The organism is Sphingobacterium sp. UME9, assembly GCF_014170215.1.
In the GTDB taxonomy this organism is placed as follows: Bacteria; Bacteroidota; Bacteroidia; order Sphingobacteriales; family Sphingobacteriaceae; genus Sphingobacterium; species Sphingobacterium paramultivorum.
The window spans coordinates 57,672-115,342 of record NZ_LZZP01000011.1 but is presented as its reverse complement, the minus strand read 5'-3'; the positions used below and the strand labels follow the sequence as shown (position 1 = coordinate 115,342).

The window sequence follows — 57,671 nt, the reverse complement described above, 5'->3', positions numbered from 1 at the left end:
GAAATGTTTGTTTCGAGTATGGAGCAAGTACGACAAGATTCCCTACCTGACGGTTCGGTAGTTACCTTAAATAAAAATACGGAACTGGCTTATTCAAGCAGATGGACCAATAAAAATAGAAATGTGGCATTGAAGAGAGGGGAAGTGTTTTTCCAGGTTCACAAGGATAAAAAACATCCCTTTGTCATTGAGACAGGTAAAACCAAAATTACGGTATTGGGCACCAGTTTTAATGTGCGCCGAACATCAGATGCGACGGAAGTTATTGTTGCTACAGGATTGGTTAAAGTCGGTTATGCAAATAAGGAAGTCTTTTTGCGACCACAACAAATGATTACAATCCGGGATAGTGATACAATAAAAGTAGGAAAGGAACCTGTCAAGGATCAATTTTATAAATATTACGTGGATCGTGTGTTTGATTTTGAGAATACCCCATTACAGCGTGTTGTTGAGTTGCTAAATCAAGCTTATGCATATAAGATTATTATTGACCATCCTGCTGATCAGAAATTATTATTGACAGCAAAATTCGAACAAAATAGTTTAACTGAAATTTTGAAAGTCATTTCTAGCACATTTGGATTAAAAGTAAATGTGAAAGACAGAGAGATTCATCTGACGAGGTGAGCCAACAGATAGATATATTTTCAGAACAAAATTGTATAGAAAACAACATGATACTATTTTTTATAAAGAGGGTAGAGCTTTATCTCTTAATTTTAATGCTGTGTTCGTTCCATTTGGGAAGGGCACAGCAAAAGCTCGCTGCAGCGATTCAAATACCAGCCTTTCCAGAGACTACTGTAGGCGAAGTTTTTCGCTTGTTGAAGGAGCAGCAGGATGTATTGTTCTCCTTTAATGGAAATATCCTACAGACAGACAGTGTGATTCATACTAAGGCCTTCAAAGGGAATTTGTATGATTATCTGGATCGGATTTTGGGAAAGGAATATAGTTTTAAAGAACTTGGAAGGCATATTATTATTCAATATACACCTCAGCGGATGTCCGTGGAGTTTGAAGTGAAGACACCTAATAAAAACAAAGTTGTTATAGCGGGGTATATCAAAAATATTCGGACTAATAATCCGATTTCCAATGCCAGTATCTTTGATCGAAGTGCTTTATTGTCTACGTTGACGGACCAAAATGGCTACTTTGAGTTGGACGTAAAGAAAAAAAGTAATCTCATTGCAGTGAACGTTAGTAAGGAGGCTTTTCGGGACACCAGTGTTATGGTGATTTTTCCGATAGAAGCGCAAATTGGCGATAAGAAGAAGCGTGAATACGGCTATTTTGAAGGGTATGAAGAAGATCATGGTCTTTATCGATCTTTTTGGGGACGGGTATTTCTGTCTCCTGCCCAAAAGATCCAAAGCATGAATTTAGGCGGGATGTTTTTGTATAGCCCATACCAAATTTCGATGACACCGGGATTAAGTACACATGGTTTTATACAATCGCAAATTGTGAATAAATTTTCCATAAACATTATTGGTGGATCTACTGCGGGGGTAAAAGGTATTGAGCTTGGTGGCGTATTTAATATTAATCAATATGATATGCAAGGCTTGCAAATGGGCGGTGTTTTCAATGCCGTTGGGGGAAGTGTGCGTGGCGTACAACTTGCCGGTGTAGGAAACCGTGTGTTCGGAGAAATGAAAGGTTTGCAAATGGCAGGCGTCTTCAATGGTGTGGGAGGAAATGTAAGTGGGGTACAGATCGCCGGTGTGGGAAACCATGTTTCCGGGGAAGTGAAAGGTCAGCAAGTAGCGGGTGTTTTTAACAAAGCGGATACGGTTAGAGGTGTTCAAATCGCTGGTGTTGTAAATTTAGCCAATGAGGCTCCAGGAACGACACAGCTTGCTAGCATACTTAACAATAGCGAATCGACTGTTGGAAGTCAAGTAGCAGGCATCGCCAATAAAGCAAAAAAAGTAAAAGGATTTCAATTGGCAGGTATCGTTAATATTGCTGATAGTAGTGATTATCCCATTGGTCTGCTTAATTTTATTAAAAATGGTGAGAAGAGTCTTTCAGTAGCGGTCAATGAGGATAGCTATCTCGGACTACAATTTCGTTCAGGTGGTCGGGTACTCTATAGTATATTATCGATCAATAGGGCACTCGATGGCAACAGACCGGATAAATATGCCTTTGAAGCAGGTTTAGGTGCAGTATTGATCAATAGGACCAAGTTTAGTCTGCGTACGGAAATAGCTACACGTAATTATCTGACAGAGAAATTTAAAAGCCTGGATAATCATCAGTCGTCGCTGCGGGTAATTCCGGCGTTTAAACTAAGTGAGCGCATGTCTATATTTGTTGCTCCCAGCCTGAACTATGCGGAGAGGGATGAAAATACAATTTCTGGTGGTAGCACGGTATGGCGAGCTTGGCGGAGAGACCGTACACGAAATACATTTTATGGAGGTGGAATGGCAGGTCTTATGTTAAAATTATAAAACTAAAAACTATTTGGCAATAGCGTTGTTCTATAGATAGCTTTTAAACATTTAACATTTTACGTAAACGCCCTATATCAATCTGATAGAGGGCGTTTATCTTTGTATAGCGGATGAAAGAACAGTGTTTAAGCGACTGTTGCAGTCTTTAATACATTACGGTAAGGATAAGAATGGAAGATGTGTCTGCGAGCAAATCGACCTAAAGAATCTGCGTTTACAAATTTAATATAGTCATTCCGCTGAACACCAAAATATTCATATTGACTGCCGTCGTGAAAAGTGACTGTCAATATTTGTCCTTTCCAGTCAATATCCTGAATACCAGAATTGGTAATTGTCTCCGTGTAGATCGGTAACTGTTGCTCTAATGTTTCCGGACAGATGCTTACCAGGAAATGGTAGGCTTCAATCATTTCCACACTTTTTTGCTCTGCAGCCAAACGACCTTCTTCATCATTGACAAATTTATCTGGATGACATTCTTTCATGATTGTCCGGTAGGTAGATTTTAGGGTTTTAAGATCCACAGATTTCTCTACGTTAAGTAACTTCCGGTAGTCGGCAATTTTTTTCATGGCGGCAAAGATATGCTTAATAATCAGATTATTCGTTATGAAATATGAAAAAAACTTATTTCTTCAACAAGGTTTTTACATAGAGCTGTTCAACCTTCTCTCTAGCCCAAGGTGTTTTCCTTAAGAAAGTTAGGGAAGATTTGACACTCGGATTGTCATTGAAGCATCGGATGGATATGCGTTGTCCCAACTCTTCCCAACCATAATACTCCACTAAATATTCAATGATGGTGTCGAGCCTTTTTCCGTGTAATGGATTATTAATTTGTTCTTGCATGTCGTAAAGATAATAATCTTCAAATTATGGATTGCGCTAATTTTTATGGTTTGGATGAAAATGGAGCAGAACTTAATGGGTATTAATATTCATTAAGTTGTGTTGCCAGCTTTTCTAGTTCTAAATTGAGCTGTTCGTCCCAAATTGCTCCCGTAGCATCCAGCTTTCCTTTGACTCCTTGTATGAGCAGATTTCTTTTTTCGTCAATTTGAGCTCCTAGTCCCTGCAGGATACGTTGTAGTTCAACATGTGCTGTTTCGCCTTGCGCTGCTGCGGTAATGATACTAACGGGCTTATCGGTGAAAACCGTAGTTGCTGCGCACCACTCGAGTAGATTTTTTAATCCACTGGGCACACTGAAAATATATTCGGGGCTGCTTATCAATACGATGTCAGCATCATGAATTACCTGACGGAGTGCAATAATTTCAATAGGTGGATGGGACTGGCTCTCTTCAGGATCAAAATGAGGCAGTTCTTTAAGGCGGTCAAATAGGGTGAAATGGATATCGGCATTAATCTCCTGTTGGAGGTGACTTACAATATGATGATTGGATGAATGTGCACGGGCACTACCTACAATGGCAAAAATAGTTTTCATGTGAGTTTAAATCTAGTCAACGGCTGTATACTGCTGCTTTGTTTTTACTTTTTATATTCTTAATGAAGGAACTAAATTACAATATTCAATTCAAACGATTTACTTTGTTCTTCGCTTCAATGTAATTTTTCGTTTCTTTCTCCTTTTACCGATTAAGTTTATACTTTTGGAACTGAGGACTTATATTAGCTTTTTTCGGATTATATGCTTTATTATGAGAAATAAAATGGGGTACCGCTTATTGTGGGAGCGTATTCGTACTGGAGACGAGACGGCTTTCTTTGATCTATATGCGGCGCTCTATCAAGAGCTTGTTAATTTTGGAATACGCACCTGTGGCGACAGTGACTTGGCAAGTGAAGCAACCGATCAGGTATTTGTTAAAATTTGGGAGAAAAGAGAACAGCTAGATCGGGTAGAAAATGTACAGTCCTATCTCATTACTTTTTTAAAAAGACGTATTCTACGTCTACTGGAGAAACAACATAAAATAAATACCGCCCTTCAAAATGTAAAAGCGGAAGATGATTGGGTTGAGATGCCTTATGAGGAGTTTGTTATCAAAGTACAGACGAATGAAATTATACAGATCCGTTTAAAGGAAGCGTTGGAGAAGTTGTCTTTTCGTCAGAAACAGCTGGTGAATCTGAAGTTTTTTGAGGGCTATTCCTATGAAAAAATAGCTGAAACTACGCAGATGTCCGTGAAAACTGCCTACAATACGCTTTATGACGCTTTAAAGATTCTGAGGGAGGAATTGAAAGATATTTAAGTTTAATTTGTTGTTCTCCCTTTGAAGATTCAATAATCGCATAGAAATGCGCTTAAATCTATTGTAAAATGCCATCCTTGTATTTTCTTTAAAAAAATAATAATCTGAATTTCAGGTTTTTGTGAAATATTTTAAATTTTCTTTAGGCAAAATAACTCCTTTCGGGCACTATAGAGTAAATACCCAAAAGAATGAGCCAAAAAGATTATAAACAGTTAGAAGATTTTTTGATTGACGATACCTTTCAAAAGTATTGTTCGGGAGAAGATAAGAACTGTATTCTCTACTGGCAACAATATAGCCTGAACCATCCAGAACAAGCGGAGACGATTCTGAAAGCCAAACGCCTATTTCAACTCTTGGTTGGCAACCGTAGACCTGTGAATGAGCAATTGGAAAAATTGAAGACAGATCTGCAGAATGCTCCAGTAGAACATCGCTTGCCCTATCGGTTTAACTGGCCTAAATGGGCAGCCATTGCTGCTGTGTTTGTCGCTTTGGTATCGGGTGGTGTTTGGTATTATGCTCAACCGGGCAAAGTTGATACGACATTACCAATAAGCGCAATTGGCCAGGTGTATCAAACAAAAAATGGTGAAAAAAAGACCTTCGAATTAAGTGACGGAAGTACTGTTACGTTAAACTCTGCGAGTAAACTGGAGTTATCGGCAGATTTCAATCAGGAATTGCGTGTGGTGCGGCTTGCGGGTGAAGGTTATTTTCAGGTGGCCAAGAATAAGGATAAACCTTTTGTGGTACAAGCATCTGATTTTGATATCAAGGTCCTGGGAACAACATTTAATGTGAAGAGTTATTCCGATGAACCTACAGCAGAAGCACTGCTTGTAGAAGGTTCGATTGAAATGACGAGCAAAGGACAGCGTGAAAATTCTGTTGTCATCAAGCCGAATCAAAAAATCACGATCTTTAAGAATCAAGCTGAAATAGCAGTCGCTCGTAAAACCAATAAACCAACAGCGAGCAAATTACCGATTAAGGAGATTGCCATAGAGAACATCCCTACAGTAGAATCCAATACAGCTGAAATACCAGATATTGCATGGCGTGAAAATAGATTAGAAATCGTGGACCAAGATTTTGAATCGCTTCGCCGGACATTGGAACGCTGGTATGATGTGGATATCCAAATCCAAAATGATCAATTAAAACAATACCGTTTTACGGCAACTTTTAGTAGGGAGAATATTACTCAGGTACTGAGTGCTTTACAGAGCGTTGAACCTTTTAAATTTAATGTATATGGGAGAAAAATAACTATATCAGAAAAGTAAAAAGGATGGTGGACCAACACCATCCTTCATTGAAAAAATGATTAACCAAAAGCAGCAACATTGGGGCGTGCTGCTTAATATTAATTTTAACCAACACTAAAATATGATTAAAAATTGCTTATTGCAAATGCGCAATGGATATATTGTGCATTTTAGATTCATTATCCGGATGAAACTAGCCTTAATTATGACTACGTGTGCTGTTATGAATGTTTCGGCAAATGTATTTTCCCAACAAAAAGTATCCTTGGATGTCCAAAAAACAAAACTGAGCAAGGTACTTAAAATGATCGAAGAGCAAAGTGATTACTACTTTGTCTATAATTCGACGAATGAAAATTTAAATAAAGAGGTGTCAGTCAATGCAAATAATACCAAGGTATTGGATGTGTTGGCTAAGCTTTTTAATAAAAGTGGATTGGTTTATTCCGTTTCTAAGGAGGGGCTTGTGGTTGTCAGTCAACAGCAGCAGGTGGCTGTCGCAGGTGTCGTCACTGACGATAAAGGCAATCCCTTAGCTGGTGCTACGGTACGTGTTAAGGGAACCGCGGTGGGACGTGCAACAGATATCAATGGACGCTTTATGATCGATGCGGCAACAGGAAACACCTTAATTATTTCTTTTGCGGGTTACACTTCGCAAGAAGTGGCCGTAACCAAAGAGGGTGATCTGAAAATTGTTTTATTGGAAGATAATCGGATGCTCAATGAGGTTGTTGTGACGGCATTGGGTATGAAGAAAGAGAAGCGCTCATTGGGGTATTCTGTTACGCAGGTTGCCGGTGAATCGCTAACCACAGCCCGTGAAAATAATGTGATGAATTCACTCGTAGGAAAGGTGGCCGGGTTGGATATCAGTTCTACTTCTGGCGGTGCCGGAGCTGCGTCCAATGTGACCATCCGCGGGGTATCGAGTTTGAACCAGACAAATCAACCATTATACGTAATTAATGGTATTCCTATGGAAAGTAAGCCGGTAGGTATCGGAAATGCCAATTCCAAAGGAAACTCAGGGAGCCAATGGGATAATGCACCCGATCTTGGCGATGCAATCGGCAATATCAACCCAGACGATATTGAAAGTATTTCAGTACTGAAAGGTGCTGCCGCATCTGCATTATATGGTTCAAGAGCCAAGGCAGGGGTTATCCTTATTACAACAAAATCAGGAAAAGGCAATTCGATCGATTTTAATAGTAACCTTGTTGCCGAGCAAATTATAGACAACACGAATTGGCAAACAGTCTATGGTCAGGGGGCAAACGGTGAGAAGCCAACGACCCAAGCAGGCGCAGCCCAAGTGGGAGGTTCAAGCTGGGGAGCTAAATTAGATGGAACGCCAGTCGTACAATTTGATGGAGCTTCAAGACCTTATTCATTACAAAAGGGAAATTTAGATCGGTTTTACCGCACTGGTTCGACATGGACTAATACATTAGCGTTAAATAAATCATTTGATGGTGGCTCTATTCGTCTGTCAGGAACAGATGTCAATAACAGGTCAGTTGTTCCAAATTCGGGACTGAAAAGACAGTCGTTCAATTTGGTCGGACTTTTTGAGCCACTTAAAGGATTGACGATCGATGCACGCTATAATATGATTCTGGAGCAGGTCAAAAATCGTCCAATGGTTTCTGACGGTGCTGGAAATGCCAATTACAACGTCATGTTTTTGCCAACGAGCATCAATATAAACGATTTGAAGCCATGGAAAGATGACAATGGAAAAGAGATCCTCTATAATTCGGGTAATGTGTATGCAACCAACCCCTGGTTTGCAGCAAATGAGTTTATCAATAATACGAACCGGGATCGTTCGATCGCTTCCGTAACAGCAAAGTATACCATGGGTAATGGTTTGTTTGTTCAGGGTAGGGCAGGAAGAGATGGTTATACCGATCATTATAAGAATGTTGTTCCATCTGGAACCGGCTATTATGAGAATGGTAAAATTGCAGAGCAGGAAACTAAATTTGCAGATATTAATGCCGATGTTTTGGTCGGTAAGTCATTCACTTTCGGAGATTATAGCCTTACACCTAATCTTGGTGCGAGTTACCGAAATACTAAAATCAGACAGACGACCAATTTAGGTGCCGACTTCGCGATATTTGGTGTGTATAATATTTTGAACGCAAAAAATAAGTCGGTAGCGTATCTCGAAAGTGAATCGGAGACACAGTCTACTTATGGTACCTTAGAATTTGCTTATAAAGATATAGCCTATTTGACTGGTAGTTTACGCTCTGATTGGTTTTCTACCTTAGCTACACCTGGAGTAGATAATAAATTAAACTCTGTTTATCCCGCAATTTCAGGTTCATTTATCTTTTCAGAATATCTAAAACCATCATGGTTGAGCTTTGGAAAGTTGAGAGCAGGTTTTGCTCAGGTAGGACAGGCAACAGATCCTTATCAAACCTTGTTAACCTATAATTTTAGAAGTGAAGTACTCAACGGACAACCTTTAGGGGTTATTAACAATGTGAATATTCCGAACTCTTCCTTAAAAGCTTCTACAGCAACAGAGTTGGAAATCGGAACGGAGTTGCGTCTTTTTAATGATCGTGTAAATTTGGATCTAACATGGTATAACAAAAAGTCGAAAGATGAGATTTCCTTTATCACAACGCCTTCTGCTAGCGGTTATGCCGGTGCCGTACTTAATGCCGGTAAAATGCAAAATAAGGGATTTGAAGCATTGATTTCAGCCACAGTTGTCAAAACGGAAGATTTTAAATGGGTATCCTCATTGAATGGTTCTTACAACGACAATAAAGTGATTTCATTGGCTGAGGGAATGGACGAACAGACGGTAGCGACTTCGCGTTCGGGTGTAGGTTACTTAATGAATAAAGTTGGTATGCCTGCTTTCCAGATCATGGCTTTCGATTATAAATACGATAGTAATGGTGAGATCGTAAAATTGGCCGATGGTTCTCCTGACCGGGGTGAGTTAAAGTCCTATGGTTCGGCAATGAATAAATGGTTTGCTGGCTGGAATAATGAGTTTAGCTACAAAAGGTTCAATTTTTCTTTCTTGGTTGATGGAAAATGGGGTGGAAAGCTTTTCTCGGGAACAGATTACTACGGTTATATTTTTGGATTACATCAGGAAACTGTGGCTGATCGTGAAAGCTTGGGCAGAACAGCTTCTACCTATTATACCAATACGGCAAATAATGTATCTAAGATATTTGTAAACAGCGCTGATTTTGTAAAATTGAGACAGGTCGTTATGGGCTATACTTTCCCATCCAATCTATTTAATAACAAAGTTAAGTCGATTACAGTAAGTGCTGTAGCGCGCAATCTCTGGACGATCATGAAGAAAACAAATAACATAGATCCAGAGTCGAGCTATAATGCAACTTTCCCGGGCCTGGAGCTTGGAGGTGTACCAGCAGTACGTACTTACGGTGTTAATTTAAGTGTTAAATTCTAATTGCAAACAATCATGAAAAGATATATTAAACCGGTAGTTATTAGTTTAATGGCAGCGACATTATTTATGGAAAGTAGCTGTACAAAAGATTTTGATAAGATAAATACAGATCCAGTTGCTTATGGTAAAGAAAATTGGGATCCAAATTATACATTGAGCTCTGCACAATTATTTTATACAGGAAGTTTTGATTTTGCATACGATACATGGCGTGGAAATCTAATTTACTCGTCGACAATGATGCAGGGTTTATCGACTGTAGTTAGTTATTGGGCCGGCGATAAATATATGCTGAATGAAAGCTATACCGCGGCGTATTGGGGTACGGGTACAGTTGGGGCCTATATTGAGCAGGTTCGTAATATTGTGGATGTGGTTGAGTTTACAAAAGACAAACCAAAATATGCAAATCTGTACAATGTCGCACGTATTTGGAAAGCTTTAATTTTTGCTCGCTTAACTGATTTGTATGGTGATGTTCCCTATTCGGAGGCGGGACTGGGTTTTTATACCAAAGTTTATAAACCGAAGTATGATAAGCAGCAGGACATCTATAACGATTTGCTAAAGGAACTTGAAACGGCTACTGCAGCATTAAAGGACGATGGTGATAAAGTCACTGGTGATGTTATTTATAAAGGTGATATTGCGAAATGGCGTAAATTTGGCAATTCTCTGCTCTTACGAACAGCGATGCGTTTGGTTAAAGTAGACGAATCTAAAGCGAAGGAATATGTGCAGAAGGCTGTGGGTAAGACAATGGACAGTAATGCCGACAATGCATTTATTTTACATGATGAATCAGGATCTAGGGTTACTCAGAATAGAAATAGCCAGGTTTTATTGGGCGATGGTGGCCAAGAGAATTATTATGTAAAATGGTCTAAAACATTTATTGACTATCTAAAAAGCAATAATGATCCGAGGTTGCAAAAGGTTGCTGTTACAAAGCTATATTTATCAGAAAAGGACAAAACACAGAACGGGAGTTTTATCACAGATCCAACCAAGCAAAAGGGGATGCCGAATGGAAAAGATTTGGGATCAAATGCACAGTATAACATTAGTAGCGACCCAAGTTATACGACCTTTGCAGAATATTCTTCGCCCAATCCTAATATGATCAAGCGGACCGGTGCGACATTTATTTTGACCTATGGCGAATCCGAGTTGCTTTTGGCTGAGGCAGCCCAACGTTGGGGAATAGCTGGTAGTGCAAGCGATCATTATAAAAAAGGTGTGAAGGCAAGCATTACCTATCTGAATCAGTATGATGGTTCCTTGGCAATAAGTGATGCTGATGCTGAGACTTATTTGGCTGCGAATCCATATAATGCTGTTGATGCCCTAAAGCAGATCAATACCCAATACTGGGCACATACGATAACGATGATGGATTTTTATGAAACTTGGAGCAACTGGCGTAGAAGCGGCTATCCGGCGTTAACTCCGGTGAATTATCCAGGAAATGCTACTTCGGGGACTATTCCTAGAAGATTCCCTTATCCTTCTACTGAAGCGGCTATCAATGGCGAAAACTACAGAGCAGCTTCAGCCGCAGTACCTGGCGGAGATAAGTTGTCTGGTCGAGTTTGGTGGGATAAATAATTACAATGGTTTGTTTTTGATTGAGGCTGAACTTTCGTAGTTTGGCCTCTTTAAACCTTTTATAAAATATGATAAACCTAAAAAATCAATTGCTATTTGCGATTGCGATTTCCTGTCTTGTTTTTTCATGTAAAAATACTACCGAAAAGAAAGATGCGGATGCCGTAAAAGCCAAGTCCTTGACCGGTACCTATAAGCTTATTGAAAGCAAAACAATCAAAGGGAAAGATACGGTAACTGCTTTTACGGACACGAGCAAAACCGAAATGTTTAAAATGTTCAATGATGACCATTTTTCCTTTTTTAACCACGATAAGGAAAAAGGTAAAGGTAAAGAACCGCTGTTTGTCGCAGGCGGGGGCACCTATTCTTTTGATGGTGTCAACTATCAAGAAAGATTGCAATATTGTTCAATGCGCGATTGGGAAAGTAATAAGTTTGATTTTCAACTTACTTTAAAAGGAGATACATTGGTTCAGACCGGTGAGGAAAACTTACCTGAATTGGGAGTTAAACATACCATTGTGGAGACCTATCTAAAAGTTAAATAATCGATAATCTTATACCTGGAGTTTTAAAATCCTTATTAAGTTTATTTTATTAATGCAGACACTCAAGTTCATCCTTGAGTGTTTTTTGTTGAAAGGGGGCCCTTTAATGGGCTTTTGTGCATTTTTAGGATTATTTTAGAAAAAAAATAAAATTATATTGCAACATTTTCAGCAGAGCCCCGACTACATAGTAGAAACATAAGAATTAACAGTATTAATTTTAGAACGTGCAAAATCAGCTTAGCGATAAAGATTTATTAGCGATGTGCCAAACGGGCAATGAGTCTGGGTTTGCACAGCTCTATCATCGGTATGCAAAAAAGATTTTTAATTCTATTTATCGGATTTTGTCCAATCAGGAAGAAAGTGAAGATATTTTACAGGAAACCTTTGTTGACTTTTTTTCAAGATCAGATAAATGGCATTTAGTTCTCAGTGTGGAAGCCTGGTTGAGAAGGATGGGGGTGAATAAGGCAATCTCACTGTTACGGAAGAATAAGCAATATTTTACGCCGGTGGATGATTTGGAAATTAAGGATGATGGCGAAGACGAATTGCTGGAAAAAGAATGGCGTGAATGTCGTTTGACAGATTTAGAGCATGTGATCGATCAATTGACAGGCGTGCCTAAGATGGTTGTTAATCTCTACTTGTTTGAAAACATGAGCCATGATGAGGTTGCGGAAACATTGGGGATGACAGCGGTTGCTGTACGTAGTCAATATCACCGTGCTAAAAAGAAAATTTACGAAGAATTGAAGGAAAGGTATAATTATGCGGGATAATTTAAAAGATTTTGTAAACGCTAATCGGGAGGCATTTGATCAGAGAGAACCTTCGGCTGACTTATGGAATAAAATAAGACCACAAGTAGTTCCCCCTGTTCAGGAAAGAAAGATTAAGCCTTTATGGAAGTGGGCTAGTATTGCGGCAGCAGCATTGTTAGTTGGGACAGCAACTTTTATTGCTTTTAACCAACAACGAGAAATAGAAGTAGAAAAGCCTGTAGCTGCGGTACATTCTATTACTGTTCCGGAAAAAGAAGACAATGCAAAAGCAGTTGATGCTGAGGTGATGGGAATTGATACTGGAGGCCAAGAGACTTTAGCTCCTGTTAAGGCAATCGCCGGTATCGAAAGCAAAGGAAAACAATTGGCAAAAGTAAGCGTATTGGAAGCTGCTCATCGTGAAATGGAAGAGAAAATGGATTACGTTCAGATGCTTCAGGATTCGAGTTCCGCAAGCATGCGTTTAAGTGCTGTCTTGGCGATGAAAGATGGGGGTAAGTTAGATCGCAATAGTGTGGGAGCTTTGGAAAAGACAGCTGTGTCAGATCAAAGTAGTAATGTCCGCATGGCTGCAATCGAAACCATATTAAGTGGACTTAGCCCAGAAGAACGTCAGCAGAAAGTTCAGGACTTATTTGTGGAGCAAAATGATCCCACTTTACAAATGGAACTGATGCAAATGATGGCCCAACAGGAGGATCCGACGATGAAAGCAACAACAAAAGAAAAGTTAAATGAAATTGTGGAAGATCCATTTACCCTGAAATTTGTGAAGGAGCAAGCATATGCGGTATTATTAAATCAATAATAGGAAAATTAAGGTAGAAGTCAGATTGTGTAGGTTAATCTATGAAAAAGCTTAAAATGCATTATTTGACAAATAATGAAGACAAACTAAAACGAAATGAAAAAGATAAGGATAATGATGATTGGGGTCGCACTGATCTTTGCAAGCGCATTGCAGGCCCAGGTAAATGAAACTGTAGAAAGTGTGGCTGCACCAAAACCTCCTAATCCTCCTAAAAAGGCTAGAGCGGTTTCAGGGGTTGTTGTTAGTAATAGTAATAATTTTACATACAGTTCTGCCGGATTCGGCCGTGAAAAGGGACCAAAAAACTGGAAAGAAATTAAAGTGCCCAACTTGGGAAACAAGCTTTTACTAAAATTGGATAATGTTTATATTGAAGGTTATAAAGGGAAAGATGTGCTGATTACAGCCAAGGTGGAGGAAAGTGAAGAAAATGACCGCGCAAAAGGCCTACGTGTGATCAATGGCTCGGGATTATCGGATAATTCAGGACTTGGTATGAACATCAAAACAGAAGGTGGAGTGACTGAAATAAGTATGGTAGGGATGCCCCTAGAGGATTCTATTCGTATCAAGATACCAATGGATTTACCTGTGACGATCAAAGGAGGACGTGGGGCGATGTTTAATGCTGGCGTAATCGAATTGAAAGATATCCGGGCTGAGGTTGAAGTTGCTAGTACGATCGGTGACGTAAATTTATTGAATGTTACCGGGCCGATCAATGTAAAGGTTTCACAGGGAGATGTTACAGCCAAATTTGTTCAACCTGTCAAAGGACCGATTTCTTTAGTCGCTGCCATGGGCGCCGTAGATGTTGCCTTCCCAAAGAATTTCGGAGCTAATGTGGATGTAAAATCTGCTATGGGGAATATCTATGCCGCGGAGGAATTTCAATTCGAAAAACCTGCCGAGGAAGCCAAATCAACTCCTATGGGTAACGCCGTGAAAGGCAAAATGAATGGTGGTGGACAGGATGTTATTTTAAAAACATCCATGGGAGATATCTATATAAGAACACAGAAATAATAGATATAAGAACATAGAAATAATATATATTAGAACATAGAAATAATAAAAAAAATAGCCTGTTATAAACAACAGGCTATTTTTTTACTTCCATGCGAACGAGGTATTGATCATTCTCATCTTCATACAAAATTTGGACAACCCAACCCAGTTCGTGTGAAATTTTGATCAATAAATCCTGGTCTAAATAGAGCCATTTGAAAAGATTTCCTCGAGTCCCTTTGTACTCATACTGGTATTGAATTTCCCCAAAATAATGCGCTGGTTTTTTGATGTTGTAATCTTTGTACAAATAACTGATGTCTGAAGAGTCAAAAATCAGTTGGCCATTTTTAGTCAGTAACTCTTTACTATGCTGTAATAGTTTTCGAAAACCATCTACGTCACCGGCAAGACCTATTCCGTTCATTAAAAGCAATAGCGTATCATATTTTTGGCCTTCGAATTTAAAGAAATCTTCGCAGATAATATGTTGTACCCCGCGTTGTTGCATAATATGACAAGCGGTTTGCGAGAGTTCCAGTGCATCTACTTCAAAACCTTTTTCTTGTAGATACAGGCTATGGCTGCCAACTCCGGCTCCAACATCCAGTACACGTCCATCACATAAGGATAGGCCAATAAATTCCAGTTCAGGAAAATCATCGGGTTCCCGAAAGAAAATCTCGACGGGCATTTCATCTTGGTCGCCATAACTTGTATGGAGTATTAAAGGGAACTTTTCTTCTTGATGTACAAAGTAATCATCTAAGGCCTCACCGTATACATCTCTATGCATTGTCATCATCAATCATTAATACTTTTTTTGCAATATATATGGAGTCTTCATCTCCTGTATGTTTCATTGGTTCGTCAGATAGCTTAATGACTGGGGTCCATTGGTCATCTTCTGGTAACGCGTCAGTCATCTTAATGACGATATTCATGGGTTTGAGTCCCACATCATTGGTGAAATTGGTACCAACGCCAAAGGAATGCAAGATTTTCCCCTCACAGTAGCTCGCGATTCTTTCGACCTTCTCATAGTCTAGGCCATCCGAGAATATGATTGTCTTTGAGAGGGGATTGATTCCATTTTTCTTATAGTGTGCAATAACCTTATCTGTAAATTCAAGTGGGTCGCCGCTATCGTGACGGACTCCATCAAATAATTTGGTTAACTTTTTATCAAATTGCTGAAAGAAAACTTCTGTAGTATAGGTGTCCGACAGTGCTATTCCGAGGTCACCCCGGTAGACATCAGACCAATGTTCAAGGCCAAGTAGATTGGCCATTTTATAACCGTATTTGGCGGCGTGAAACATAAACCATTCATGGGCGTGTGTGCCAATTGGTTTCGTCTCATATTTCATTGCTAAATGTACATTGCTGGTCCCTATAAATGTTTTTTCGCCATATTGCTTCAGTGTGCGAACGACCATATCATGGACTTCATAAGAATGACGTCTGCGGGTGCCAAAATCAGCAATTGTGATATTGAGTTTTTTATATTTTTCGATTTTATCTTTGGCCGTGGCGATTACTTCTGCATCCGAGTCACGTTGTAAACCTTGGGATTCATAAAAAAGTTCACAGATGAGCGACATCAACGGAACCTCCCAAAGAATAGTACGGTACCAGTACCCTTCGATAATGACTTCAAGGTCGGGGCCATCCTGGAATATTTTGATCTCTTCGGGATCGTAGCGATAACCTTGAAGAAAGTCAAAATAGGTTGGGTCTATATAAGGACAAGTTCTGGCAAAAAAAGACTTTTCTGCTTTTGTTAACTTCAAATTAGCCATTTCATTGACGGCCTCCTTCAGGAGTACGTCAAAACCATCGGGAAATTTATGATGTCCCCGGTTAATAAAATGATAACGTGCCTTGGCCTTTGGAAACAACTTGACCACAGCATGCTGCATGGTGAATTTGTAAAAGTCATTATCTAATATAGAGGTAAATGAAGCCATCTTTATTGATCTGTTTTTTTGTTTGAAGCGGTAAATTTACTAATTAACGTGAAAATGTATGGATTGTTCATGATAAATATAAAAAGACATGTATATAAAAGGCGGGTAAAATTTTTTATTTTACCCGCCTCATTTGAATTATTATTTTATTCGGCTGTCATTATCTTGTTCTAGATCTTTCTGATCCTTGTGAAGAACGTCCAGAGCTACGTTCACCTGAGCTTTCTGAAGACCTTGATCTAGATACGGACGATGAATTGTCTGTATTTGATCTACTTCTTGTGTTTTCGTAGCTCCGATTTTGAGTTGGTTGTGCTACAGGTTGCGATACCGGTTGGCTCGAGCGGGTCCTGCTGCCAGCATCGTTATTTCCATTTTGGACAGGCTGCGATACTGGTTGGCTAGAACGTGTTCTGCTGCCATCATAATTTCCATTTCGTTGCGGTGTCGTTGTCGGTTGAACTACTCGTGGAGGCACAGTCTGATCATTGCTGTTCGCATTTGACCGCGAACGAGAATTATAATCTGTGTTTCTATTGTAGTCTGTACTTCTGCCGTTTACAACACCATTATTATCAACGGAGCCATTTTGTCTATCTCTACTGGTAGATGTAGGGTTGTTATTGTTTGAAGCATCCGATTGGCGACCTGATCGCGTTCTAAAATCATAGTTATTCGAATTAGGTTGTGTACCGTTCGTATTTCTATTTACAGTTCCATTGTCGCTGGTTCTCGTATTATTATTTGAACTACGGCTCGAGCCACCGCTGTTGGCATCATTACTAGACCTTACAGAAGCATTTCCACTGTTATCAATATATAACTCACGACTTCCTGATCTTGAGTCGATGTTGTCTCGATTGCCGATTACACGATTGGTTCGATCTGAAATCTCACTATTGTTATTTCGTGTTCGGGTAGAAGCATCTACGACATTTGTAGGACGTGCAGAAGATCTTGTATTACGGTCTACATTTGGACGGTACATACTGATTTCATTACTACGATTGCTGCTACTGCGGGCAGATCCAGGTCTATCGACATTTGCTATTCTATTAACCGTTACGCTTCTTCCTGTCGAACGTTCGATGTCAGATCTTCGCGGTCCACCAACATAATAGTTGTTGTTTATTATCGTTGTATTGTTGATAATGGTGGTTCTGTTATAGATATTATTGTAATTTCTTCGATTAACGTAATACCTATCCATGTCCCTATTCATAAAGTGATTGACTCCCACAAATGTCCAGAAGTTCATCGGAATATTAACGGATACATTGATACTCATGCCCGGACCCATTGGTGCCCAACCGTAGTAGTCGTTACTTTGACGCCAATTTACCCATGCTGGTCCCCATTCATAGTCAGGAACCCATCCCCAACCATAACGGTCATTGTAGTTCCAACGACCATAGTGAAATGGAGCCCAACCCCAGTCATAGTTGGATACCCAGGTATTACCATAGTCGGTCATTGTCCAATAACCATTGGTGGCATAAGGCTGGAAGTTCGGGCCAACGTCCGGAATCCAAACATAGCCATAATTGGGGTCATTAACCCATTGTCCGTAAGGGGAGAGTTGATCATAGAACATCTGGAACGAAACTCCAGCATTGTTATAATTGTTATAACCATTATATCCACCCCGTTGGGCCATTGAAGTCGCGCAACTTGAAAAAGAAGCGATACCTATAAAACCAAGTACCCAATATTTTATGTTGCCTAAATTTTTCATGACTGTAATATTTAAAAGTGTGACAAAACTCTATTGTATTGTCTTTGTTATTATGACAGCATAACGTATAAAATGGTTTAATCGGTACACTGGAAATCTGATTTTTTTTATATAAAAGTCAAATTGATGATCTTTTTACATAAACGACAATTTTAGATACATATTTTTTATTTACCTTTACCGCTCGAATTGCTACGTGTTTGTTCAGCATAAGACGTGTTTTATGACACATTAATTTGAAATAGACATCATTTAAATGGCTAAAAAACTTCAGACTTTTTTTCTAGAATTCGCAAACATTCACCGTTTTTTGCTACGGTTTTGGCGCGAATTGGTAACTCCACCATATGAATTTAAAGAAATTGTCCGCCAGTGCTATGAAATAGGCTACAAATCTTTGCCTTTGATCAGTTTAACGGGGTTTATTGTTGGATTTGTTTTTACAAAACAATCGCGTCCTTCTTTGGAAGAATTCGGGGCGACTTCGATGTTGCCTTCGCTTATTTCGATTGCTATTGTTCGTGCTCTTGCACCGCTGGTAACAGCTTTAATTGCTTCGGGTAAAGTGGGCTCGCAAATTGGTGCGGAACTAAGTTCGATGAATGTCACGGAGCAAATCGATGCCATGGAAGTTTCGGGAACTAATCCATATAAGTATCTTATTGTAAGTAGAATATTAGCTACAACTATTGGGATTCCTGTACTATGTTTTTATGTAGCGGGTATAGGTCTTTTAGGCGGTTACCTAAGTATGATGAGTAAAGACGACTTAAGCTTTTTGAGTTTTTTTACGCAGGTATTTGAGACGATAGCATTTAAGGATTTAGGAGCTATGGTTTTGCGTGCGGTTATATTTGGTTTTACTATTGGAGCTGTAAGTTGTTATTGCGGTTATTTTTCTTCAAAGGGGACTGAAGGTGTCGGTAAGGCAGCCAATGCCGCCGTTGTCGCTTCGATGTTCCTTGTATTTATTGAGGAAATAATTATTGTTCAAGTTTTATCGTTCTTTGGATAGTGAGCTATGGAAAAGATTAAATCAACCATCGACCATTCGAAGCCGGTCATTGAAATTAGGGATGTTAGCAAATCTTTCGGTGATAATCACGTTCTACGTGGTGTCAACTTGGATTTATATAAAGAAGAAAATCTCGTTGTGCTTGGGCGTTCTGGAACAGGGAAATCAGTGTTGATCAAATTGATTTCGGGCTTATTAAGACCTGATGAGGGGACGATCAATGTTTTGGGAGAGTCAGTTCTTGAATTAAATGATCGCGAACTGCGTGAATTACGCTTGAAAATAGGGTTTTCTTTTCAGAATAGTGCACTTTATGACAGTATGACTGTGCGCGAAAATTTGGAATTTCCATTGGTTCGAAATAAACGGAACTTAACACGTTCGGAGATCAACCAAGCTGTAGAAGAGGTTTTGGATGGAGTAGGGCTTTCGCAAGCTATCAATCAGATGCCATCGGAGTTGTCGGGTGGACAACGTAAGCGAATTGGTATTGCGCGCACACTGATTCTTAGACCTGAAATCATGATGTACGATGAACCAACAGCAGGACTAGATCCGATCACTTGTTTGGAGATTAATGGATTGATTAATGAGGTTCAGGAGAGGTATAAAACAGCATCAATTATTATTACGCATGATTTAGCTTGTGCGAAAGAAGTGGGAGACCGTATTGTGATGTTGTTGGATGGCAAGTTTGAAAGACAGGGGTCTTTTGAAGAGATTTTTGATACAGATGACGCACGTGTAAGAGCGTTTTATAATTATAATTTTATTCTATAATATACATGAGTAAGGCAGAAAATAAAAGAGCAATCATTGTCGGTATTTTTGTTTTTTTAGGCGTATTGATTCTTTTAGCGGGTATTTTTGTTTTGGGTAGCCAGCAAAAGAAATTTACTAGAAATATCGAAATTACGACTTCATTTCCCGATGTCGCTGGATTGAAAGTGGGAAGTAATGTGTGGTTTTCTGGGGTTAAGGTAGGGATCATTAAGAATATACATTTTAAAAGCGTGCAGGATGTTGAGGTGGTATTGACAATCGAGGAGAAATCTGCTGAATATATTCGTAAAGATGCTGTAACAAAATTGGGCTCGGACGGTTTGATTGGTAACAAGATTGTAGTGATTTCTGGGGGGTCGCAAAATGCGCCAACAGTGGAGACAGGTGATTTCTTGCGTTCGGCGAAGACTGCGGACATGGAAGCAATGATGGAAACATTGCAGGTAAATAATGAAAACTTAGCAAAGATTACTACTGACTTTGTAGAAATATCACGTGGATTGGCGGACGGAAAAGGAATGGTTGGAGCGATGTTGACCGATACTTCTATGGTTAATACATTGCGTGCTACGTTGTTGTCAATCAGTGCTGCAATGAATAATGCGAACAAAGCATCTGCTAATTTGGTTACCTTGACAAACTCTTTAAATAGCAATAAGGGCTTGATCCATGATTTAACGACTGATACTGCTATATTCTCTAACCTGCGTCAGTCTGCAGCGCAGTTGCAAGGAGTTTCTCAGACAGCAAATGCATTGATAAACAATTTGAATAATGCTTCAAGTCGATTGAATGATAAAGATAATGCGGTGGGTGTGTTATTGAATGACCCGGCATCGGCAAATCAAATTAAATCGGCAATCAATAATTTAAATTCGAGCACATCCAAACTGGACGAGAATATGGAAGCGCTACAACATAATTTCTTGTTGCGTGGTTTCTTTAAAAAGAAGATGAAGGAAGATGCGAAAAAAGCTGAGTTGCTTAAAGCGGACACTGCAAAATAAGTTGTGTTAAAAAAGAACATAAGGAAAGGCTGTACGCTTGCGTAGGGCCTTTTTTAATAAATAATAGCGTCATTATGGGATCCAACTCAACAGGTCTTAGCACTGTATAGCATTTGGATAACCCTTTTAGATTTGAAAGAAATGAATCACAGCGAAATAACCGATAAAGACGTCATTTACGAAGACAATCATCTCATAGCTATAAATAAGAAAGCCGGGGATATTGTGCAGGTGGATGAAACAGGAGACCTATCTTTAGAAGATATGGTGAAAGTATATTTGAAAAAGAAATATGATAAGCCAAATGAAGCATTTGTTGGTGTTATTCATCGATTAGATAGACCTGTTAGTGGTATGATTTTGTTCGCCAAAACAAGCAAGGCGCTAGAGCGAATGAATAAATTTTTTCAGGATAGACATGTGAAAAAGACCTATTTGGCAATAGTCAGACAGCGTCCGCGAAAAACTGAGGGGAAACTTATCAATTGGTTGGTTCGGAATAGACAAACAAGGGTAACAAAGGCCTTTCCACGCGAGGTGAAAGGCGGAAGTTATGCCGAGTTGGATTATACATTGGTGGGTGAGTTGAATGGATTCTATTTGCTGCGCGTAGAGCCTTTAACAGGTCGTACACATCAGATTCGTGCGCAACTTGCAGCGATGGGATGTCCTATTGTTGGTGATAATAAGTATGGATATCCAAGAGGTAGTTCTTTGGGCAGTATTTGTTTACATTCTCGTTCATTGGCCTTTACGCATCCAATAAAAAAGGATAAGATGGAATTGACCGCTTCTTTGCCGAAAGATGGCTTCTGGGATAAATTTGAATCTTTGGCACGCTAATCGTTAAAATTTCAGTACCTTTGTGTTATGAAATGGTTTAAATATTTACTCCTAATATTTACCTTAAGCTGCTCGGCTGTGTCTGTTTCGTACGGACAGTGTGCGATGTGTACATTGACCGCTGAGAATTCTACGAAGGAAGGAAATATGCAAGGAAGAGGTCTGAATGACGGTATTTTGTTTCTATTGGTAATACCTTATCTAGCTGCGGCGGGCCTTGGTTATTTATGGTATAAAAAATACCGTAAGAAGAACCCTGTAACAAAGAAATTTTTAAACGAAATAAAATAGATTCTTCATGCCCACATCCAAATTCCATGCAATGATACATTCCAAATGTCCGAAGTGTCATATTGGTAATGTATTTGTAGGAAAGGTATACAGTTTACACAAGCAGCATATGAATGATACTTGCCCTTATTGTGGTGTCAAGTACGAGGTTGAGCCGGGGTATTTCTATGCTGCCATGTATGTGAGTTATGCTTTGTCTGTCGCTGAGATTGTTACTGTATCTGTTGCGATCGCAATTTTGACCGGAAGCGAGTCTCCTTGGTCTTATCTGATTGGTCTAGCTGTAACTATTTTGGTCTTCGCACCTTTTAATTTTAGATATGCCCGTTTGATTTTACTTCATTTTTTAACGCCAAAAATCAGTTATGATCCGCGCTATAAATTGGCGGCAGAGATAGGTGAAAAGAATAATAAGAACCTTGAAGAAGATAGCAACGGTAGTAATGATCTAAAAAAATAAAAGAGCTCTTTGGAGCTCTTTTATTTTTTTAGATACTTCATGGTACTGTCGAAAAGGAACACCTTGTCTTTATATACTTCCGAAATGAGTTGTTGTAATGGGATTAGATGTACTTGCTGAAAATCTGCTATATGGTCTTCTGAAGGGAGTACAACCTGAATGCAGTAGGTCATACCTTCATGTGGAGACTGGAGCATTTCCAGAAAATGCACTTGAAATTTTTGGGATTGCACGATATGATCCTGAATCCATGAAACGACCTCTTGATGGATTGTTTCTTCTGCTATAACGGAGACATTGTATAAAAACATATGCAAAAATACGCTATTTTTTTGCTATAAAAAAGATTCTAAAGGACAGAACCGAGATAAGTTTGAATATTACATTTAATTACTATATCTTGTAAAAATAAGGTTGCATTTCATGCAATTCCGTATTTAATTGCAATATTTGGAATAAATGATAAGGATGTATTTGGGATTATGAGGATGAAATTTTGGATAGGTTTGTTTTTTTCTGCCATGATCATGTTGGGGTGTCGACGACATAGTGTTGATCTTATTCCAATAAATCAATTTTTTTCTACACCTGAAAAATCAAATTTTAAGATTTCTCCAAATGGTCGATTTATAGCTTACATTGGCTTGGATAATCATTGTAAAAATATCTATTTAATAGATTTGATCAATAAGGATAGTTCCAAACAGCTTACTTATCAAAATGATATTAATGTAAAATCCTTCGCTTGGAACAATGATTCAAAAATTTCCTTTTTGACGGAACAATCTTCGCAGGATAGTTTACGTTTATATGCTGTGGACATCAACACAGAGAAGATTTGGCCATTGATTAAACCGGTACGAGGTCGGTTTCGATGGATTCATGCTATGGCGACCGGAGGTGATAGTTTTATAGCGGGAATCAATGACCGAGATTCCTCATTTTTTGACCTTTATCGTATCTATTTAGACGGGAGGCCACGGGAATTGGTTTTACAGAATCCCGGAAATATGAGTTCCTGGGTTGTTTCCAATGATGGGCAGGTACGATTGGCTGTGGCCAACGATTCTGTACAGCAATCTGTGCTCTATAGAAGCTCAGAAAAAGAACCATTTAAAGAGATTATACGATGTGATGTGGAAAGTAGTTTTACTCCACTGGGTTATAAGGATAGTTCAAATGCCATCATTTATGCTTTATCTAATATAGACCGGGATAAACTAGCCTTGGTAAGTTATGATTTAGTAAATCAAAAAGAGCTGGGCGAGCTATATAGTCATAAAGATGTTGACGTGAGCCCTGGGGGGTATTTCACTGAACAGAATAAGCTGTTATTTGTCAATTATAGCACATCAAGACAGAACAGACATTTTTTTGATGAGGCTACCAAAAAGAAATATGATCAATTGTCGAAGCAGATTGATGGCTTTGAGTTTCAGGTATTGAACACTGATATTTCGGGGAATAAGGTCATTATTAAAACCTATACGGACGTAAATCCGGGCGGGATTTATTTTTATGATTTTTCGACACAAAAATTAACGAAGCTAACAGATAATAATTCCGATCTAAAGGACAAAGAACTTTCGCCAAATGAGTATATCACTTATACCGCGAGAGATGGTATTCAGATTTCGGGTTATTTAACTTATCCCATTCATTCCAATCGCAAAAATCTGCCTATGGTTGTATTGCCCCACGATGGACCTAACGGACGGGAGGTTTGGGGATTTGATAATGAAGCGCAGTTTTTGGCAAACAGGGGCTATTTGGTTTTTCAGATGAACTATAGAGGATCGACTGGTTTTGGTAAGAAGTTTTGGACTGCTGGATTTAAAGAGTGGGGAGGGAAGATTCAGGATGATATTACCGATGGAGTGAAATGGTTGATTAAAGAAGGAATTGCTGATCGGGAACGTGTCGCTATTGTAGGGAAAGGTTTCGGGGGCTATTCGGCGCTACACGCTGCTTGTTTTAATTCTGATCTTTATAAATGTGCCGTGTCTTATTCCGGTTATACCAATCTGTTCACTTACTTTAGAGATATACCACCATATTTTAAATCGTATGTACAGAAAATGTATCAAGTAGTTGGGAATCCGATTCGGGAGGCTGAGCTATTTAAAAATATTTCACCTGTATTTCATTCGGATAAAGTAAAGATACCGGTGTTATTGGTACAGGGAGGAAAGGATAGGTTTAGTTCGGTAACAGATGCAAATCAATTTGTACAGAAATTAAAGAATAATAATATTCCCGTACAATACATCCTAAAAGAGGACGAGGATAGAACTTTTAAACGGGACGAGAATGTCTTTGGTTACTATAATGAGTTGGAGCGGTTTTTGGCGAAATATCTTGTAGACTAAGGGCGGGAGATTATGAAAGCAGAGAAATATAGCTATCGAAAAAACTACGGATTATTGTTGATGTTTTTCATCGTGATTAGTGGTCTGTATATATTTGCCCTTTTTCTTTCGCGTAATTATACAGAATCGCATATTAAGAACGAATTTACCAATCGAAAATCGGAGATATTTGATCAAACCTTAGTCCCTTTCAATGATTTTTTTCAAAATAGAATTCCTGAAGTATCTTTTTATCAAGGTTTTTTGGATTCAGTCCAGGCGGGAAAATATGCCTATAGTATATTAAGTTCCTACCCATTCGTTAGAGAAATTGGTTTTTTTGATTTACAATTTAATAATGATCATAACTTGAACTATGGTTTTATTGTTAATAACCTTAGAATTCAACCGAAAACCATTACTTTTTTTACCGTTTCCAGGTCTGGCCTGAACAAAAATACGATTCGGGATCGTGGGCAGATGGGCTTGCATTCCGAAGAGATTAATAATATTGGTGTGAAGCTGGCAACTTATATCGATAAATTGCAACCGAATGCCAAGCTTTCTGATAAGGATATACTGAAGGTTTTTTATACCATAAGACCTGGACAGATTACCTATCTGAATATTCCAAGGGTCAACGACTTAATAGTCTATAAGTCCATTATGGAAGGTAATTTGGATCATACTGTCGGATATGAACAGGATATGTTCAATTTTCAGATTGATCCAATGTATCTGGAAGTAAAAAATAGTTATTCAAATCTTTATGAGAAAGTAGAAATAGTCCCACTGGTTGGTGCTCCGATCACGCCGGAAAATGACGAGATTTCAACGGAGATGCCGTTACCTGGAGCCTTAGCTGACTACAAACTTCTTTTTAGGTCGAGTAAGAGTTTTCTGTCAAAAGAGATAAATCGCAGTTTTTGGCCGGTATTGGGAGGGGTATCCCTGATTTATATTATTTTGATTGCAATATTATATTTAATTTATAGAAATTTAGAAATTAACGGAAGACTTTTTAAATTGCAGTACGATTTCATCAATAATCTTACCCACGAGTTTAAGACGCCTGTGAGTGTTATTAAAATTGCTGGAAATAATATTAAGAGTGCGCAGGTACTCTCTGATGAAGAACGGAAAATGTATGGAAATATATTAGATCAGGAGGCAGACCGATTAAATAACTTGATGAATAAGCTATTGTCTTTTAGTCAGATCGAAAATAAAACCATAAAATTAAATAAAGAAGAAGTTGATTTGGAGGAATTTACCGAAAATCTAGTAGCTTCGTCAAGAATAAAATATGCGGATTTCAAGATTAGCACAAAAATTGATGTAAGGACATCAATGCTTGCAGATCCGGTACTGTTAAGTAGTGTGTTTCAAAATATGATCGATAATGCCTATAAATATTCGAAAGCGGGGCATAAAATCTTAGATATTGCGATACAACAAAACAAGAAGAATTTTGTTATCACTTTTAAGGATGAAGGAATAGGTATTGAGAAGGCAGAGTTTAACAACATCTTCAAAAAGTTTTATAGAATAAAAAGTCAATATAATCAGCAAGGAAGTATCGGTTTGGGCTTGGCTTTCTGTAAAGAGATTACTGAATTTATAGGCGGTGATATTACAGTAAAAAGTCAATTGGGACATGGGACCACCTTTACCTTGGTATTTCCGGTTTAAAAAATAAATTTAAATATGAATAAAGACATCACTGTTGCTGTTATTGAAGATGATGAGAACTTACGGTTCTTGGTAAAACATCGATTGGAATCCGAAGGCTATCAGGTCATTCAAAGTGGAAATGGGAATGAAGCGGAAAGTTTGATCTTGGAAAAGAGACCCGATGTGGTTTTGTTGGATTGGATGCTTCCAGGAAAAGAAGGCAACGAAATCTGTGAAGATGTCCGTAAAGCCGGGTTTGAGAATATCATTATCATGATGACAGCGAAGTCTCAAGATGTGGACAAAATTGAAGCCTATAGCTTTGGTGTGACTGATTACATTAGCAAGCCATTCAATATGGATGTGCTTATTGCTATGATCGATAATAAGGTGAAATTTTTCTTGCCTAAGAACAGTCCCGAAGTATATAAATTTGGTCAGACGGAACATCATCCAAATATTCATTCCTTAATACGTGACGGAAGGAAAGTTGAGTTGACCATTTTGGAAAACCGAATTTTGCTTCATTTTTTACAAAACTTAGGCCGGGAGATTACACGCGAGGAGTTAATGGAGGTTGTCTGGGGTTATAGCTCAAATGTCAACACACGTACTTTGGATATGCATGTGGTTCGTTTAAGGAAAAAGATCGAAACAAATCCAGATAAGCCACATTATCTACAAACAGTTCGGGGGCTGGGGTATAAATTTGTTGATGAGGAAGAGATTTAATTTTATTTAACGGGTAAGAATTTGTTTTGTTGAAAACAATTATTATCTTCGTATAGATTCAAAGCAAGACCATGTTTCCTGACGAGGGAAATATGGTCTTGTTTCTTTTTTAAAAAGTAGAAAATAAGAAAAAAGATAAAATTATGGCAGAAGTAACTTATTTTACGGAAGAAGGATTGCGTAAGCTTAAAGAAGAATTGGCTTATCTGAAGACGGAAGGAAGGTCTAAAATTGCCAATGCTATTGCAGAGGCTAGAGACAAAGGAGATTTGTCAGAAAATGCAGAGTATGATGCTGCTAAAGAAGCTCAGGGGCTTCACGAAGCTAAAATTGCCAATTTGGAGAATACATTGGCGACAGCACGTTTAATTGATGAGTCCAAATTAGATACATCTAAAGTTTTGGCCTTATCGATTGTTAAGATCAAGAACAAAAAGAATGGTGCTGAAATGACTTATCAATTGGTGGCGGAGTCAGAAGCAGATTTAAAGTCGGGCAAGATTTCAGTTAAGTCTCCTATTGCCCAGGGTTTGTTGGGGAAATCGAAAGGTGATACAGCTGTTATTGAAGTTCCTGCTGGTAAAATTGAATTCGAGATTGTGGAGATTTCAAGATAATATATGTCGGTTATGTGCGGTACGCCATAACCGCACATCCACAAATTAACTTTATATTAAGAAGGTCGTGATATAGTAATCGCGACCTTTTTTGTTTATATTTGTTGGCAGTAGAAAAACAGGGTGTGATAAAATTTGCAGTTAAATTTTTAATTGCTAACATACCGAAGGCTTTGCATTTTAAAGTCTGTTGTTTGCTGATTATTGTTTAAAAGATTTATTCCAAGATTAGAATAATATGTCGACAATTTTTTCAAAAATCGTTGCTGGGGAGATCCCAGCTTACAAAGTTGCAGAAAGTAATGATTTTCTAGCTTTTTTGGATATCAGTCCATTGGCTAAGGGGCACGTTCTGGTGATCCCTAAGAAAGAAACAGATTACATTTTTGATATAGAGGATGATGAATATATGGCACTTTGGGTCTTTGCTAAGATTGTTGCTCAAGGTATTAAAAAGGTGATTCCTTGTGTAAAAGTCGGTGTAGCAGTAGTTGGCTTGGAGGTGGCTCATGCACATATACATCTGGTACCTATTAATAAAATTAGTGATTTAAATTTTGCTGGACCTAAATTGAGCTTGGCAGAGGACGAACTTCATGAAATTGCGACTACTATTCGCGAGTCTATCGTCGGCATAACTGCTCAAAATCAATAATTAGAAAAGATTATATTACACTTGATTTACGTTCGATTTTTAGAAGAATGCTATATTTGTACTTTGTTGTTTCAAATTTGTACAAGAATAAGCGTAGGATTTGTTCTAAAAAAGGAACGCAACATTGATTTTTACTAAAGGTTATGCATGAACTTTTGTTGTCATTTCAACAATTATTAAACCCTGAGGAGCTATTGAGCTCAGGAGGGTTTTATCTGGTTATCTTAATTGTATTTGCTGAGACGGGTCTATTTTTTGGATTTTTTCTACCTGGTGATTATTTATTATTTCTTGCAGGATTATTTTGTGCGCTAAATAAAATTGACGTTAATATTTACACGCTTTGTTTGGGGTTGTTTGTTGCTGGAGTATTAGGGAATTTTACAGGCTATTGGTTTGGTTATCGAGCGGGGCCGATGCTGTTTAAGCGAAAAGATAGTTTCATCTTTAAGCGAAAATATGTGGTCATGGCCGAAGAATTTTACCATAAATATGGTGGAACAGCTTTAATTATAGGAAGATTTGTGCCAATAGTTCGTACTTTTGCACCTATCTTCGCAGGTGTTGTAAAATTAGATTTTAAGAAGTTCGTTCTGTATAATGTCGCTGGGGCTGCCATTTGGGTACTTGTGTTGACCCTGTCTGGATATTTCCTTGGTATTGAGTTCCCTTGGATTATACATTATGTAGAATATGTTGTCGTTGGTATGATTGTTATTGCATTTTTACCAATTGCAATAACGTTGTTAAAAAAGCGTATAAAAGATAAAAGAAACAAACAAAATATACAGTAAATTAAAAAATGAGTAAACAAAACCCTTGGCACATGGTTTCTCCAGGTGAGAATGTTCCAAATGCCGTAAATGCTATCATTGAGATTACAAACGGATCCAAAGGAAAGTATGAATTAGACAAAGAAACTGGTTTGTTGCTTTTGGACAGAGTAATGAGTTCATCTGTCGTTTATCCTGCCAATTATGGTTTTATCCCACAGACTTATTGCGATGACAAAGATCCTTTGGATATTTTAGTCATTTGTTCAGTGGATATTTTACCATTAACATTGGTTGAAGCACAGGTTATTGGTGTAATGAATATGGTTGATGGTGGAGAACAAGATGATAAAATTATTGCGGTAGCTAAAAACGATCCGGTTTTTAATTACATTAAAGATATTGATCAGTTACCTCCGCATACAATGAAAGAGATTGTACAATTCTTTGAGAGTTACAAAGCACTTGAAAAGAAACATGTCATTGTTGAAGGTGTAAAGGGACGTGAAGAAGCACAAAGAATCTTGATCGAGGCTATCGAGTTGTACAAAAAAGAATTTGTTAACAAATAACCCCAAGCATGGCGCTCGATATATTTTGGACATTGTTTTTAGTATTGGCCAACGGCTTTTTTGTCGCGGCAGAATTTGCTATTGTAAAGGTCCGAGTCTCCCAAATTGAAGTTCAGGCAAAAACAGGTAGCAAAGTTGCTACAATAGCCAAAAGTATAACGGAGCATTTGGATGGTTATTTGGCCGCTACACAATTGGGTATTACACTTTCTTCACTTGCCTTAGGTTGGGTAGGAGAGGCTGTGATGACCCAAATTGTGCAGGGGGTACTAGGTTTTTTCGGTGTTGAATTGACAGGTACTATCGCGACCAATGCAGGACATGTATTGGCTTTTACGATTATTACTGTGTTACACATTGTGTTCGGAGAGCTCGCTCCTAAATCAATTGCGATTCAAAAACCTGTTGCAACAACAATGAAAATTGCGGTTCCACTGCAATTTTTCTACTTTATCTTTAGACCATTTATTTGGATTTTAAATGGTTTCGCTAATTTTCTGTTAAAGATTTTGGGATTTGAAGTTACCAAAGGGGAATCTGCTCACTCTTCTGAGGAGTTGCAATATCTTTTGGATAAAGGTAAAGAGTCTGGTGCTCTGGATATTTCTGAGCACGAGTTAATCAAAAATGTATTTGATTTTAACGAACGTATCGTTAAGAATATTATGGTACCCCGTACCAAAATTGTGGCTGTTGAGGTCACGGCTGATGCCTCTGAGCTGATAGAAACCATGACGGAAGAGGGGTACTCTCGTCTGCCGATTTATGAGGATAATATCGATCAAATCGTTGGTATTGTCCATACGAAAGATATTTTACCCCTATTAGCAAAAGGAAAAGAGGTTGTCATGAGAAATATCATGCGCAAGCCTTATTTCATTCCTGAAACGAAGAAGATCAATGATCTAATGGCTGAGTTCCAGCAAAAACGTCTACAGTTAGCGATTGTATTGGATGAATTTGGTGGGACTGCGGGTATGGTTACTCTTGAAGATATTGTTGAGGAACTTGTTGGTGAGATTCAAGATGAATACGATGAGGAAACTCCAGTTGTCGAACGTATCTCTGAAACGGAATATATGGTCGATGCAGGAGCTAGTATTCATGATGTGAATGAATTTCTCCCGATAGAATTACCAGAGAGTCAGGATTACGATACGATGTCGGGTCTGGTGAGCGAAATCTTTGATAAGATTCCTGAAGTCGGTGAGCGTAAAGAAGAATATGGCTACGTATTCACTATTATCCGGAAGGCTCAGCAGAACATAGAGTTTGTCAAATTGGAATTGGTCGAATCGGCCGATGATGATACAGAAGAATAAAACAATAACGAAAGCAAATGCAGTTATTTTTTACACCGGATTTAAATCCTTCATTAGAAAATTTTATCCTTAGTGAGGAAGAAAGTAAACATGCTATTCGTGTGCTTCGTATGGATACTGGCGATCGTTTACATCTCATAGACGGTCGCGGTGGTTTGTACGAAGCTCAAATTATTGATCCGCACCCCAAACGTACTGTTCTCACTATTTTAAATGTTGCGGAAGACTTTCAGCGGCCGAAATATCATTTGCATATTGCTATTGGTCCAACGAAGAATATTGATCGCATCGAATGGTTTTTGGAAAAGGCGACTGAGGTTGGAATTCAAGAAATAACTCCAGTTATCTGTGAGCATTCTGAGCGAAAAGAGGTGAAATTAGATCGTCTAAATAAGGTGGTTGTTGCAGCGATGAAACAATCGTTGAAAGCCTATCTTCCCAAGCTAAATCCAGCCGTATCGTTTAAACAGTTTTTGAGAGAAATCCCAAAAGAAGGTGTTCAAAAAGCAATTGCACACTGTGTTGACGCTGAAAAGAAGTATTTAAACCAGGTTTTGGAGCCTGCTCAGCATTATATTATCCTCATTGGTCCGGAAGGAGATTTCTCTGAAGAGGAAATTGATTTGGCACTACAGATGGGGTTTCATCCGATTTCGTTGGGAGAAGCGCGCTTAAGGACCGAAACAGCTGCGTTAGCGACCTGTATGGAAGTTTCCCTGCTGAATAGATAATAGGGAATAAAAGTCGACTCTGGCCCATTAAATAGGCTGTGAGAGATCTGCAAAGCCCATTTAATGGTTTAATAATAGACGCTAGTTTATTTTATTGGTTCTGCATCTACAATCTGAATTTCAGCATTTCCTTTAAGCGGATCTTTGGTAAAGATCATTTTCCCTTTTAATTTAATAGGATCCTCAGAGAATTTTATTGCATTGCCCTTTAATGTTACTTCAACCATTGGTGGTATTCCGTTGGATCCACAGAATTGACATTGCATCACGGGTAATACAGACATCATAAAGTTTTTATGATTACGGCCACTATGAAGAGGAACCATGTAACCAGGTAATTCAACAATTTTATTTTCAAGCGCTTTAAGTTCTTTTGGATAGAAAGGAGTATATACTTTCTTTGCCCCATTATAAGTTACTTTATAAGCCATCTTATCAATTGCTTCCCAAGTTTTGTTCATCATAGGTGTATGATCGGGAACATCCGGATTACCGCCTATTTGGGCTTGGGACTGTATGGTACAGAATAATATAAATAAGAATACTGTCAGTGTTTTTTTCATGTGTTATGCTATTGTTATGTATCGAGAAGCTGTTCGTCTGTATTTTCCATTTTCCTGTCTAATGGATAAGCGACTCTTCTTATTGCGATCTTTTGTCGTTGTGTGATCTTAGTTAAACTTATTTATTTGATAGTGTTCCAGAAATACTTGTCCTGTAGGCCTTGATCGCCGGAATAAGTGCTGCGAAGATACCTATTAAACAAGCAACAAACAAGAAAATCAGTTCTTTCGGATGAAGTGTAAAGGCCTCTATAAAATCGGCGCTTTGACTTGTCTGACTACTGATATAGTAAAGCGCTAGATGTGCCATTATAAGTCCAATTAACCCACCAAGGATCGTAATGGTTAGTCCTTCAAGAAGCACAATGGCAAAGAGTTTTCCTTTGGAGGCTCCAAGCGTACGCATGATGGCAAGGTCGTATTTACGTTGCTTTAATGCGTTATATAAATTAATAAAGACGCTTAAACCTGCAATAAACATAATTACATAAGCGAGTATCGATAAAGAATCTATCCCTACGCCTAATAGCGAGAATAGACGAGTGCTTTCCATGGCGGGAGATGCGGCCTGCATGTCTGTTTGCTGATCAATCAATTTTGGCAAAATTCCTATTGCTGCAGGGGATTGATATTTTAGTAGAATGGCGGTTATTTCCAGTCCATTCTGCTTTACCATGTCGGCACCTATTGACTTCACAAACATGCCTTCCTCTGCGTGCTCATGATGGTCTTCCTGCTCGTGATGTCCTTTTTCGTTCGTTTTGGCTGGAGCAGATGAATTTTCTGCTATATCTTCACCATGATGGTGAAGATGCGCTTTGAGGGTTTCTTCTCGGTCTTCTTGACGTTCGCGTAATTCTTTCTCTACTGCTGTTTCTTGATGCTCATGTTTATGTGCAATGCCATGTACATCCCAAACACTTTCTAAGTTAGTTAGAATTAAGTTATCGGTAACGTTATTGTTATGTTTTAGAATGCCAACAATGGTAAACGGATGCTCGTCATGATGATGTCCATCTTTGCTCAAGCCATGTGAACTATGGATCTGATCGCCAATTTTGAGCTGTTGTTTTTTTGCAACTTGATCACCAATGACTACTTCAAAATTACTTTGCCAGATACGACCTTCAGCTACAGATGTTTCGTAAATAGACAAGAAAGATGAATCGGTTCCAACGATGCGATGGCCTTTGAAATTGTCACCTAAAGATAGGGGCACTGCAAGCTGAACAAGGGGATTTTGACGTAATGGTTCCAGTTCGTCCAGTGGGATATTGCCGGTTGGATTGTCAATATGATAAATACTTGATAAGATCAATTGAAGGGGGCTTCCCTTAGCTCCAACAACCAAATCAATATTTTTACTGTTATTGTCAAGCTGCTTTTCAAAAGTTTCGCCGGTAATTGAAAGCACGGCAAGGATGGAAATTCCAAACGCCGTTAACAGAATGCTTAGAAAGACCGAGCCAAACTGTCTACTTAAATTTTTCCAAACCAATTGTATCGTGTTCATAACAAATTTTAAAAAGTAAAGGGTGACGTGTAAATAAAGTAAAACAATTATTTTAAAAGGTACATTTTGGAGAACTGATCTTTTATTCTCTTGTCGTGTGTTGTTATCAGTAAAGTCGATCCTGCAGTGTCAGCTATCGATAACAGTAGTTCTAATACTCTGTAGGTATTGTTGTCGTCTAGAGCGGCAGTCGGTTCGTCAGCAATAAGTAGGGCTGGTTTATTGATGATGCTGCGTGCAATAGCAGCACGTTGTAATTGGCCGCGACTCAATTCGTTCGGGTAGGCATCACTTTTTTGATCTAATTGCAGTTGCGTCAATATGAAATGTATTGCATTAAGGTCTATTCTTTTTCCTGCTAAAGATTGTGCCAACCTGATGTTTTCCAAAAGTGTTAAATTTCTTAGGAGGTGAGCCTCTTGGAATATAAATCCGATATATTGCGCACGAAACTGATCCAATTTGCTGTTTGATAATAAGGATAGGTCTTGGTTATTTATTTTGACCAGACCTGTCTCTGGTCGTGACAAGCCTCCTAATATATTAAGTAGCGTTGTTTTTCCAGAACCTGAATCCCCCAATAACAGCGTATGCTGACCTTTCTCGATGTGAATATCTGGAAATTCAATTGGCGTTGAATTAGGATACTGAAATGATAACTGTGTTGTCGATACGATTGGAGTGCTCATGAGGATCAGAAATTGAAAATATATTCAAACTTAGATAAATTGCTTTTTATATGCAATATAATTGCAATTATATTGCATATAAAAAGCAATTTACTGCAGTGGGTTAACAGTTGGCAATGGAAGATGATCGGTCTCTCTCAACTAGCAGTACCACTTATCTATATAAAACCGTTACACGGTCTTCATTAAGGTATAAATTAGAAAAATAATCTTATTGTGTTAATAAATTAAGCGCTTAATAATTTTATTACACTTCTTTAATATGCTGTCCCATTAAGGGGGGCAAATATTTGTATAAATTGTATAAACAGCCATTTTTTGCTGAAAATCAAGAAAAATAGGAGGTGAGTAACATTAAATTAACAACTGATTGATGTAATGGTAATTTGTTGTTAATGTTAATCTAATATTCTGCTAATAGATTTGCAGAAACAAAAAACAAATAAATTGAAACCACAATTACAACTTAAAGGAATCGCTGCTGCCATGACACTTGTAGTAGCTGCATCAACAACAGTTTATGCACAAAGTAGTGGGAAGTTAATGGGGACTATTACTAATAGTAAGACTGGTGAAACAATCACCGGAGTAACTGTTCGTATTTTAGGAACATCAAGAGGTGGAAGCTCTGATGTATCCGGAAAGTACAGTATTCCAGCTTTACCGGCAGGTAAATATACTGTAGAATATATTTATATTGGTTACTCGACAAAGCAAGTTACCGAGGTTGAGATTAAAGCGAATGATTTGACCAATTTAGATATCGTTCTTGATAATTCAGAAGGACAGGTGTTAGATCAAGTTGTGGTTACGGGATCTTTTAAGAAAGAATCTATTGGTGCATTATATTCGCAACAAAAAAATAGTGCATTGATTTCTGATGGTATTTCAAGTGAGCAGATTAGAAGATCGCCAGATAAAAATACATCCGAAGCATTACGTCGGGTCAGTGGTACGACAATTCAAGATAATAAGTTTGTCATCGTTCGCGGTTTGAGTGATCGTTATAACGTTGCTATGATGGACGGCTCGGTACTACCAAGTACAGAAGCCAATCGTCGTGCATTTTCATTTGATATTATTCCTTCAAATCTTATTGATAAAATAACGATCTCAAAAACAGCTACTCCAGATTTACCAGCAGATTTTGCAGGGGGAGCTGTACAGATAACAACAAAAGATATTCCTGATCAAAATTTCATTTCTTTTGGTTTAGGCTATGGTTATAACACTGCCTCAACTTTTAAAGACTTTTTGCAAACAAAAAAGAATTTTCAAAACTACTTAGGTTTTGATGATGGTTCAAGTCAGTTGGCTAAAAATTATCCTTCGCGAGAGGCATTCGCGGCTGGTTTATCGCAAAAGTGGCAACGTTTAACTATGAAATCGTTGTCGAATGATTTTTCAGTTGAAAATAAGAAGGCTCTTCCCTCTCAAGCTTATCAATTTTCTTTGGGTCGAGTAAAGCAATATGATAATAATAATAAGTTTGGTGCATTATTTTCCGTGAATTACAGGAATTCCCAAAACATCTTGTCAAATATTGAGCGGAAGTGGTATCAGTATGATTACAAAGATAATCAATATAAGTTTACAACGAATTTGGGGGCAATGGCTAATTTCGGTTATTCTTTTGGAAAGAATAAAATCTCTTGGAAGAACTTGTACAATAGAAATTATGATAACTTATATACTGAGCGAACAGGAACACATCTTGGAACGACATCAGTAAATAAATTCTATGCTTTTGATATTTTGCAAAAATCATTGTTCAAGTCAACCTTGGAAGGAGATCATGTACTTTCGGATCTAAATGATAGAATTAAATGGACAGCATCCTATAGCAACATTAAAAACAACCAACCGAATCAGATGAAAATCAATTATGCAAAAGCGATTGATAAAGAAAATGATTCTACAGTTCCTTATTTGGCCAACATTACAAGTCCTAGTAAAGAGAATACGCGTTTGTTTTCAGATCTTAATGAAAATGTTTTCTCTGGTGAGTTAAACTATGCTAGACCAATGAATTTTCTATCGGCTCCAGCTACATTGAAAGTTGGTGCTGGAGCGAATTATCGTCATCGTGATTTTGATGCGCGTTTTGTTGGCCTTGTCTTAGATGTGATTAAGATGGATTCAAAATTAGCTGATCAAATACGTGAACTTTCTCCAGATAAAATATTTGCTCCAGATTTGATCGATAAAAACTATTTTAAATACGATGAAATCCAAATGCCTGGTGACTTCTATACGGCAAAATCAATGACAGGATTTGGGTACGCTATGATGGACCAAAAGTTAATGGATAAGTTTCGTGTAGTCTATGGTTTGCGTGTTGAAAATTATAACGTTCAAATTGACACGGACAAAAAGGACGTTGATGATACAAAACTAGACTTTTTGCCGTCAATTAATATGACTTATAGTTTAAATAGCAAAACAAATCTTAGAGCTTCCTATTATAGAACAATTGCTCGTCCAGAGTTACGAGAATTAGCACCATTTAGTTTTTATGATTACGAGCAATTTGGAACTATTTCAGGGAATACAAAATTAAAAAGAAGCGCAATCAATAATGCGGATTTGAGATTTGAAATATATCCTAAGGCTGGCGAAATCTTTTCAATCTCTGCATTCTATAAACAGTTTACAGATGCTATTGAAGCATCTCGCTATGATGTGAATTCGACAGTTGATGTTTCCTATTTTAATACACCAAAAGCAACGTTATATGGAGCTGAGTTAGAGGCAAGAAAGAAATTGGATTTTATCAATGAAAATCAATTGTTTTCTAACACAACTGCATATGTAAACCTTTCTTATGTGCATTCGAAGGTGACAAATCCGACTGATCAAGATTATAAAGAGAAAACTAGACCTATGGTTGGACAATCGCCCTATACAATCAATGCAGGATTGCAACATAGTGCACTGGATAATAAATTAAATGTCAATGTCCTTTTTAACCGCATTGGTAAGCGGATAGCGCAAGCAGGAGGAATTACCTTTGCCAGTGCTTACGAAGCACCTCGTAATGTATTAGATGCGCAAGTTGGCTACAAATTGATGAAGAATAAAGCGGAGGTAAAGGTTAATTTGGGTGATATCTTGAATAATCCTGTAAACGTATATTTTGATAATGAAGCTAAGGAAATTCTATATCGCTATAAGGCCGGCGGAAATTATTCATTATCATTTAATTATACATTTTAATAGTAATATAAACTTAATATTACATTAAATATAAAGACATAATTAATGTATTTTTTTGTATCAAGATTTTAAAGCTTAAAAAATGAAAAAAAGATTTTTATTCTTCTCACTAGCAGCGTTATTATTTGCTGGAGCATGTAAGGAAACAACAATTACGGATGAAGGTGGCGGTACTGAAACTCCAACAAATCCTGAAAATCAAAATGTCGTAGAGATCTCAGGTGAGATAACAACTAATACAACTTGGACATCAGATAAAATCTATGTTTTAAAAGGTTTCGTATATGTAAGTAATGGCGCCACTTTAACAATTGAACCTGGAACTATTATTAAAGGTGATAAAGCTTCAAAAGCTACATTAACAATTACAAGGGGGGCTAAAATTAATGCAATAGGAACAGCAGACAAACCAATTGTATTTACATCTAATTTGGCGGCTGGAGCTCGTTCCCAAGGAGATTGGGGCGGAGTAATTCTTTTAGGCAAGGCTCCTGTTAACCAAGGTACAGATGTTAAGATCGAAGGTGGTCTTGCCGCACCAATAGGCAAGGAAGAAAAAAATTATATTTATTATGGAGGAACTGATGCTGCAGACAACTCAGGAACTTTAAAATATGTTCGTATTGAGTTTGCTGGTATCGCGTATTCTGTAGACAATGAAATTAATGGATTGACAATGGGAGGTGTAGGAAATGGTACAACATTGGAATATATCCAAGTCTACCGTTCAGGTGATGATGCCTTTGAATGGTTCGGTGGTACAGTAAATGCAAAACATCTTTTGGCCGTAGGTACTTGGGATGATGATTTTGATACAGATTTTGGGTATTCTGGTAATGTCCAATTTGCATTAGCACAACGTGTGCCTACAGTTGCAGATCAGTCGGGTTCGAATGGATATGAATCTGATAATAATGCTACAGGAACAGTTCAAACGCCCAAAACATCAGCAGTATTTTCTAATGTAACTGTTCTTGGCCCTATTCAAAAAGCTGGTGGATCTTTTAATGCAAATTATCAACATGGTGCACAAATTCGTAGAAATTCCTCTATTAGCATCTTAAATTCTGTTATATCAGGTTTCCCGTTAGCAGGTCTGTATATTGATGATACAAAGGTTGCTGTAGCTAATTCAACTTCAAATAACTTCCTAACTGGCTCTGCTGTGTTTGAAAATAACTTGGTATACGGTTCTAAAGATGCAGATTTGAAAGTTAGTTCAACGGACAACGCTGCTGCTATATCAACACTTATAAGGGCGAAGAATGTTTTCGATAATAGTAAATATGCTTCTGAGTTGTTTGTAGCACCATATAATTTCGGTTCTGATTTTTCAAATACAAGTGCTACTCCAGATTTTAAAGTTTTATCAGGATCTGCAGCTGCTAGTGGTGCGATTTTTACCAACGCTAAGGTTTCGGGAAGTTTCTTCGAGAAAGTGGCTTATAAAGGTGCTTTTGGTACGACAGATTGGACAAGTGGTTGGGCTCATTATGATCCACAGAACTTGGCATATACAACTCCTGGACAAGTAAAATAATTATAGTTTAGTTAAATAAATAGAAAATCCTGCCTCGTGCAGGATTTTTTTTGTAGCATGTATGTTAAATAATTCGTTATTGAAAATAATAAACTAAACTTTAAAATATGAAAAGAACGATCTATCTATTGGTACTAAGTGTTACTTTACTATTTGTTGCCTGTAAAAAATCAGATGATAAAACTGATTCAGAAACTAAAGGTCTTCATGTAAAAATAAAGGGAATTTCTGGCTGGGGTGAATTTGTAAATATCAGTGTGGATCAAAATAAGACAGAAGTAAAATATGCTGCGGGAACTACTGGTAATCCTCAAACTGTAAAAGATAAAAGTTATAAAACAAGTGAAGACACCTTTAGAAAGTTATCCTCTTATGTCGAAACCTATAACTTAATGGAGGCTAAAATTCAGGAATGCGCACGTTGTGCAGATGGAACAGATTATGTGATCACAATCAAATCTAGTGGGAAAGAAAATACGGTAACAATTGCAGCATACCGAACCGATGGTAAATACGCCGATGTGCTTGATTTTATAAACAAGCTTTAGATCAAACAAAAGCGCTGTGGAGGATTAATTATTCTTCTGCAAAATGACGATTTTCACCTAGATTCTGTGATATAAAGCGAATGTGAAACCTCGGTATAATGTGATATTATCTCGGCTCGTAATGATAAACAATCTGATAAGACTGATTTTTAAGCTCCTCAGACAATTGACCTATATCTAGTGTTTGCGCTTGTGGAGTAGGCTCACAGACAGAATAATATTTTCCATTGTACAAAATAGCATCACCGATAGGATGTTCAAATTGAACGGCCATCGTTACATGCGTGGGATAGAGCAAGGTGATCATAGGTAGATTGTAGATTTCCTTTACCAGATAAAAAAACAGGGCAACACGGTCATCACAGTCACTGTATTTATTCAATAGTGTTTGTTCTGCAGAAAGGCGCTTTTCGGATCCGAAATTATCTTCGTCATTTTCGTATAAGAATGCATATCGCGTAAATCGCATTAAATAATCGACACCTTCCTGCTGATTTTTTCCTTTTAAATTTTCCTTGAGGGCAGGAATCAGGGATTGATAAGTCTCTTTGCTGAGTGGAATATTGAAATAAGTTTCGAAATCTACACCCGGATAGTTTTTAAAAAGATCACTGATATCTTCATTCAACTTGACATTAAAATGGTAGGCTTTATGTCCATAATTGAACTCAATTTGCTTCTCCTTATAATTTGCTGGTACAAAATCAGGTAATTTTGTGATTTTATAACTAAAATCTTCAATGGCTTCTGGTACTTTAATCTTAACAGGAATATAGGTGTCTGCACGTTTAAAGAGCTTTCCATAGTCATGGAAGTTTAAACAGGTGTATTTCTTACCATCGATTTCAAAAAAGGGAATATCAGAGATATCTTCTTTGTTCTGAATGAAAAATATGATCTGATTATTACCCACAGCCAAACGGGCATCATAACCGGATTTACACATTAAAAACCATTTATATAAAGTATAGCGTGTATAATTTTCGGCTTTCGGGGCAATCTGTTGTGCGGTGCGGCGAATCAGCTGATAATATACCCAATCATTTAAATGATGTTCATCTTTGTATTCGAGAAGGCTATTTATAAGCTGTATGTAATCCGTCTGATCAGCTATTTGATAGAATTTTTGTATGTGGGCTATTGTTAAGCTGTCTTTGAATGGAATATTAAAGGAGGGGGGGACATCAATAGATACTTTGCCATCGTAAAAATCGAAATCGTGATGCTGCGCCTGTAGCTGTTGTGAAGCACAGGTTAGCCAAATTAAAATGGTCAAAAACAGCCTATGGATTTCCCTTAATTTCAATTGTTAACAATTTAATAACATTGCATTAATATAAAATTAACGATAAAATTTGCTTTTTTTGTACATTGAAGGAATTATTATTAAAAAATTACAATCTATTTTTAGGTTTTAGATTCTCCTTTTTCATTTTTAAAATCCGTATCTTCGTGCAATGGATAATTTTATTGTTTCTGCACGTAAATACCGCCCGATTACCTTTGATTCGGTTGTAGGTCAGCAACACATCACTGGTACCTTAAAGAATGCAATTCACAACAACCAGTTGGCGCAAGCATTTTTGTTTTGTGGTCCCCGCGGTGTGGGGAAAACTACCTGTGCACGGATTTTAGCTAAAACAATAAATTGTGAAAACATCTTGGCAGGTACCGAACCCTGTGGCGCATGTGATAGCTGTAAGTCTTTCCAAAATGGAAATTCTTTCAGTATTCATGAACTGGATGCGGCATCCAATAATTCCGTAGACGATATCCGTAACCTGATTGATCAAGTACGTATACCACCTCAGGCTGGAAAATATAAAATCTATATCATAGATGAGGTGCATATGCTTTCTCAAGCGGCTTTCAATGCTTTTTTGAAGACTTTAGAGGAGCCACCTTCCTATGCTATCTTTATTCTGGCGACCACAGAAAAACATAAGATTTTACCTACTATTCTTTCGCGCTGTCAGATTTTCGATTTTAATCGGATCAAAGTGGAAGATATGGCAAGTCATTTGGCCCGTATCGCTGACAGAGAAGGTATTGCTTATGATCAGGACGGATTACATATCATTGCCCAAAAGGCCGATGGTGGCCTTCGGGATGCCTTGTCGATGTTCGATCAGATCGTCAGTTTTTCCAATAAAAATGTCACCTATCAAGCTGTAATCGATAATTTGAATATCTTGGATTACGATTATTATTTTAAGCTAACAGATGCTATTTTAACTGAGGATGCGGCACAAACCTTATTGATTTTCAATGAGATTTTAAATCACGGATTTGACGGCAGTCATTTCATAGCAGGTCTGTCAGTGCATTTCAGAAATTTGTTGGTTGCTAAGGAGCCAACTACGCTAAAATTATTGGAAGTCAGTGATAGTATTCGTCAAAAGTATCTGCAGCAGTCCCAAAAAGCTTCTCCAGGATTTTTGTTATCTGCATTGAATATTTCCAATCAATGTGAGATCAACTATAAGACAAGTAAAAATCAACGCCTGCAAGTTGAACTTTCACTCCTCAAGACATGTCATATCGCAAGTGCGATTAAATTGAGCCAGCTTGGATCGGTACAGATTCCTTCGGCAACCGAGGGCGTAAAAAAAAAACTTCCTGAGCCAGTAGTTGGACAAGCGCAACAAACTTCGGTAGTCTCCACTCCGCAAGCAACTTCTCCTGCGAATGCTCCTGTCGTTGAAAACCATGTGGCACCGCGTTCGCAAGCTAACCCCGTAAATTATCAGGCTTCCGAGACTAAGGAAGAGGTGAAAAAAGATCCTATTTCCAACGTGCCCCCTAAAGTAAAAAAAGGCGGGTGGGGAGCATCTACTGCAGCAATTATTCCGTCTTTGCCGGATTTGAATACCATATACGATAACAATGCGGTTGCCAAAGAAGGGGATGAACCAGAATTAATACGTGGGAACGAACAGCGTGATGTTTCATTCGGCCAATTTATTACTGTTTGGAACAGTTATGCTGAACAGCTTAAAACAGAAAACAAGATCAACCTGTACACCATGATGACGGCTATGCAACCCCGATTAAATGGTGTATTGATTGAAATTGATGTTGAAAATGGTGTTCAGATGGATGTATTGCAAAGCGCAAAGGTTGATGTACTGAACTACCTACGTGTGAAACTCCAGAATTTTTCGTTGGATCTGCAGGGGGTGATGATGGAACATACTATTTCACGCAAACCCTATACTTCCCAGGAGAAGTATCAAGCCATGGTCAATAAAAACCCGCTTTTAGATACTTTGCGGAAAGAGTTTAACTTGGGGCTAAGCTAATTCAAACACGCTAGTTGTTTTTTATTTTTGTACATTTGCAAACTCTTCCATGAAGAGGGAAATATTTAGTATTTATTATGCAAGGAAATTTTCAGAGACGTGATCGCGACCACGGGGAAAGACGTGAAGTGAATCAGATGGTATTTGGTATTCGTGCTGTCATCGAAGCAATCGATAGTGGTAAAGAGATCGAGTCATTATTTATACAACGCGGTTTGAGCGGCAGTTTGATTCTAGAATTGAAAGCCTTGTTAAAGGAACATAATATCGCTTCTCAACAGGTGCCAATTGAAAAATTAAACCGGATAACACGTAAAAATCATCAAGGTGTAATTGCGGTTATTTCTCCAATTACCTATCATGATATAGAAGAACTTCTCCCTCAGATTTATGAAAAAGGTGAAACTCCTTTACTTCTGATGTTGGATGGAGTGACAGATGTGCGCAATTTGGGTGCTATTGCACGTACAGCAGAATGTTCTGGGGTCCATGCCATCATTGTCCCTAAAAAGGGCTCGGCTGAGGTTAACCCTGATGCGATTAAAACATCTGCTGGAGCACTCTATAAAATCCCTGTCTGTCGCCATGATAGCTTGTCCAAAGTTGGTAAATTTTTGATTGATTCAGGTGTACAGTTAGTTGCCAGTACAGAAAAGACAACGTCGAGCATTTACGATGTGGATTATACAGCTCCAACCTGTGTGATTATGGGTGCGGAGGATGTTGGTGTTTCCAATGACCTAATCCGCATTGCCGACCACCTGGCCAAGATACCAATGTACGGTGAAATAGGTTCGTTAAATGTATCTGTATCGGCCGCAGTAGTGATCTATGAAGCGATTCGCCAACGGATTGTTAAAAAATAAAGAATATAATTTAGTTGATTACAAAAAAAGCCTTTGTTTTGACAAAGGCTTTTTTTGTAGACTAGTTTTGATAAATATCTTCAATCTCTTGTCCGTATTTTTGCAAGATAACTTTTCTTTTCATTTTTAACGTCGGTGTCAATTCACCGGTTTCAACGGTCATTTCGTCGGGGACTATGATGAACTTCTTGATCTGCTCCCAGCTGCCAAAATTTTGATTAATTCGGTTGAGTTCCGATCCCATTTTCTGTTTCAGTTCTAGGCTATTTAGAAAATCTAGTCTAGAAAGATTGGCAAGGGCGGGAAATGCACTTCTTGACCATTCTAGAAGATTATTATAGTTGGGAACAATCAACGCCGCAGGAAATTTGCGGCCTTCTCCAAGTACCATAGCCTGTTCGATAAATGAAGATTCGACCAGTTTAGATTCGATCTGCTGCGGAACGATATATTTTCCTCCAGAAGTCTTGAACATCTCTTTCTTTCGGTCTATAATTTTGAGAAATTTACCGTCTACCCATTCACCAATATCTCCTGTGTACAACCAGCCATCTTTGATCGCTTCTGCTGTTGCCTCTGGATTTTTATAATAGCCAATCATATTATTCTCGCCTTTAGTCAATATTTCTCCATCGTCAGCAAGCTTTATTTCGATATTAATTAACGGTAAGCCTACAGTACCAATTTTCATACCTCGTTTATAGCAGTTTACAGCGATACATGGTCCCGCCTCAGTGAGGCCATAACCTTCATATATTGGAATTCCTGCTGCCATATACAGACGGATTAATCTTTCCTGTAAAGCAGCACTCCCGGAGGCAATTCCTTTGATGTCACCACCTAATGCTTCGCGCCATTTTGAAAAAACTAATTTACGGGCAATGTTCAGTTGAAAGTCATACCACCATGTACGTCCCTCCAGTTTGTATTGTTCACCAACGCTCAAGGACCAGAAGAATAGCTTACGCTTGACTCCTGTTAATTGCTCTCCTGTAGCCATAATCTTCTCATAAACTTTCTCCAATACACGAGGTACAGCGGAAAAAATATGCGGTTTAACGGATTTAAAATCTTCACCTATCGTATCCATCGATTGAGCAAAGAAGATTGTCAAACCTTTGTACATATATACATATTGGAATACGCGTTCATAGGCATGACAAACTGGAAGAAAGGAGAGGGCACGATCACCTCGTTCGACAGGAAAGGAATATTCACTACTCAACGTATCTGCCAATAAATTTTTATGAGACAACATAACACCTTTGGGATTTCCTGTTGTGCCAGAGGTGTAAATGATGGACGCCAATGTATTGGTTTTTATACCATCACGTAGTTGGTTTAGCGTTTCATCTGTAATGATTTCGCCCTTGGAGACGAAGTCATGCCAATGGTGTAGACCATCCTCTTTGTCTAGACTGTAAATAGCATTTAGTTGCGGACAATCATCTTGTATCGTTAATATCTTTGTGTATAGTGTCTTTGAACTAACAATACACTTCCTGATTTCGGCATGATTGAAGATATACGTGTAATCTAAGGTCGAAATATTAGGGTAAATAGCGACTACTACAGCTCCAATTTGTTGAATGGCAAAATCAAGGATATTCCACTCGATGCGGTTCTCACTAATTAATGCTACTTTCTCTCCCGGCTGAACACCTAGGGCGATCAAACCTTTTGATGTCTTATTGACCCGTTCAATAAATTCGGTATTACTTACTTTTATCCACTCGTTGTCTTTTTTGAAAGAAAACATAGGGAAATCTGGTGCAATAGCATATTGCAAGCTTGCTAAATCAAATAATCTTGTTGCTGTTGGCATGTTGGAAATCCAGTTCATGTAATACAGCTAATTTACGTTTTTTTATAGATACTATTGTATTGGCGGGCGAGATTAGTACCTGTACTGCTAGAAGGGATATAAAAGAAAAGACTCTAGCATCTCAAGCTGATCGCTTTTATGCCAGAGTCTTTCACTCTTATGCTAAGTACTAATGATTAGTATTTGCTTTTTGATTCTTTACGTTTTCCAGAGAAATCACGGAAGCCACCGCCATTGCTGCTACGCTCACCACGATCACGACGCTCACCACTGAATCCGCCTTCACGTCTTCCGCTGCGTTCGCCGCCACCATATCCACCTTCACGTCTTCCACCGCGATCACCACCACGGTATCCACCTTCACGTCTTCCGCCACGATCACCACCACGGCTTCTTCCGCCACGGTCGCTACGACCTTCACCTCTTGCTTCACCAGATACTTCGATACGTACTTGACGACCGTTGTAATCTACACCTTGGAATCCTTGGAATACTTTTTCTACTTCTGCATCTTGAACTTCGAAGAATGTGAACACGCCTTTCAAATCAATTTTACCGATTGATTTTCCTGAAATATTCGCATTGTTACAGATGAAGCCCAACATATCTCCACGAGAGAATTCATCTACAGAACCTAAGTTCATAAATAAACGCGTGTAGCCTTTTGAACCTTCACGTGAACGACCATCACGTCTATCACCGCGGTCTTCACGACCACCGTCACGCGCTTCGATATTTAAATCAGGTGCATTTTTGTAATAATCCAAGAAACGGTTGAACTCAAGAGAAGCGAATCTTTTGATGATATCTTCTTTTGAAAGTGACTCCAAATTTTCCATAATTGCAGGCAAGAATGGGCTGATTTGTTCGTCGTTTACTTCAACATTTTCAATCTTTTTAACGATAGAAAATAATTGTTTTTCGCAAACTTCAGCACCTTGAGGTACTTGTTTTTTCTCAAAAGGCTTACCGATGATCTTTTCAAGATGACGGATTTTGCTTAGTTCTTTTACGTTTACCAAAGAAAGTGAAATACCAGTTTTACCTGCACGGGCTGTACGGCCTGAACGGTGTGTATAGTTTTCTGTTTCATCAGGTAAAGAGAAGTTAATAACGTGAGTTACATCACTTACATCAATACCACGAGCGGCTACGTCTGTTGCGATCAACAATTGTAAACTACGGTCACGGTAACGTTTCATTACTTTATCACGTTGTTGTTGGGACAAATCACCATGCAGTGAATCCGCATTGTAACCATCTTTGATCAACGCTTCAGCGATATCCTGTGTTTCGATTTTTGTACGACAAAATACGATACCAAAGATATCAGGGTTTGAATCCACAATACGTTTGAACGCAGCGTATTTATCTTTTGCTTTGATCAAATAATAGTGGTGTTCAATGTTGGCGTTACCGGTGTTTTTTGTTCCTACAGTAAGCTCAACTGGATCGGTCATATAATTCTTTGCGATACGACGTACCTCAGAAGGCATTGTCGCCGAAAATAACCAAGTTTTTTTCTCGTCAGGAGTTTCTGACAAAATGTTGTTGATGTCTTCTTTGAAGCCCATATTGAGCATCTCATCCGCTTCATCCAATACAACATATTTTACATTTGAAAAATCAATCGCATTTCTGCCGATGATATCCAACATACGACCTGGGGTCGCTACTACAATTTGCACTCCACGTCTAATTTGACGTAGCTGGTCTGAGATATTTGCACCTCCATATACAGCAACAACATGTACGTTGTCAACGTATTTAGCAAATTTTTCTAAATCTTTTGAGATTTGTAAACATAATTCCCGAGTAGGGCAAAGAATTAATGCCTGTGGGTGTTTTTGAGAAAAGTCTAATTGCTCTAATAATGGAAGACCAAATGCCGCGGTCTTTCCTGTGCCAGTTTGGGCTAATCCGACAAAATCGTCGTTACCAGTCAATAAAACAGGAATGGCTTTTTCCTGAATTTCAGAAGGTTTTTCGAAACCTAATTCTGAGATGGCATTAACAACTTCCTCACGGATTCCCAGTTCTAAAAATGGGTTCATGAAATATTTTATACAATAGGCACTATTGCCTAAGGCGTTGCAAAGGTAAGAATAATATTGGAATAAACAAATAATTTAAATAATTGATTTTTAAGGTGATCTGATTCTTTTATACCAGGTGATAATAAATTGAGCGCTGTTATATAGATTTAGCTCACTTTGAAAAGTATTATTTCGAATGTGAAACTATTTTATATACCTACAGTTTCTTTATTCATTTATTAATAGAAACTTAATATTTCAACCTTAATTTTGGTATTAGCATGAATCAAGGACCAGTTGTACATCAGCGTTGGCTACAAGCTATTAAAGAGTTTAACGATACTTCCGCTTATGAGGAATTGTATCGCTATTGCTGGAAAGATCTTTATCAGCACGCTGCCCGTCGGATCCTAGACCGACAGGATGTGGAGGATATTCTACAGGAGCTGTTTGTCCAGTTTTGGGAAAGGCGGCATACAATCGACATCCAAATGAATCTCCCAGCATATTTGAAAGGAATGCTCAAATATAAAATTATAGACTTTTTTAATTCCACCAAAGCTAAAGATAAATTGTTGGATCATTGGAGCAAGCATATTTTTGATTATGTACAGGAACATCCAGAGGATCTCAAAACATATCTAGCGTTAGAGAAATTGTTGGAGGAAGAACTCGAGGTTATGCCCCATAATATGAGACAGGCACTTTTATTGAAGTGGGAACATTTATCCATTCGAGAGATTGCTACACGTATGGGGCTGTCTGAGCAAACGGTCAAAAATAACCTTACGGAAGCATCCAAACGACTACGGAAAGCTATTTTGGGCTATCAACATGTTCAAAACGGTAGTTTTAGCCTTCTTTTGGTCTTTATGATAGACGAGCTCGCTAAGTAGCTTACCCACCTTGCCACATTCCTATTTTCTGAACTTTGATCCTTTAACAATTCTTTCATACAACATTAACTATTTCTTGAAGTACTTTGGGGCTTTTTTGCGGACTTGTATATAAACAGCAGGCATAAAAAGTGAAAAGAAGAATTTTTGAATCCTTAATCTATAGATACCAGCATAATAATGCGAACAAGGCTGAGAGGTCCCTGATTGATTGCTGGTATGATACGCTTGATCGGGAAGAACTTTCTGCAGGGGAGGTAGATGAGGTTCGATTATGGAATAATATACAGCAACGTATTGGAAGTACTGCGTCTAAAAGATCAGTGGGTCGGAGCATAATCTACTGGAGCGGAGCGGTTGCGGCAAGTCTACTGTTATGTGTTGGCGTTTTATTTTGGACAAAGCAGCATGATCTGAATTTCTCCCAAAGAGAAGCGAATTTAAAACCCGGTTACCGGATTTTTGAAACAGGGGCCTCACAACGTAAGCGGATATTTTTGGCCGACGGATCAACCGTTGTAATGAACGCATATTCCAAAATTAAATTGGATACCGTGTCTTACAATAGGCGTGATCGAGTTGTGGAGCTTATGGCTGGAGAGGCCTATTTTGAGGTCAAGAAAGATTCCACAAAAGCTTTTGTGGTGAACGCCCGACAAATACAGATAAGGGTGCTGGGGACCTCTTTTACCATGAAAAACTATGCGGAATTGGATGATATATCGGTGTCTGTATTTACAGGTAAAGTGCAGGTTACTGCCGATAGCAATCCGCTGGGTGTGCTGACCCGCGGCGAACAGATCCGTTATACCAAAAATAACCACAATAGCCATCAGGAGACTTTTGATCTGACGACACGTAATAGCTGGATTGAGGGAAGAGTCTATCTTAAGCAAAGCAGTTTTGAAGAATTGGCACTGGCGGTCAAAAATATCTATGATGTGGATATTAAAACTGACGATCAGCGGATTGCCCAACAACGGTATAGTATGCCGATATCAAAGCAGCTGTCCTGGACGGCAACCCTGGAAAGTATCAAAGCAATTCATCACAACAAATCAAGGAAGGAGGGCAGGATAGTGCATATTTACTAATTCGGGGATAAAAAAAGAGAGCTGACGACGGCCATCGTCAACTCTGCATCATGTACCATTTGGAGATGGTATAAATAATATATACAACAACTTAAGAGATATTATATACGCATACAAATTTATGAAATTTAAGCAATACGTTACGCAAAACGATATTAAGTTTATGATAAGGACATCGTTGGTAGGTCTATTTCTTTCGATCGTGTCGGCCGAAATGCTCTTAGCTTCGGGCGCATACGGGCAGTTACTCGATAAAAAGATTACAGTTTCTTTTAGTGAATCTAATATTCCGGCGGCTTTCGAACGTTTGGAATCCCAAAATATACATATCGCTTTCGATGCAGCGAAATATAATCTGGCAGAGAAAAAGGTAAATGCCAAAATTTTTAAAAGTAATAGTGTCCGCGATGTCATGCGTTATCTGCTCAGGGAGACTGACCTGATGGCTCATGACAACAGTGTCTATATTACATTAGTCGAAAAACCGGTACAGCAGAATGGGTATATTTCAGGTAAAGTTATTGATGATCGCGGTCAGCCTTTGGCTAATGCCAGCATCAAACTGATCGGTACCAATAAATCAACACAGAGCGGTATCGATGGGAGCTATCTTTTGAATGCTGAACCGGGAACCTACATATTGGAAGTCAGTTACCTATCTTACCAGACCCAACGTATTGAAGGGGTCAAAATACAGTCCGGACAACGGACAGGGCTAAACATTGCCATGAAGACGCAGGTAAATGCGCTAGAGACGGCAGTTGTCAATGTATCGTTTAAAAAAGCTTCCGTAGCCGGTCTGTATGCGGCGCAAAAAAACGCAGCGTCGGTGACGGACGGAATATCCGCCGAACAGATCGCACGTACACCGGACAATGATATGGGGCAGGTTTTAAAACGTGTTACCGGATTGACCACTGTTAATAACCGGAACGTCATTGTGCGGGGGATGTCCGACCGCTACAATCAGGCCATGTTGGACGGTGTGGTGATTCCGAGTACTTCGCAGAATAGACGGGATTTTTCCTTTGATATTATACCGACAGAAATGGTGAGCTCGGTGGTGGTCAATAAAACGGCAACACCGGATGTATCCGCTGAATTTTCGGGCGGACAGGTTTCGGTGAATACGATTGATATTCCCGATAAGGATTTTATGACAATACAATATGGGATAGGTGGTAATTCCCGTACAACAGGCAAAGACTTTTATCGGCTGGGGGAACGGCATACGAGTGAATATTTCGGTTTCTTTGACAAATCGTCTAAAATGCCCGATGGAATAAAAACTTGGCAGTGGAATAGTCGGGCGATACAATTGGATGCGCCTCCCGGTTATATTTTGACTGATCCTGAATTGAACAATACCCCTTTAAATCCAACGGAGTTTGGCGATGTCGTGAAGTATAACGATTTGGATGCTATCGCACAGTCCAAGCGTTTTAATAATGATGCGTTGCGGCAATATAAGTATAAAGCATACCCCAATCAGAATATGCGTTTTTCGCTTGGACGGGTTTATGAATTAAATAATGAACAGCGATTGGGGTTTGTGGCATCCGCAAATTTTAGAAACGAACAAAACATCATTGCATTTAATAATGTACGTAATTCGATAAGTATTAATAATTATATCGATAGTGTAGGTGTCGGTGACAATGGAGCAGGAACATCCTATCGCTTCAATAGCAGTGGCGGATTAATGGCCAATATAGGCTGGCAGGGGCAAGCTTTTAAAGTTTCCTTAAAGAACATGTATGCACGTACGTACAGTGATATCTATAATGAATCTATTCAAAAACCCTATAGTGATTCTAATCCTGAAGTAAGCAAACTGATTTATCAATTGCCTGAAGCAATGTCTTTGCAACAACACCAATTGGTTGGAGAGTATCAATTGCCGTGGGAAATAAAAGCTGAAGGAATGATTACTGTTAACAAAATCAAACAGCAAATTTTAGATGAACGAAAGCTTTCCTATAGGGTAACTACTACGATAGATAATATTCCTTATTTTCAAACCCCTGGGTTATTAACTCATCGTAGTTCATCTGTGGCGGGGATTTTCAGGGACTCGCGAAGATGGACAAATATTGATGAAACAGATTATAATTGGAGTGCTGCATTTTCGCGAAAATTCGGCGAAAATATAGCTGTTCCAACGTTGGTGAAATTCGGCTATCAGGCTTGGTCGAAGAAGAGAGCATTGGATTTATTCAATTTCGTCCCTTGGACGAGAGCATGGACAGAAGGTACTACGAATCAATTGCCTCCAGCGATAGAAATTCCTTATGATCAGGTATTCAGCGCTGCTAATATAGGCAATGGAAACGGACAGGCCTATTACTACGCAGATGCATTGGGCGGTCGATATTATGATGGTAAAATGTCTTCACAGGCAGTGTATCTGATGGCAGATCAGATGCTATGGCATAAATTGCGTTTGGTATATGGTGTGCGTGCGGAATATTTTAATTTAAACTCTAAGCAGGAAGAATTATATAGGAGAACTTATCAGGATGAGCCAGATCCCAATGACGTCCAGAGGCATCGTTTCGGTGTAAAAGAAAATAATTGGCGGTTTTTACCCTCTATTAATGTAACCTATAAGGTAACATCCGATTTCAATATTCGAAGTAGTTACTCAAGGACGGTAGTTAGGCCAGATTTTAGAGAAGTTGGCATGTTTGCCATGTATGATTATGAGTTAGACGGTTACGTCTATGGAGAACAAGTTAAATCCACGTTGATCGATAATGTAGATCTTCGATTTGAATGGTATCCATCTCCGGGTGAAATAATTTCAATAACAGGATACTATAAATACTTGGATAAACCCATAGAACTTGTTCATAGTGGGGGGAACACGTATACTTTTGCTAATATGGAAAATGCGAAAAATCTTGGACTTGAAATGGAGATTAGGAAAAATTTGACATTTCTATCGGACAAGGACTGGTTAAAAGACCTATTTATATATGCCAACGGAACACTGCTCAAATCGAAGGTTAATGTCTTAAGTCATTGGCAATGGATTAATAACCCCGAAACTCAAGTTGCTGAGCGTGTTCAACAACGCTACCCCAATCAAGATAGACCACTTATGGGGCAGTCACCTTGGTTATTGAATTTAGGTGTAGGATACTGGGGTGAAGTTTTCGGGGTAACAGCAAGTTATAATCATCGGGGGTATCGTACAAATTTAGCTAATGTTAATATGAACAATGTCGAATATGAGTTGGCTCCAAAACAATTGGATGCACAACTTTATACACGTTTTCTAAAGGGCAAGATGGAAGTGAAATTCAATATGGCCAACCTATTGGATGAATGGACGCGATATTATATGAATATTCAAGATTATGACCAAGATGATACAAAATTTTATGTGTTGAAAAAAGGTAGATCTATAAAATATAATAAAGAAGAAGGAGATATTATTACCTATCGAAGAAGAGAGGGGCAAAGGTTTAATCTTTCTGTTAGCTACAGTTTTTAACGCTCAAGTACTAAAATCAATTAAAAAAATGAAAAGATTACTGTTATTACTTGTTCTTTTTGCGATTACATTGGCTTCATGTAATAAGGATTCTGTAAAGTTCCAATCAGATTTGAGTGCTGGTTTGCCCAACAAGCCCCAGGCAACGATTCCGACAGATGCTGCTGGTATCATTACTAAAACAACGTTATCCGCGGATACTGTTTGGAAAATCGATGGTGTTGCTTTTGTAAGACCAGGTGTTACATTGACTATTGAAGCGGGGACTTACATTACTTCTGGTGTAGATAAAGCATATTATGATGAAGTTACAGGATTGATACATAATATAAAAGGCGTTTTGGTTGTCCCGAAAAAAGCTAAATTAATTGCTAATGGAACTGCTGCAGCACCGATCGTATTTACTTCTCCAAAGGCAGCAGGATCTCGTAATCCCGGGGACTTTGGTGGTGTTGTATTATTGGGTCGCGCAATCACGAATCAACCAAGAACAAGAAGAATTGATGGAATTCCTCGGCCTGTCGGTGTAGATGTGACTTATGGCGATATAAATTCTGAAGATAATTCAGGTTCACTAAAATATGTGCGTATTGAATTTGCAGGTTATCTTTTGAATGATGAAAGTCTAACTAATGGATTGACTTTAGCTGGTGTTGGTAGTGGTACTACCTTGGAAAATATTCAGGTATCCTGCAGTAGATCTGACGGCTTCGGTTTTTATGGCGGTAAAGTAAATGCAAAATATTTAGTCGCACTTTCCAATGCAGATGATGATTTTGATTTTACTCATGGTTATAGCGGATCAATTCAATACGCTTTATCATTAAAGGATCCAAATCAGATAAATAGTACCTCTAGTGGTAGGTCGGATTCAAATGGTCTGGAGTCTGATAACGAAGGTACCGCGCCATATTCGGCTACGCCTAAGACGCGTCCGGTATTGAGGAACTTTACATTTTTGGGTATCAAGGATACAACTATAGCCGCTGTTAAACTGAAATTTGGTAACTGTTGGCGAAGATTGTCAGAATATGATATCCAAAATTCAATTATCGCAGGTTATGCAACAGGTGTCTCATTCCAACATGGTGCAACAGGTACTTTCACAGGTAATGTTGTACATGCTTATAGGGTTGCCTTTAGTGGAGCTATTCCTGCCGGAAACCAAACTGATGTTTCAGCGGATGCGACAACGTATTTGAAATTAGCGGGTGGTGCTAATATCTTTTATTCAACAATCCCATATCATCCAGCTGCTTTGAGACCGATGCCAACTTCACCTGCGTACGGTGACGGTAGTACTACATACAAAGGTGCATTTCATCCTTCAACACCTCCGTGGACTGTTGGTTGGACTCAATTCGCACCAAAAACTTATTAAAAGAATTTAAAAGTAAAAAAAATACCTGCGCGAGGCAGTTTCATATCACTCCTAAATAATGTAAAAGAGTTCCGGGTTTGTCCAAGTCGCACAACAGGGAAATAAAATAGAAAAATACAGAAAACGGGTGATTGAAAACAACTATGCAACCTTATGAAATGCTATCCCATAGGGATGCATAGTCTAAAAAATGATCTTGTGATGGCAAAACTAGTAATTATTTAACACAAAATGAAAAAAATCTTAACAGTAGCAAGCGTATGCGCAATCGCATTGGCTTCTTGTAACAAAGACAACGTAGGACCTAATTCAGATTTGAATGCTGGTTTGCCAAACAAACCTCAGGCAACGATTCCAACAGATGCTGCCGGTATTATTACTAAAACTACGCTTTCTGCAGATACCGTTTGGAAAATTGATGGAGTTGCTTTCGTAAAACCGGGTGCGACATTGACGATTCAAGCGGGTACTTACATTACTTCTGGTGTAACTAAAGCATACGATGACCAAATCACCGGAATAACGCAAAATATCAAAGGCGTTTTGGTTGTACCTAAAACAGCGAAATTAATCGCTAACGGTACTGCTTCCGCACCAATCGTATTCACTTCTCCAAATGCAGCAGGATCTCGTAACCCTGGTGATTTCGGAGGTGTCGTATTGTTGGGTAGCGCAACTACCAATCAAGCTGCCACACGGAGAATCGAAGGGATTCCTCAACCTGTGGGTGTAGATGTTACTTATGGTGGTACAAACGCTGCAGATAATTCAGGCTCATTGAAATATGTGCGTATTGAATTTGCGGGTTACAACTTAACTGCTGACAATGAGATCAACGGACTAACTTTAGGTGGTGTTGGTACTGGTACTACCTTGGAAAATATTCAGGTATCTTGGGGTAAAGATGATGGTTTTGAGTTCTTTGGCGGTACTGTAAATGCGAAATACCTGGTAGCCTTATCGAATGACGATGATGACTTTGATTTCGATCATGGATACACCGGAACAATTCAGTATGCCTTATCATTAAAGGATCCTAATTCAACAAATAGCACATCAAGTGGTAGCTCGGATTCAAACGGTTTGGAATCGGATAACGAAGGTACAGCGCCATATGCAGCGACACCTAAGACTCGCCCAGTACTGAAAAATTTTACATTCTTGGGAATTAAGGATGCTACTGTAGCTGGTACAAAACTGAAATTTGGTAACCGTTGGAGAAGAGCTTCACAGTATGATATTCAAAATTCGATTATCGCTGGTTATGCAACAGGTGCAGCATTTCAGGATGGTGCAACAGGTACTTTTACAGGTAATGTTGTACATGCTTATACTGCGGCATTCAGTGGTGCTACACCAACAGGAAACCAAACAAATGTGTCAACAGATGCAACGACATATTTGAATTTAGCAGGAGCTGGAAATATTTTTTATCCAACAACATCTACATTTAATCCTGCTTTTTTAAGACCATTGTCAACTTCACCTGCATATGGTGATGGAAGTACAACTTATAAAGGTGCATTCCATCCGACAACTGCTCCTTGGACTGCAAACTGGACTCAATTTGCTCCAAAAACTTATTAATATTGATTATTTAATTGAGTGAGCCATACAATGGCTCACTTCTTTATCCTTTATAGATGATTAAAAATTTATTTCTCTGTTTTATAGCCCTTTGGGTTGGGGCGCTATTGTCTTCCTGTCAAAAAGGTGAACCTATTGTAGAAACTGAAGAACTAGCCCGGATTGCTTTTAGATCCTATAGCACTGCGTCGGTGGATGTAAAAAGAGTAACGATAGATGGAAAAGTTGCTAATCCAAGCGATGCTAATTTTATTTTTCTACGAAATAAAGATGCCGATTCTTCATCGGTCGTTGCATATAATAGTAATGATCAGGTCGTCCTAGAGCAACGGCTTCCGCTCAAATCAGGATTAAATACCTTTGGTGTACATAGTAAAAGTCCCATTGATCCGTCACTCGTTGTTGGGCCAAATCCCTTAGGAGATAATGTCGAATCGATTCCGGGTGTGAGGCAAGTAAAGATCTTAAATTATAATAAAACAATTTCACCTAATGGTGAGCCAATTCGATTGGCAGTTTATCAAGGTAAGCCTGTCTATGATGAAAGTTGGGGAATGGATATGGTCAAGTATGACGAAAATCCAATCCTGATTACCGACTTGATATCAGATAAAATTCCCGAAGAATTTATCAAAATACCGATTGACGCTACTTTTGTGCCAAAGGCGCAAGTATTAGATAAGGATTTAAAACCGATCCTTATAAATGGACAAAAAGTCTTTTTGTTTTTTAATTTTTCGGTAGATATCGGTATTGTATATCTCCCTCAAAAAGAATCCGATGCATCTTTTGATGTTGATGCATTCTCAGAAATTGGAGGGATAGGCTATGGTTTAGATAATATCTGGCTACAGAAATAAAACTCATTACAAAACAAACACAGATACCTGTCAACACTTACATCAATGGTAAGCCATTAATTCAAAAAAATAGTCACTATGAAAGGCATCAATGCTATAAAACATCGCAATTTATTTGCTATCTCCCTGAAAATTCAGGGAGATGTAGATCAGTCCGTTGATGCGGCTGCGCTGCTAGCCTTACGGAATGAAATGGCGGAGCTGAATGAACTTTATCGGCAATATTTGGAACTGTTGCAGCAGCTGGAAGACATCGTGCAGGACTATGAATCGAAGGAACGAACCATTCGTTCGAAAATTTTGTCTCCTTCTCTTCGCAAATTAGCCAAAAATGGACAGACTGGAGCCGATCTACGTATGATCATCACCTCATTAAATTCTTGTGCACACTGATAAAATTATTTTTCGGTCTTATCCTGTGGACTCACTTCGATAGGTATTACCTGATAAGTACTTCCTCTATATTTGGGGGATAAAATGTTCGTCTTTTCTGTTGTATTGACAGTACCCTTGACTCTGGTGTTGTTTT

At 38.5% G+C, this 57,671-nt stretch carries 51 protein-coding genes (2 of these 51 cut by a window edge); 37 read left to right on the top strand and 14 right to left on the bottom strand.

Features of this window, described 5'->3' with window-relative positions; all coding sequences use genetic code 11:
• On the top strand, positions 1 to 630 hold the 3' portion of the coding sequence (locus A9970_RS17415; protein ID WP_182983214.1) for a FecR family protein. It extends 339 nt beyond the left edge of the window; only the last 630 of its 969 coding nucleotides appear in the window; the start codon falls outside the window, past its left edge; its stop codon occupies positions 628 to 630.
• Positions 631 to 677: 47 nt separating this feature from the next.
• Complete coding sequence (locus A9970_RS17410; RefSeq protein WP_182983213.1) at positions 678 to 2,468, top strand: hypothetical protein; 1,791 nt, start codon at positions 678 to 680, stop codon at positions 2,466 to 2,468.
• A 128-nt stretch (positions 2,469 to 2,596) separates the two neighbouring features.
• Here A9970_RS17410 and A9970_RS17405 read toward each other — a convergent pair whose 3' ends face one another.
• The 3 genes from A9970_RS17405 to A9970_RS17395 form a co-directional block, all read right to left on the bottom strand.
• Positions 2,597 to 3,046 carry a KTSC domain-containing protein gene (locus A9970_RS17405; RefSeq protein ID WP_153845034.1) on the bottom strand — a complete coding sequence of 150 codons (450 nt, stop codon included), beginning with the start codon at positions 3,044 to 3,046 and terminating at the stop codon, positions 2,597 to 2,599.
• Between the two features lie 55 nt (positions 3,047 to 3,101).
• A complete protein-coding gene (locus A9970_RS17400) occupies positions 3,102 to 3,323 on the bottom strand; it encodes a VF530 family DNA-binding protein (protein WP_120336572.1) in 222 nt (73 codons plus the stop codon).
• Positions 3,324 to 3,405: 82 nt separating this feature from the next.
• The gene (locus A9970_RS17395) at positions 3,406 to 3,924 is read right to left on the bottom strand and encodes an NADPH-dependent FMN reductase (protein ID WP_153845032.1); all 519 of its coding nucleotides are present in this window, start codon (positions 3,922 to 3,924) and stop codon (positions 3,406 to 3,408) included.
• Between the two features lie 214 nt (positions 3,925 to 4,138).
• Here A9970_RS17395 and A9970_RS17390 point away from each other — a divergent pair, with 214 nt between their 5' ends.
• From A9970_RS17390 to A9970_RS17355, 8 genes are all read left to right on the top strand, one after another.
• Complete coding sequence (locus A9970_RS17390; RefSeq protein WP_075991650.1) at positions 4,139 to 4,696, top strand: RNA polymerase sigma factor; 558 nt, start codon at positions 4,139 to 4,141, stop codon at positions 4,694 to 4,696.
• Between the two features lie 191 nt (positions 4,697 to 4,887).
• The gene (locus A9970_RS17385; protein WP_182983212.1) at positions 4,888 to 5,988 is read left to right on the top strand and encodes a FecR family protein; all 1,101 of its coding nucleotides are present in this window, start codon (positions 4,888 to 4,890) and stop codon (positions 5,986 to 5,988) included.
• Positions 5,989 to 6,091: 103 nt separating this feature from the next.
• The gene (locus A9970_RS17380) at positions 6,092 to 9,433 is read left to right on the top strand and encodes a SusC/RagA family TonB-linked outer membrane protein (protein WP_228280331.1); all 3,342 of its coding nucleotides are present in this window, start codon (positions 6,092 to 6,094) and stop codon (positions 9,431 to 9,433) included.
• Between the two features lie 12 nt (positions 9,434 to 9,445).
• A complete protein-coding gene (locus A9970_RS17375) occupies positions 9,446 to 11,041 on the top strand; it encodes a SusD/RagB family nutrient-binding outer membrane lipoprotein (RefSeq protein ID WP_182983211.1) in 1,596 nt (531 codons plus the stop codon).
• Positions 11,042 to 11,109: 68 nt separating this feature from the next.
• Complete coding sequence (locus A9970_RS17370) at positions 11,110 to 11,592, top strand: hypothetical protein (protein WP_201665265.1); 483 nt, start codon at positions 11,110 to 11,112, stop codon at positions 11,590 to 11,592.
• A 227-nt stretch (positions 11,593 to 11,819) separates the two neighbouring features.
• Positions 11,820 to 12,377, top strand: coding sequence for an RNA polymerase sigma factor (locus A9970_RS17365; protein WP_075991654.1), 558 nt, complete (start codon positions 11,820 to 11,822; stop codon positions 12,375 to 12,377).
• On the top strand, positions 12,367 to 13,188 hold the full coding sequence (locus A9970_RS17360; RefSeq protein WP_182983210.1) for a hypothetical protein: 822 nt from the start codon (positions 12,367 to 12,369) through the stop codon (positions 13,186 to 13,188). Before A9970_RS17365 ends, A9970_RS17360 begins: the two co-directional genes overlap by 11 nt.
• A gap of 96 nt (positions 13,189 to 13,284) precedes the next feature.
• Complete coding sequence (locus A9970_RS17355) at positions 13,285 to 14,217, top strand: DUF4097 family beta strand repeat-containing protein (protein ID WP_153845026.1); 933 nt, start codon at positions 13,285 to 13,287, stop codon at positions 14,215 to 14,217.
• Between the two features lie 76 nt (positions 14,218 to 14,293).
• Here the strand turns inward: A9970_RS17355 and A9970_RS17350 are convergent, their stop codons facing one another.
• From A9970_RS17350 to A9970_RS17340, 3 genes are all read right to left on the bottom strand, one after another.
• Positions 14,294 to 15,004 carry a bifunctional 2-polyprenyl-6-hydroxyphenol methylase/3-demethylubiquinol 3-O-methyltransferase UbiG gene (locus A9970_RS17350; protein WP_259655426.1) on the bottom strand — a complete coding sequence of 237 codons (711 nt, stop codon included), beginning with the start codon at positions 15,002 to 15,004 and terminating at the stop codon, positions 14,294 to 14,296.
• On the bottom strand, positions 14,988 to 16,169 hold the full coding sequence (gene pncB, locus A9970_RS17345) for a nicotinate phosphoribosyltransferase (RefSeq protein ID WP_182983209.1): 1,182 nt from the start codon (positions 16,167 to 16,169) through the stop codon (positions 14,988 to 14,990). Before pncB ends, A9970_RS17350 begins: the two co-directional genes overlap by 17 nt.
• Before the next feature lie 160 nt (positions 16,170 to 16,329).
• On the bottom strand, positions 16,330 to 17,904 hold the full coding sequence (locus tag A9970_RS17340) for a DUF6600 domain-containing protein (RefSeq protein ID WP_159729259.1): 1,575 nt from the start codon (positions 17,902 to 17,904) through the stop codon (positions 16,330 to 16,332).
• 256 nt (positions 17,905 to 18,160) lie between these two features.
• On the opposite strand from A9970_RS17340, the gene A9970_RS17335 reads away from it, so the two are divergent.
• The 6 genes from A9970_RS17335 to A9970_RS17310 all read left to right on the top strand — a co-directional run bounded on the left by A9970_RS17335 (position 18,161) and on the right by A9970_RS17310 (position 22,303).
• Positions 18,161 to 18,919, top strand: a complete 759-nt coding sequence (locus A9970_RS17335) for an ABC transporter permease (protein WP_075991659.1) — start codon at positions 18,161 to 18,163, stop codon at positions 18,917 to 18,919.
• A gap of 6 nt (positions 18,920 to 18,925) precedes the next feature.
• The gene (locus tag A9970_RS17330) at positions 18,926 to 19,699 is read left to right on the top strand and encodes an ABC transporter ATP-binding protein (protein ID WP_046674221.1); all 774 of its coding nucleotides are present in this window, start codon (positions 18,926 to 18,928) and stop codon (positions 19,697 to 19,699) included.
• A gap of 5 nt (positions 19,700 to 19,704) precedes the next feature.
• Positions 19,705 to 20,709 (top strand): MlaD family protein, encoded by a 1,005-nt coding sequence (locus tag A9970_RS17325; RefSeq protein ID WP_153845023.1) that lies wholly within the window; start codon positions 19,705 to 19,707, stop codon positions 20,707 to 20,709.
• A 141-nt stretch (positions 20,710 to 20,850) separates the two neighbouring features.
• Positions 20,851 to 21,552 (top strand): RluA family pseudouridine synthase, encoded by a 702-nt coding sequence (locus A9970_RS17320; protein ID WP_153845022.1) that lies wholly within the window; start codon positions 20,851 to 20,853, stop codon positions 21,550 to 21,552.
• Positions 21,553 to 21,579: 27 nt separating this feature from the next.
• The gene (locus A9970_RS17315; RefSeq protein ID WP_153845021.1) at positions 21,580 to 21,843 is read left to right on the top strand and encodes a hypothetical protein; all 264 of its coding nucleotides are present in this window, start codon (positions 21,580 to 21,582) and stop codon (positions 21,841 to 21,843) included.
• A 109-nt stretch (positions 21,844 to 21,952) separates the two neighbouring features.
• Positions 21,953 to 22,303 carry a DUF983 domain-containing protein gene (locus A9970_RS17310; RefSeq protein WP_259655425.1) on the top strand — a complete coding sequence of 117 codons (351 nt, stop codon included), beginning with the start codon at positions 21,953 to 21,955 and terminating at the stop codon, positions 22,301 to 22,303.
• 20 nt (positions 22,304 to 22,323) lie between these two features.
• Here A9970_RS17310 and A9970_RS17305 read toward each other — a convergent pair whose 3' ends face one another.
• Positions 22,324 to 22,614 (bottom strand): DUF4286 family protein, encoded by a 291-nt coding sequence (locus A9970_RS17305; protein WP_153845020.1) that lies wholly within the window; start codon positions 22,612 to 22,614, stop codon positions 22,324 to 22,326.
• A gap of 177 nt (positions 22,615 to 22,791) precedes the next feature.
• Here A9970_RS17305 and A9970_RS17300 point away from each other — a divergent pair, with 177 nt between their 5' ends.
• From A9970_RS17300 to A9970_RS17260, 9 genes are all read left to right on the top strand, one after another.
• A complete protein-coding gene (locus A9970_RS17300) occupies positions 22,792 to 24,672 on the top strand; it encodes a S9 family peptidase (protein ID WP_182983208.1) in 1,881 nt (626 codons plus the stop codon).
• A gap of 12 nt (positions 24,673 to 24,684) precedes the next feature.
• Entirely contained in the window at positions 24,685 to 26,343 is a 1,659-nt protein-coding gene (locus tag A9970_RS17295; RefSeq protein WP_153845018.1) for a sensor histidine kinase KdpD, read from the top strand.
• Positions 26,344 to 26,358: 15 nt separating this feature from the next.
• The gene (locus A9970_RS17290) at positions 26,359 to 27,057 is read left to right on the top strand and encodes a response regulator transcription factor (protein ID WP_046674214.1); all 699 of its coding nucleotides are present in this window, start codon (positions 26,359 to 26,361) and stop codon (positions 27,055 to 27,057) included.
• Between the two features lie 143 nt (positions 27,058 to 27,200).
• A complete protein-coding gene (gene greA, locus A9970_RS17285; RefSeq protein ID WP_046674213.1) occupies positions 27,201 to 27,674 on the top strand; it encodes a transcription elongation factor GreA in 474 nt (157 codons plus the stop codon).
• Between the two features lie 238 nt (positions 27,675 to 27,912).
• The gene (locus tag A9970_RS17280) at positions 27,913 to 28,329 is read left to right on the top strand and encodes an HIT family protein (RefSeq protein ID WP_153845017.1); all 417 of its coding nucleotides are present in this window, start codon (positions 27,913 to 27,915) and stop codon (positions 28,327 to 28,329) included.
• 143 nt (positions 28,330 to 28,472) lie between these two features.
• Positions 28,473 to 29,123: a DedA family protein gene (locus tag A9970_RS17275; protein WP_046674211.1), complete on the top strand. Its 651-nt coding sequence runs from the start codon at positions 28,473 to 28,475 to the stop codon at positions 29,121 to 29,123.
• 8 nt (positions 29,124 to 29,131) lie between these two features.
• Positions 29,132 to 29,674: an inorganic diphosphatase gene (locus tag A9970_RS17270; RefSeq protein ID WP_115047605.1), complete on the top strand. Its 543-nt coding sequence runs from the start codon at positions 29,132 to 29,134 to the stop codon at positions 29,672 to 29,674.
• 8 nt (positions 29,675 to 29,682) lie between these two features.
• Entirely contained in the window at positions 29,683 to 30,996 is a 1,314-nt protein-coding gene (locus A9970_RS17265; RefSeq protein WP_070567307.1) for a hemolysin family protein, read from the top strand.
• 17 nt (positions 30,997 to 31,013) lie between these two features.
• On the top strand, positions 31,014 to 31,727 hold the full coding sequence (locus A9970_RS17260; RefSeq protein ID WP_182983207.1) for a 16S rRNA (uracil(1498)-N(3))-methyltransferase: 714 nt from the start codon (positions 31,014 to 31,016) through the stop codon (positions 31,725 to 31,727).
• Between the two features lie 86 nt (positions 31,728 to 31,813).
• Here A9970_RS17260 and A9970_RS17255 read toward each other — a convergent pair whose 3' ends face one another.
• The 3 genes from A9970_RS17255 to A9970_RS17245 form a co-directional block, all read right to left on the bottom strand.
• Positions 31,814 to 32,290 (bottom strand): hypothetical protein, encoded by a 477-nt coding sequence (locus A9970_RS17255; RefSeq protein ID WP_159729181.1) that lies wholly within the window; start codon positions 32,288 to 32,290, stop codon positions 31,814 to 31,816.
• Between the two features lie 118 nt (positions 32,291 to 32,408).
• A complete protein-coding gene (locus A9970_RS17250; RefSeq protein ID WP_182983206.1) occupies positions 32,409 to 33,803 on the bottom strand; it encodes an FtsX-like permease family protein in 1,395 nt (464 codons plus the stop codon).
• Between the two features lie 47 nt (positions 33,804 to 33,850).
• A complete protein-coding gene (locus A9970_RS17245; RefSeq protein ID WP_182983205.1) occupies positions 33,851 to 34,492 on the bottom strand; it encodes an ABC transporter ATP-binding protein in 642 nt (213 codons plus the stop codon).
• 447 nt (positions 34,493 to 34,939) lie between these two features.
• Here A9970_RS17245 and A9970_RS17240 point away from each other — a divergent pair, with 447 nt between their 5' ends.
• The 3 genes from A9970_RS17240 (at position 34,940) to A9970_RS17230 (ending at position 39,796) form a co-directional block, all read left to right on the top strand.
• On the top strand, positions 34,940 to 37,708 hold the full coding sequence (locus tag A9970_RS17240; protein ID WP_259655424.1) for a TonB-dependent receptor: 2,769 nt from the start codon (positions 34,940 to 34,942) through the stop codon (positions 37,706 to 37,708).
• A gap of 82 nt (positions 37,709 to 37,790) precedes the next feature.
• Positions 37,791 to 39,248 carry a hypothetical protein gene (locus A9970_RS17235; protein ID WP_182983204.1) on the top strand — a complete coding sequence of 486 codons (1,458 nt, stop codon included), beginning with the start codon at positions 37,791 to 37,793 and terminating at the stop codon, positions 39,246 to 39,248.
• 107 nt (positions 39,249 to 39,355) lie between these two features.
• Positions 39,356 to 39,796: a hypothetical protein gene (locus A9970_RS17230; RefSeq protein ID WP_182983203.1), complete on the top strand. Its 441-nt coding sequence runs from the start codon at positions 39,356 to 39,358 to the stop codon at positions 39,794 to 39,796.
• A gap of 106 nt (positions 39,797 to 39,902) precedes the next feature.
• Here A9970_RS17230 and A9970_RS17225 read toward each other — a convergent pair whose 3' ends face one another.
• Positions 39,903 to 41,102: a hypothetical protein gene (locus tag A9970_RS17225; RefSeq protein ID WP_259655423.1), complete on the bottom strand. Its 1,200-nt coding sequence runs from the start codon at positions 41,100 to 41,102 to the stop codon at positions 39,903 to 39,905.
• 151 nt (positions 41,103 to 41,253) lie between these two features.
• Between A9970_RS17225 and A9970_RS17220 the strand changes: the two genes are divergently transcribed.
• Positions 41,254 to 43,098: a DNA polymerase III subunit gamma/tau gene (locus tag A9970_RS17220; protein WP_182983202.1), complete on the top strand. Its 1,845-nt coding sequence runs from the start codon at positions 41,254 to 41,256 to the stop codon at positions 43,096 to 43,098.
• 77 nt (positions 43,099 to 43,175) lie between these two features.
• A complete protein-coding gene (gene rlmB / locus A9970_RS17215) occupies positions 43,176 to 43,964 on the top strand; it encodes a 23S rRNA (guanosine(2251)-2'-O)-methyltransferase RlmB (RefSeq protein WP_046672182.1) in 789 nt (262 codons plus the stop codon).
• Positions 43,965 to 44,025: 61 nt separating this feature from the next.
• Here rlmB and A9970_RS17210 read toward each other — a convergent pair whose 3' ends face one another.
• Together A9970_RS17210 and A9970_RS17205 are read right to left on the bottom strand one after the other, a co-directional pair.
• On the bottom strand, positions 44,026 to 45,807 hold the full coding sequence (locus A9970_RS17210; RefSeq protein ID WP_220801642.1) for a long-chain fatty acid--CoA ligase: 1,782 nt from the start codon (positions 45,805 to 45,807) through the stop codon (positions 44,026 to 44,028).
• Positions 45,808 to 45,965: 158 nt separating this feature from the next.
• Positions 45,966 to 47,843, bottom strand: a complete 1,878-nt coding sequence (locus A9970_RS17205; RefSeq protein WP_075991675.1) for a DEAD/DEAH box helicase — start codon at positions 47,841 to 47,843, stop codon at positions 45,966 to 45,968.
• Positions 47,844 to 48,106: 263 nt separating this feature from the next.
• Here A9970_RS17205 and A9970_RS17200 point away from each other — a divergent pair, with 263 nt between their 5' ends.
• The 7 genes from A9970_RS17200 to A9970_RS17170 all read left to right on the top strand — a co-directional run bounded on the left by A9970_RS17200 (position 48,107) and on the right by A9970_RS17170 (position 57,535).
• Positions 48,107 to 48,721 (top strand): RNA polymerase sigma factor, encoded by a 615-nt coding sequence (locus tag A9970_RS17200; protein ID WP_182983201.1) that lies wholly within the window; start codon positions 48,107 to 48,109, stop codon positions 48,719 to 48,721.
• 131 nt (positions 48,722 to 48,852) lie between these two features.
• Entirely contained in the window at positions 48,853 to 49,815 is a 963-nt protein-coding gene (locus A9970_RS17195; protein ID WP_182983200.1) for a FecR domain-containing protein, read from the top strand.
• Positions 49,816 to 49,978: 163 nt separating this feature from the next.
• Positions 49,979 to 53,314 (top strand): TonB-dependent receptor, encoded by a 3,336-nt coding sequence (locus tag A9970_RS17190; protein WP_259655422.1) that lies wholly within the window; start codon positions 49,979 to 49,981, stop codon positions 53,312 to 53,314.
• 28 nt (positions 53,315 to 53,342) lie between these two features.
• Positions 53,343 to 54,695, top strand: coding sequence for a hypothetical protein (locus A9970_RS17185; RefSeq protein ID WP_182983198.1), 1,353 nt, complete (start codon positions 53,343 to 53,345; stop codon positions 54,693 to 54,695).
• A gap of 231 nt (positions 54,696 to 54,926) precedes the next feature.
• Complete coding sequence (locus A9970_RS17180) at positions 54,927 to 56,282, top strand: hypothetical protein (RefSeq protein ID WP_075991678.1); 1,356 nt, start codon at positions 54,927 to 54,929, stop codon at positions 56,280 to 56,282.
• Positions 56,283 to 56,338: 56 nt separating this feature from the next.
• Complete coding sequence (locus tag A9970_RS17175; protein ID WP_182983197.1) at positions 56,339 to 57,142, top strand: hypothetical protein; 804 nt, start codon at positions 56,339 to 56,341, stop codon at positions 57,140 to 57,142.
• 78 nt (positions 57,143 to 57,220) lie between these two features.
• Positions 57,221 to 57,535 carry a hypothetical protein gene (locus A9970_RS17170; RefSeq protein ID WP_153845000.1) on the top strand — a complete coding sequence of 105 codons (315 nt, stop codon included), beginning with the start codon at positions 57,221 to 57,223 and terminating at the stop codon, positions 57,533 to 57,535.
• A gap of 5 nt (positions 57,536 to 57,540) precedes the next feature.
• On the opposite strand, the gene A9970_RS17165 is transcribed toward A9970_RS17170, so the two are convergent.
• Positions 57,541 to 57,671 carry the 3' end of a S41 family peptidase gene (locus A9970_RS17165; protein WP_182983196.1) on the bottom strand. The gene runs 1,231 nt beyond the window's last position, so the window shows 131 of its 1,362 coding nt (coding positions 1,232-1,362); the start codon falls outside the window, past its right edge; the stop codon is at positions 57,541 to 57,543.

Bases quoted from the DNA above. Each gene is read 5' to 3' on its own strand.
- A9970_RS17210 (WP_220801642.1), bottom strand. From the start codon at position 45,807: ATGAACTGGATTTCCAACATGCCAACAGCAACAAGATTATTTGATTTA.
- pncB (WP_182983209.1), bottom strand. From the start codon at position 16,169: ATGGCTTCATTTACCTCTATATTAGATAATGACTTTTACAAATTCACC.
- greA (WP_046674213.1), top strand. From the start codon at position 27,201: ATGGCAGAAGTAACTTATTTTACGGAAGAAGGATTGCGTAAGCTTAAA.
- A9970_RS17300 (WP_182983208.1), top strand. From the start codon at position 22,792: ATGAAATTTTGGATAGGTTTGTTTTTTTCTGCCATGATCATGTTGGGG.
- A9970_RS17185 (WP_182983198.1), top strand. From the start codon at position 53,343: ATGAAAAGATTACTGTTATTACTTGTTCTTTTTGCGATTACATTGGCT.
- A9970_RS17295 (WP_153845018.1), top strand. From the start codon at position 24,685: ATGAAAGCAGAGAAATATAGCTATCGAAAAAACTACGGATTATTGTTG.
- A9970_RS17350 (WP_259655426.1), bottom strand. From the start codon at position 15,004: ATGATGACAATGCATAGAGATGTATACGGTGAGGCCTTAGATGATTAC.
- A9970_RS17375 (WP_182983211.1), top strand. From the start codon at position 9,446: ATGAAAAGATATATTAAACCGGTAGTTATTAGTTTAATGGCAGCGACA.
- A9970_RS17170 (WP_153845000.1), top strand. From the start codon at position 57,221: ATGAAAGGCATCAATGCTATAAAACATCGCAATTTATTTGCTATCTCC.
- A9970_RS17410 (WP_182983213.1), top strand. From the start codon at position 678: ATGATACTATTTTTTATAAAGAGGGTAGAGCTTTATCTCTTAATTTTA.
- A9970_RS17310 (WP_259655425.1), top strand. From the start codon at position 21,953: ATGAATGATACTTGCCCTTATTGTGGTGTCAAGTACGAGGTTGAGCCG.
- A9970_RS17265 (WP_070567307.1), top strand. From the start codon at position 29,683: ATGGCGCTCGATATATTTTGGACATTGTTTTTAGTATTGGCCAACGGC.
- A9970_RS17270 (WP_115047605.1), top strand. From the start codon at position 29,132: ATGAGTAAACAAAACCCTTGGCACATGGTTTCTCCAGGTGAGAATGTT.
- A9970_RS17245 (WP_182983205.1), bottom strand. From the start codon at position 34,492: ATGAGCACTCCAATCGTATCGACAACACAGTTATCATTTCAGTATCCT.
- A9970_RS17190 (WP_259655422.1), top strand. From the start codon at position 49,979: ATGATAAGGACATCGTTGGTAGGTCTATTTCTTTCGATCGTGTCGGCC.
- A9970_RS17280 (WP_153845017.1), top strand. From the start codon at position 27,913: ATGTCGACAATTTTTTCAAAAATCGTTGCTGGGGAGATCCCAGCTTAC.
- rlmB (WP_046672182.1), top strand. From the start codon at position 43,176: ATGCAAGGAAATTTTCAGAGACGTGATCGCGACCACGGGGAAAGACGT.
- A9970_RS17315 (WP_153845021.1), top strand. From the start codon at position 21,580: ATGAAATGGTTTAAATATTTACTCCTAATATTTACCTTAAGCTGCTCG.
- A9970_RS17370 (WP_201665265.1), top strand. From the start codon at position 11,110: ATGATAAACCTAAAAAATCAATTGCTATTTGCGATTGCGATTTCCTGT.
- A9970_RS17260 (WP_182983207.1), top strand. From the start codon at position 31,014: ATGCAGTTATTTTTTACACCGGATTTAAATCCTTCATTAGAAAATTTT.
- A9970_RS17390 (WP_075991650.1), top strand. From the start codon at position 4,139: ATGAGAAATAAAATGGGGTACCGCTTATTGTGGGAGCGTATTCGTACT.
- A9970_RS17335 (WP_075991659.1), top strand. From the start codon at position 18,161: ATGGCTAAAAAACTTCAGACTTTTTTTCTAGAATTCGCAAACATTCAC.
- A9970_RS17305 (WP_153845020.1), bottom strand. From the start codon at position 22,614: ATGTTTTTATACAATGTCTCCGTTATAGCAGAAGAAACAATCCATCAA.
- A9970_RS17330 (WP_046674221.1), top strand. From the start codon at position 18,926: ATGGAAAAGATTAAATCAACCATCGACCATTCGAAGCCGGTCATTGAA.
- A9970_RS17200 (WP_182983201.1), top strand. From the start codon at position 48,107: ATGAATCAAGGACCAGTTGTACATCAGCGTTGGCTACAAGCTATTAAA.
- A9970_RS17220 (WP_182983202.1), top strand. From the start codon at position 41,254: ATGGATAATTTTATTGTTTCTGCACGTAAATACCGCCCGATTACCTTT.
- A9970_RS17320 (WP_153845022.1), top strand. From the start codon at position 20,851: ATGAATCACAGCGAAATAACCGATAAAGACGTCATTTACGAAGACAAT.
- A9970_RS17400 (WP_120336572.1), bottom strand. From the start codon at position 3,323: ATGCAAGAACAAATTAATAATCCATTACACGGAAAAAGGCTCGACACC.
- A9970_RS17340 (WP_159729259.1), bottom strand. From the start codon at position 17,904: ATGAAAAATTTAGGCAACATAAAATATTGGGTACTTGGTTTTATAGGT.
- A9970_RS17235 (WP_182983204.1), top strand. From the start codon at position 37,791: ATGAAAAAAAGATTTTTATTCTTCTCACTAGCAGCGTTATTATTTGCT.
- A9970_RS17250 (WP_182983206.1), bottom strand. From the start codon at position 33,803: ATGAACACGATACAATTGGTTTGGAAAAATTTAAGTAGACAGTTTGGC.
- A9970_RS17230 (WP_182983203.1), top strand. From the start codon at position 39,356: ATGAAAAGAACGATCTATCTATTGGTACTAAGTGTTACTTTACTATTT.
- A9970_RS17385 (WP_182983212.1), top strand. From the start codon at position 4,888: ATGAGCCAAAAAGATTATAAACAGTTAGAAGATTTTTTGATTGACGAT.
- A9970_RS17205 (WP_075991675.1), bottom strand. From the start codon at position 47,843: ATGAACCCATTTTTAGAACTGGGAATCCGTGAGGAAGTTGTTAATGCC.
- A9970_RS17360 (WP_182983210.1), top strand. From the start codon at position 12,367: ATGCGGGATAATTTAAAAGATTTTGTAAACGCTAATCGGGAGGCATTT.
- A9970_RS17275 (WP_046674211.1), top strand. From the start codon at position 28,473: ATGCATGAACTTTTGTTGTCATTTCAACAATTATTAAACCCTGAGGAG.
- A9970_RS17380 (WP_228280331.1), top strand. From the start codon at position 6,092: ATGATTAAAAATTGCTTATTGCAAATGCGCAATGGATATATTGTGCAT.
- A9970_RS17395 (WP_153845032.1), bottom strand. From the start codon at position 3,924: ATGAAAACTATTTTTGCCATTGTAGGTAGTGCCCGTGCACATTCATCC.
- A9970_RS17255 (WP_159729181.1), bottom strand. From the start codon at position 32,290: ATGAAAAAAACACTGACAGTATTCTTATTTATATTATTCTGTACCATA.
- A9970_RS17180 (WP_075991678.1), top strand. From the start codon at position 54,927: ATGAAAAAAATCTTAACAGTAGCAAGCGTATGCGCAATCGCATTGGCT.
- A9970_RS17175 (WP_182983197.1), top strand. From the start codon at position 56,339: ATGATTAAAAATTTATTTCTCTGTTTTATAGCCCTTTGGGTTGGGGCG.
- A9970_RS17290 (WP_046674214.1), top strand. From the start codon at position 26,359: ATGAATAAAGACATCACTGTTGCTGTTATTGAAGATGATGAGAACTTA.
- A9970_RS17355 (WP_153845026.1), top strand. From the start codon at position 13,285: ATGAAAAAGATAAGGATAATGATGATTGGGGTCGCACTGATCTTTGCA.
- A9970_RS17325 (WP_153845023.1), top strand. From the start codon at position 19,705: ATGAGTAAGGCAGAAAATAAAAGAGCAATCATTGTCGGTATTTTTGTT.
- A9970_RS17405 (WP_153845034.1), bottom strand. From the start codon at position 3,046: ATGAAAAAAATTGCCGACTACCGGAAGTTACTTAACGTAGAGAAATCT.